Source organism: Dyadobacter pollutisoli (assembly GCF_026625565.1).
GTDB lineage: Bacteria > Bacteroidota > Bacteroidia > Cytophagales > Spirosomataceae > Dyadobacter > Dyadobacter pollutisoli.
The window spans coordinates 5,939,043-5,996,713 of the sequence record NZ_CP112998.1 but is presented as its reverse complement, the minus strand read 5'-3'; the positions used below and the strand labels follow the sequence as shown (position 1 = coordinate 5,996,713).

General features: G+C 46.3%; 45 protein-coding genes (2 of these 45 cut by a window edge). 26 read left to right on the top strand and 19 right to left on the bottom strand.

Features of this window, described 5'->3' with window-relative positions; all coding sequences use genetic code 11:
• Together ON006_RS24640 and ON006_RS24635 are read left to right on the top strand one after the other, a co-directional pair.
• Positions 1-617 carry the 3' portion of an NADP-dependent isocitrate dehydrogenase gene (locus tag ON006_RS24640; RefSeq protein WP_244822683.1) on the top strand. It extends 595 nt beyond the left edge of the window, so the window shows 617 of its 1,212 coding nt (coding positions 596-1,212); its start codon lies beyond the left edge, outside the window; it ends in the stop codon at positions 615-617.
• A gap of 146 nt (positions 618-763) precedes the next feature.
• Positions 764-1,981 (top strand): BamA/TamA family outer membrane protein, encoded by a 1,218-nt coding sequence (locus tag ON006_RS24635; protein ID WP_244822682.1) that lies wholly within the window; start codon positions 764-766, stop codon positions 1,979-1,981.
• Here the strand turns inward: ON006_RS24635 and ON006_RS24630 are convergent.
• Positions 1,978-2,442, bottom strand: a complete 465-nt coding sequence (locus ON006_RS24630) for a type II toxin-antitoxin system VapC family toxin (RefSeq protein ID WP_244822681.1) — start codon at positions 2,440-2,442, stop codon at positions 1,978-1,980. The two genes, ON006_RS24635 and ON006_RS24630, sit on opposite strands and share 4 nt — an antisense overlap.
• Positions 2,432-2,644 (bottom strand): hypothetical protein, encoded by a 213-nt coding sequence (locus ON006_RS24625; protein WP_244822680.1) that lies wholly within the window; start codon positions 2,642-2,644, stop codon positions 2,432-2,434. The genes ON006_RS24630 and ON006_RS24625 overlap by 11 nt, the downstream gene beginning before the upstream one ends.
• Positions 2,645-2,917: 273 nt before the next feature.
• Here ON006_RS24625 and ON006_RS24620 point away from each other — a divergent pair, with 273 nt between their 5' ends.
• Together ON006_RS24620 and ON006_RS24615 are read left to right on the top strand one after the other, a co-directional pair.
• Positions 2,918-4,144 (top strand): pyridoxal phosphate-dependent aminotransferase, encoded by a 1,227-nt coding sequence (locus tag ON006_RS24620; protein WP_244822679.1) that lies wholly within the window; start codon positions 2,918-2,920, stop codon positions 4,142-4,144.
• A 112-nt stretch (positions 4,145-4,256) separates the two neighbouring features.
• Positions 4,257-5,324, top strand: a complete 1,068-nt coding sequence (locus tag ON006_RS24615) for a ferredoxin--NADP reductase (protein ID WP_244822678.1) — start codon at positions 4,257-4,259, stop codon at positions 5,322-5,324.
• 47 nt (positions 5,325-5,371) lie between these two features.
• Here the strand turns inward: ON006_RS24615 and ON006_RS24610 are convergent, their stop codons facing one another.
• From ON006_RS24610 to lipB, 11 genes are all read right to left on the bottom strand, one after another.
• Positions 5,372-7,255 carry a M56 family metallopeptidase gene (locus ON006_RS24610; RefSeq protein ID WP_244822677.1) on the bottom strand — a complete coding sequence of 628 codons (1,884 nt, stop codon included), beginning with the start codon at positions 7,253-7,255 and terminating at the stop codon, positions 5,372-5,374.
• 2 nt (positions 7,256-7,257) lie between these two features.
• Positions 7,258-7,632 (bottom strand): BlaI/MecI/CopY family transcriptional regulator, encoded by a 375-nt coding sequence (locus ON006_RS24605; protein WP_244822676.1) that lies wholly within the window; start codon positions 7,630-7,632, stop codon positions 7,258-7,260.
• Positions 7,633-7,823: 191 nt separating this feature from the next.
• On the bottom strand, positions 7,824-8,948 hold the full coding sequence (gene dnaN / locus ON006_RS24600; protein WP_244822675.1) for a DNA polymerase III subunit beta: 1,125 nt from the start codon (positions 8,946-8,948) through the stop codon (positions 7,824-7,826).
• Positions 8,949-9,051: 103 nt separating this feature from the next.
• Positions 9,052-10,707 (bottom strand): gliding motility-associated ABC transporter substrate-binding protein GldG, encoded by a 1,656-nt coding sequence (gldG, locus tag ON006_RS24595; RefSeq protein WP_244822674.1) that lies wholly within the window; start codon positions 10,705-10,707, stop codon positions 9,052-9,054.
• Between the two features lie 119 nt (positions 10,708-10,826).
• Positions 10,827-11,834 (bottom strand): phytanoyl-CoA dioxygenase family protein, encoded by a 1,008-nt coding sequence (locus tag ON006_RS24590; RefSeq protein ID WP_244822673.1) that lies wholly within the window; start codon positions 11,832-11,834, stop codon positions 10,827-10,829.
• Positions 11,835-11,923: 89 nt separating this feature from the next.
• Positions 11,924-12,820 (bottom strand): 3-keto-disaccharide hydrolase, encoded by an 897-nt coding sequence (locus ON006_RS24585; RefSeq protein WP_244822672.1) that lies wholly within the window; start codon positions 12,818-12,820, stop codon positions 11,924-11,926.
• 99 nt (positions 12,821-12,919) lie between these two features.
• Positions 12,920-13,291 carry a GxxExxY protein gene (locus ON006_RS24580; RefSeq protein ID WP_244822671.1) on the bottom strand — a complete coding sequence of 124 codons (372 nt, stop codon included), beginning with the start codon at positions 13,289-13,291 and terminating at the stop codon, positions 12,920-12,922.
• Between the two features lie 65 nt (positions 13,292-13,356).
• A complete protein-coding gene (gene rnr / locus ON006_RS24575) occupies positions 13,357-15,729 on the bottom strand; it encodes a ribonuclease R (RefSeq protein WP_244822670.1) in 2,373 nt (790 codons plus the stop codon).
• Between the two features lie 66 nt (positions 15,730-15,795).
• Positions 15,796-16,530, bottom strand: coding sequence for a 3'-5' exonuclease (locus ON006_RS24570; RefSeq protein WP_244822669.1), 735 nt, complete (start codon positions 16,528-16,530; stop codon positions 15,796-15,798).
• A gap of 192 nt (positions 16,531-16,722) precedes the next feature.
• Positions 16,723-17,136 carry a hypothetical protein gene (locus tag ON006_RS24565; protein WP_244822668.1) on the bottom strand — a complete coding sequence of 138 codons (414 nt, stop codon included), beginning with the start codon at positions 17,134-17,136 and terminating at the stop codon, positions 16,723-16,725.
• Between the two features lie 13 nt (positions 17,137-17,149).
• Entirely contained in the window at positions 17,150-17,863 is a 714-nt protein-coding gene (lipB, locus tag ON006_RS24560) for a lipoyl(octanoyl) transferase LipB (protein ID WP_244822667.1), read from the bottom strand.
• A 202-nt stretch (positions 17,864-18,065) separates the two neighbouring features.
• On the opposite strand from lipB, the gene ON006_RS24555 reads away from it, so the two are divergent.
• The 14 genes from ON006_RS24555 (at position 18,066) to ON006_RS24490 (ending at position 37,894) form a co-directional block, all read left to right on the top strand.
• On the top strand, positions 18,066-18,269 hold the full coding sequence (locus tag ON006_RS24555) for a hypothetical protein (RefSeq protein WP_244822666.1): 204 nt from the start codon (positions 18,066-18,068) through the stop codon (positions 18,267-18,269).
• Positions 18,270-18,301: 32 nt separating this feature from the next.
• Positions 18,302-18,661: a YraN family protein gene (locus ON006_RS24550; protein ID WP_244822665.1), complete on the top strand. Its 360-nt coding sequence runs from the start codon at positions 18,302-18,304 to the stop codon at positions 18,659-18,661.
• An 81-nt stretch (positions 18,662-18,742) separates the two neighbouring features.
• The gene (locus ON006_RS24545; protein WP_244822664.1) at positions 18,743-19,612 is read left to right on the top strand and encodes a sugar phosphate isomerase/epimerase family protein; all 870 of its coding nucleotides are present in this window, start codon (positions 18,743-18,745) and stop codon (positions 19,610-19,612) included.
• Between the two features lie 77 nt (positions 19,613-19,689).
• Positions 19,690-22,596, top strand: coding sequence for a PVC-type heme-binding CxxCH protein (locus ON006_RS24540; RefSeq protein WP_244822663.1), 2,907 nt, complete (start codon positions 19,690-19,692; stop codon positions 22,594-22,596).
• A gap of 115 nt (positions 22,597-22,711) precedes the next feature.
• The gene (locus tag ON006_RS24535) at positions 22,712-23,296 is read left to right on the top strand and encodes an RNA polymerase sigma factor (RefSeq protein ID WP_244822662.1); all 585 of its coding nucleotides are present in this window, start codon (positions 22,712-22,714) and stop codon (positions 23,294-23,296) included.
• A 194-nt stretch (positions 23,297-23,490) separates the two neighbouring features.
• On the top strand, positions 23,491-24,567 hold the full coding sequence (locus ON006_RS24530; protein ID WP_244822661.1) for a FecR family protein: 1,077 nt from the start codon (positions 23,491-23,493) through the stop codon (positions 24,565-24,567).
• 171 nt (positions 24,568-24,738) lie between these two features.
• On the top strand, positions 24,739-28,176 hold the full coding sequence (locus ON006_RS24525) for a SusC/RagA family TonB-linked outer membrane protein (protein WP_244822660.1): 3,438 nt from the start codon (positions 24,739-24,741) through the stop codon (positions 28,174-28,176).
• Between the two features lie 29 nt (positions 28,177-28,205).
• Positions 28,206-29,801, top strand: coding sequence for a RagB/SusD family nutrient uptake outer membrane protein (locus ON006_RS24520; RefSeq protein ID WP_244822659.1), 1,596 nt, complete (start codon positions 28,206-28,208; stop codon positions 29,799-29,801).
• 232 nt (positions 29,802-30,033) lie between these two features.
• Positions 30,034-32,784, top strand: coding sequence for a DUF1553 domain-containing protein (locus ON006_RS24515; RefSeq protein ID WP_244822658.1), 2,751 nt, complete (start codon positions 30,034-30,036; stop codon positions 32,782-32,784).
• A gap of 229 nt (positions 32,785-33,013) precedes the next feature.
• Positions 33,014-34,489 carry a DUF1501 domain-containing protein gene (locus ON006_RS24510; RefSeq protein WP_244822657.1) on the top strand — a complete coding sequence of 492 codons (1,476 nt, stop codon included), beginning with the start codon at positions 33,014-33,016 and terminating at the stop codon, positions 34,487-34,489.
• Between the two features lie 36 nt (positions 34,490-34,525).
• Entirely contained in the window at positions 34,526-34,846 is a 321-nt protein-coding gene (rhaM, locus tag ON006_RS24505; RefSeq protein ID WP_244822656.1) for an L-rhamnose mutarotase, read from the top strand.
• A 58-nt stretch (positions 34,847-34,904) separates the two neighbouring features.
• Positions 34,905-36,407, top strand: a complete 1,503-nt coding sequence (locus tag ON006_RS24500; RefSeq protein ID WP_244822655.1) for a c-type cytochrome domain-containing protein — start codon at positions 34,905-34,907, stop codon at positions 36,405-36,407.
• Between the two features lie 42 nt (positions 36,408-36,449).
• A complete protein-coding gene (locus ON006_RS24495; protein ID WP_244822654.1) occupies positions 36,450-37,373 on the top strand; it encodes a sugar phosphate isomerase/epimerase family protein in 924 nt (307 codons plus the stop codon).
• Positions 37,374-37,447: 74 nt separating this feature from the next.
• Positions 37,448-37,894 (top strand): barstar family protein, encoded by a 447-nt coding sequence (locus tag ON006_RS24490; RefSeq protein ID WP_244822653.1) that lies wholly within the window; start codon positions 37,448-37,450, stop codon positions 37,892-37,894.
• A 176-nt stretch (positions 37,895-38,070) separates the two neighbouring features.
• Here ON006_RS24490 and pnuC read toward each other — a convergent pair whose 3' ends face one another.
• The gene (pnuC, locus tag ON006_RS24485) at positions 38,071-38,685 is read right to left on the bottom strand and encodes a nicotinamide riboside transporter PnuC (protein ID WP_244822652.1); all 615 of its coding nucleotides are present in this window, start codon (positions 38,683-38,685) and stop codon (positions 38,071-38,073) included.
• A 209-nt stretch (positions 38,686-38,894) separates the two neighbouring features.
• On the opposite strand from pnuC, the gene mfd reads away from it, so the two are divergent.
• Both mfd and gldJ read left to right on the top strand, forming a co-directional pair.
• Complete coding sequence (mfd, locus tag ON006_RS24480) at positions 38,895-42,248, top strand: transcription-repair coupling factor (protein WP_244822651.1); 3,354 nt, start codon at positions 38,895-38,897, stop codon at positions 42,246-42,248.
• A gap of 173 nt (positions 42,249-42,421) precedes the next feature.
• A complete protein-coding gene (gene gldJ, locus ON006_RS24475) occupies positions 42,422-43,684 on the top strand; it encodes a gliding motility lipoprotein GldJ (RefSeq protein WP_244822650.1) in 1,263 nt (420 codons plus the stop codon).
• A 52-nt stretch (positions 43,685-43,736) separates the two neighbouring features.
• On the opposite strand, the gene ON006_RS24470 is transcribed toward gldJ, so the two are convergent.
• Complete coding sequence (locus tag ON006_RS24470) at positions 43,737-44,429, bottom strand: ComF family protein (RefSeq protein ID WP_244822649.1); 693 nt, start codon at positions 44,427-44,429, stop codon at positions 43,737-43,739.
• Between the two features lie 72 nt (positions 44,430-44,501).
• On the opposite strand from ON006_RS24470, the gene ON006_RS24465 reads away from it, so the two are divergent.
• Complete coding sequence (locus tag ON006_RS24465; RefSeq protein ID WP_244822648.1) at positions 44,502-45,863, top strand: dihydroorotase; 1,362 nt, start codon at positions 44,502-44,504, stop codon at positions 45,861-45,863.
• Here ON006_RS24465 and ON006_RS24460 read toward each other — a convergent pair.
• From ON006_RS24460 to ON006_RS24450, 3 genes are all read right to left on the bottom strand, one after another.
• Positions 45,846-46,271 (bottom strand): (deoxy)nucleoside triphosphate pyrophosphohydrolase, encoded by a 426-nt coding sequence (locus tag ON006_RS24460; protein WP_244822647.1) that lies wholly within the window; start codon positions 46,269-46,271, stop codon positions 45,846-45,848. The two genes, ON006_RS24465 and ON006_RS24460, sit on opposite strands and share 18 nt — an antisense overlap.
• An 88-nt stretch (positions 46,272-46,359) precedes the next feature.
• Positions 46,360-47,385: a Holliday junction branch migration DNA helicase RuvB gene (gene ruvB / locus ON006_RS24455; protein WP_244822646.1), complete on the bottom strand. Its 1,026-nt coding sequence runs from the start codon at positions 47,383-47,385 to the stop codon at positions 46,360-46,362.
• A gap of 98 nt (positions 47,386-47,483) precedes the next feature.
• Entirely contained in the window at positions 47,484-50,306 is a 2,823-nt protein-coding gene (locus ON006_RS24450) for a PKD domain-containing protein (RefSeq protein WP_244822645.1), read from the bottom strand.
• Positions 50,307-50,584: 278 nt separating this feature from the next.
• Between ON006_RS24450 and ON006_RS24445 the strand changes: the two genes are divergently transcribed.
• The 3 genes from ON006_RS24445 to ON006_RS24435 all read left to right on the top strand — a co-directional run bounded on the left by ON006_RS24445 (position 50,585) and on the right by ON006_RS24435 (position 53,532).
• The gene (locus ON006_RS24445) at positions 50,585-51,616 is read left to right on the top strand and encodes a PorP/SprF family type IX secretion system membrane protein (RefSeq protein WP_244822644.1); all 1,032 of its coding nucleotides are present in this window, start codon (positions 50,585-50,587) and stop codon (positions 51,614-51,616) included.
• Positions 51,617-51,721: 105 nt separating this feature from the next.
• The gene (locus tag ON006_RS24440; RefSeq protein ID WP_244822643.1) at positions 51,722-52,510 is read left to right on the top strand and encodes an NIPSNAP family protein; all 789 of its coding nucleotides are present in this window, start codon (positions 51,722-51,724) and stop codon (positions 52,508-52,510) included.
• Between the two features lie 11 nt (positions 52,511-52,521).
• Entirely contained in the window at positions 52,522-53,532 is a 1,011-nt protein-coding gene (locus tag ON006_RS24435; RefSeq protein ID WP_244822642.1) for a zinc-binding dehydrogenase, read from the top strand.
• 3 nt (positions 53,533-53,535) lie between these two features.
• On the opposite strand, the gene murQ is transcribed toward ON006_RS24435, so the two are convergent.
• Complete coding sequence (gene murQ / locus ON006_RS24430) at positions 53,536-54,339, bottom strand: N-acetylmuramic acid 6-phosphate etherase (RefSeq protein WP_244822641.1); 804 nt, start codon at positions 54,337-54,339, stop codon at positions 53,536-53,538.
• A gap of 325 nt (positions 54,340-54,664) precedes the next feature.
• Here murQ and ilvD point away from each other — a divergent pair, with 325 nt between their 5' ends.
• Both ilvD and ilvB read left to right on the top strand, forming a co-directional pair.
• Positions 54,665-56,350, top strand: coding sequence for a dihydroxy-acid dehydratase (gene ilvD, locus ON006_RS24425; RefSeq protein ID WP_244822640.1), 1,686 nt, complete (start codon positions 54,665-54,667; stop codon positions 56,348-56,350).
• A gap of 39 nt (positions 56,351-56,389) precedes the next feature.
• Positions 56,390-57,671 carry the 5' portion of a biosynthetic-type acetolactate synthase large subunit gene (ilvB, locus tag ON006_RS24420; protein ID WP_244822639.1) on the top strand. Its footprint extends 479 nt past the window's final position, so 1,282 of the gene's 1,761 nt are visible here — the first part of the coding sequence; the start codon lies at positions 56,390-56,392; its stop codon lies beyond the right edge, outside the window.

Genomic DNA, 57,671 nt, shown 5'->3' with positions numbered 1-57,671 from the left:
TGGGCAAAGGATGGCCTTTGTACCTTTCTACTAAAAATACAATCCTTAAAAAATACGACGGTCGTTTCAAGGATATTTTCCAGGAAGTTTACGAGCAGGAATATGCAGGTAAAGTTCACTACGAGCACCGTTTGATCGATGACATGGTAGCTTCTGCATTGAAATGGGAAGGTAACTTCGTCTGGGCTTGTAAAAACTACGATGGTGACGTTCAGTCTGATACCGTAGCACAAGGTTTTGGTTCATTGGGTCTGATGACTTCTGTTTTGGTTACGCCTGATGGCAAAACAATGGAAGCAGAAGCAGCGCACGGGACAGTGACACGTCACTACCGCGAGCATCAAAAAGGAAAACCAACTTCTACTAACCCAATCGCATCCATCTTCGCATGGACACGTGGTTTGGCGTTCCGTGGCAAGCTTGACGACAACCAACCATTGATCGATTTCTGTTTGGCACTTGAAAAAGTGTGTATCGAAACTGTGGAAAGTGGTCAAATGACTAAGGATTTGGCTGTTGGTATTTATGGCAATGACGTGAAACACGGCGATCATTACCTTTATACAGAAGAATTCCTTGAAGCTATCGATACCAATTTGAAAGCTGCATTGGCATAATAAAAATAAATTGTTGCAGAAAGCCACCGTTTCCTCGTGAAACCGGTGGCTTTTTTTGTTGCAGGTATCATTTTAATATATATTACTACAAACCTGCAATACAAACCTGACTCTTGATAAAGACAAACCACATATTAGCCCTTATAATGCTACTGATCTCGCCTGGCAGGGTTTCAGCTAGTGGTTTGTTGCAGGCTGAATATGGCCAGGATACACTTTCCCGCAGCGATTCGGTAAGGAAAGTAATGCAAAAAGACATTATCGATGTTTTCAGGCAATTGAAAAATAAGAATAAGTCGGATTCGTCTGTTCGGGTTACCAAAATTCGATCGGGCAAGCCGATAATTTCGGTCGTGCCGGCGGCTGGTTATACATTATCGTCAGGATTGACGGGCTCGATCAATGTTAATACTGCTTTTTACACCAGCGACCCTAAAACGACCAATATTTCCAGTATCACGACCAATTTTATTTACACAGAATACAAACAAATGACGATCCCCGTACAGGCGAACATCTGGACGAGGAATAATAACTACAATTTTATCGTCGATTGGCGTTTTTTCAAATATCCTCAGGATACCTACGGCTTAGGCTCGGATTCGAAATTGACGGATGCTGTCGGGCTGGAATTTAAGCACCTGCGTATGCATCAGTCAGTGTTGAAGAGAATTGGGAAGTCATTTTTTGTGGGGGCAGGCTTTTTCTTTGATAAGCGCTGGGATATAACCAGAGAATTGGACCCCGAAAGCAAAAATGAAGACATTGAGAAGTATGGACTGGGGCAGAAATCCTCTTCTACCGGCCCAGCAGCCATTGTTTCTTACGATAGCAGGACGAATTCGATCAATCCGTTGAAAGGCTTATATACCAATGTACAGCTCAGGGCAAATATGAAGACGCTAGGAAGTACAAACAGCTGGCAGTCCCTCGTGGTAGACATCAGGAAATACTTCAACTTGCCGCGAGGAAGTCAAAATACGCTGGCGTTCTGGAACTACAACTGGCTGACTGTAGGAGGAAAGCCGCCCTACCTGGATTTGCCCAGCACCGGATGGGACCCGTCGAATAACATCGGTCGTGGATACATTCAAGGCCGCTTTCGAAGTACAAATCTTCTGTATTTTGAATCTGAATATCGCTTTGCACTGACCAAAAACGGGCTGTTCGGCGGCGTATTATTTGCAAATGCTCAAAGTGTTTCAGACTGGCCATCAAAAAATTTCAAAAAAGTCTCACCAGCTGGCGGTTTCGGAATCAGGATCAAGGTCAACAAAACATCCGGCGCCAACATTGCGATTGATTACGGCTTCGGTATGGATGGGTCGCGGGGGTTGTTTGTGAATTTGGGGGAGGTGTTTTAGACTTTAAGGTCCGAGACTCGTTGAATAAGCTGGATGTTCTCAGCTGAACATGCCCGAGTGAAATCAGTCACATCAAAAGTGGCAAGCTTTCTAATGCCATGAAGTTTGCAGGTAGCGAGAATCAGTGCGTCATTGGGCAAAAGGTTATAGGTACCCATCAATTCCAGATATTTTGGAATAATTTCATTGCCATTTGATAAGACCTTAAAAATGGACAAGAATGCCTCTGGCCGATCTTGTGATAATATTTTTTTGATTTCCTGGCTTTCTTTGACAGATCTTGGAGACTTTTCACCTTGGATAGCGAGCAGATAAAAAGTGTATTCGCTAAGCACAATAGGATTGATTACCAGTTCAAGATCCGGCATAGATAAAAGACGCAGAAGGAGTTCTGGTTTTGAATGTTTCTTAAATTCAACAAGAATTGAACTGTCGATGAAAATCTGATTGCTATTGCTCATGCGGGTCAAATTTACCTGTATCAAAAGATGACTTCTGAGATTGATCGAGGTAAGTTTGAGCAATGTTTAGTCTTGAAGTTTCTGATTCTTTCTTGTCCAAAGAAAGAATAATAACTTCTACCAAATCGTCATTAAAATAGTCAGGAAGGGAAATCTTGATTTCCCTATTTTGAGGTTTTTCAATAAATCGTAAGGCATTCATAATAACCGTGTTTTTTCAAATTTAACAATTTTTGTCTACTAATCCTCGCCATTTCCCCTCCTGTAACGTCCCTAATTTTAGGGAATTGTTTAAAGTTGATGCTACAATGCTACAAGGACGCATTGTCGTGGTGAAGCAGCATTCAATAACTAACAACAACTTTTCACAATCTTTCTTTGCATTACACAATGCAACTTCTAAAAAACACGTAGCTTTGCGGGCAATTTGTTGATACAGATAGCAGTACCTTCTTTAACTAAATTATTTGTTGCAATGTCCGCAGTAGCAGAGCAAACCCAGGTGGAACCACGGTTGGCCGACCGCATCAACGCCCTCGAAGAATCTTCGACGCTGGCGATGACCAAAATGGCTCGTGAATTGGCCGCCCAAGGCCACAAAGTAATCAGTCTGAGCGTGGGAGAGCCGGACTTCAAGACGCCCGCACACATTTGCGAGGCTGCTAAAAAGGCCATCGATGATGGTTTTCATGGTTATTCACCGGTAGCAGGCTATCCTGATCTGCGAAAGGCTATTGCTGATAAGTTAAAGCGCGACAATAATATAGATTGGAAACCTGAAAATATAGTGGTTTCTACGGGTGCGAAGCATTCACTAGCCAATGTGATCCAGGTTTTGATCAACCCGGGAGATGAGGTTGTAATTTTTGCTCCTTACTGGGTTAGTTACTCCGAAATGGTGAAATTGGCCGAGGGTAAATCTGTCATTATAGATGGTGCCTTTGACAATGACTTCAAAGTAACGGCAACACAGCTGGAAGCAGCGATTACGCCGCGCACTAAAATTGTAATGTATGCGTCTCCAAACAATCCGACCGGAGCCGTATATTCTGAGCAGGAACTGAGAGAAATCGCAGCGGTACTTGAAAAACATGATGACATTTATGTTTTGGCCGACGAGATTTATGAATATATCAATTTCACGGAAGAAGGACATTTCAGCATTGGGTCTATCCCAGCATTGAAAGACCGCGTGATCACTGTGAATGGTGTAGCGAAAGGTTACGCGATGACAGGGTGGAGAATCGGTTTTATTGCTGCAACAAAATGGATCGCCGATGGTGTTGAAAAATTGCAGGGCCAGGTAACTTCCGGAACCAACTCTATCGCTCAAAAAGCAGCAACCGCAGCTTTCAATGGAACAATGGAGCCGTCCATAGAAATGGCAAAAGCTTACCAACGTCGCCGCGACCTGGTTGTAGGTTTGTTGAGAGAGATTCCAGGATTCAAAGTGAATATGCCGCAGGGAGCGTTTTATGCATTTCCTGATGTAAGCTACTACTTCGGAAAATCGGATGGAACTACTACCATCAATGGTTCTGACGACTTTGCGAACTGGTTGCTAAACAATTCGTTCGTATCCACAGTTGCCGGCTCCGGATTCGGGGCACCGGATTGTATCCGTATCTCAACTGCTGCCGCTGACGAGGCGTTGGTAGAAGCGGTACAACGCATTAAGGACGCAGTAGCAACTTTAAAATAACAAAAAGTGAAATCATAAAAGCCTCATGGGTGTTACCTGTGAGGCTTTTGTATTCAATACGCCCATCATTCGCACTAAAAGCTGATAGCCAGCAGCTAAAAGCTACTAACTAATGAGTAAATACTATTTTTTGAAAGTAAAGGAAATAGAAAAAGAGACCGAGGAGGCTTCTACCATACATTTCTGGCATCCGCTTAATGAAGTAGTGGCTTACCGGCCGGGCCAGTTCCTGACGTTGCTGTTGCCGGTCGACGACAAGAAAATCCGCCGATCGTATTCGATGTCCAGCTCACCCTATACGGATGTTTCTCTGGCTATTACCATTAAACGTGTTCCCGGCGGCTACGCTTCGAACTTGCTTTTGGATACCATCAAGGAAGGGGATGTACTGGAAACCATGGAGCCAGCCGGTGCATTTTTTCCAAAGCAGGCTGACGATCAAACCAGACAAGTTGTTTTTATCGGGGCAGGCAGTGGCATTACTCCATTGTTCTCCATATTGAAATCGATATTAATGGTTGAAGCGGAAAGTGAAGTTTTTCTTCTCTACGGAAGCCGCAATGAGGATAGCATTATTTTTAAAAACAAAATAGCGGCACTTGAAGCGAAGTACGGCCAGCGATTGAAGGTTGTTCATACATTAAGTCAGCCGTCGGAGGAATGGGAGGGGCAAAGAGGACGATTGAATAAGTCCCATATTCTGAAAATAATGGAAGGTCTCCCCTCATTGAATAAAAAGGAGGCTGAGTATTTTACCTGTGGACCGGAAGATATGATGGAGGAAGCGCATCGGGCTTTGTCGATTCTCGGAGTTCCCGACAGTAAAATCCGCAAGGAGAGTTTCATGACTGCCACGGCGGCACAGCCGGGGGAGGTGACTATGGAAGAGGATGATGATACATTGAAAACCAGGGAAATAACGCTGTTTTACGAGGGAACGGAGTATAAGCTTCCTATCAAACCGCATGAAACCGTTCTGGAAGCGGCATTGAATATGGACATTGATCTGCCATATTCTTGCCAGGCAGGAATGTGTACCGCCTGTTTGGGTAGGTGCGTTTCCGGGAAAGTGCAAATGGATGAGGAGGATGCACTTTCGCAGGCAGAGCTGGATGAAGGTTTCATTTTAACCTGCGTGACGCATCCGATGAGTGACGATGTGATTATTGAAGTGGAATAACTATCAAAAAGGAAAATGGGCGGTGAAATTAATCATCGCCCATTTTTTTATAGTTTTTTAGGTGGTGGAGGTGGCGGTAGAGGAGTTGTCGGTACTTTGGCCGGCTTAGCTGGACGGACGCGAACGGCTTCCGGGGCAGGTGGTGCATGGGGAGTCCGAACTGCGCGAATAGATCTGGTTGCGTAAGGGGTACGGGCGACCCTCACTCTCGGGGATCTCTCAATGCTTTTTTCAAAGCTGAGTGTCTCCACGCCGATCTTTCCGTTTATTTCTTCGATCTTTTCCTGAATGTCGCGAATTTCCGAATCCATTTTCCGAATTGGCTCTTCTGCTTTGAAAGCCTCTTTGCGGGAAGAAGCAATTTGAGCATTTAATTGTGAAATGATTTCTTCCTGCACTTTGATCTGCTGCTCGAAGTCAGCCAACTGCTTGTCCAGTTCTGATTCGTTGGTTTTTGATTGGCTGGATTTAGATTGTTCAAGTAACGTCGACCGTTTTTCCATCAGGTCTTGTCTCAATTCCCTTGCACCTTCTTTTTTCCATTCGATCTTTTCCATTTCCCGCTGGTAGCGTTCAACTTCAAACCGCTGCTTTTCCATTTCAAGGTTAATTTCCTCCATACGCTGATTCAACGGTTCCATTTCAGTTTGCAGGGCTTGCATTCTCTTATGGATCTCATTCATTTTCTTATTCAATGAATCATTGTCAAAATCAATATGCATTTCAGAAATACCTTCAAAATCCATGTTGATATTATTTTCCACATCTATTTCTGCAAGGTGCCCAATCTCTGGCACTTCCGAAACTTCATTTTCAACATTGACTTCCGCAAGCACGGCTTTGCGCTTCTGGCTGATATGCTTAGTGGATTTTTTCTCTTTCTCTTTTGCTTTTTCGGTTTTCTGGGCAACAGCATATACCGACAAACCAATCACGAGCGTCATCGCAAACAGCATAATAGGCAGGCTACCAAACGTTCTGGAAGGTTTTGGTGTAAGTCCTAATACTCTTTGAACTCTTTGAAGCAACAATGGTCGCTTCGATGCAAATGCCATCGCCATGCGAGGAGCAGTTTGCCATTCAGCTACTTTTACCAATGCATGCGCCAGGGACATTTTGTCTCCACAAACCGCCAAGGCGATATCGTCGCAGCAATGTTCGCGCTCGGCACGGATGCGGTCAGAAAGCCACCATATAGCGGGATGAAAGAAGAACAGCACTTCCACAAATGATTGGAACATATTAATGAGGTAGTCATTTCTGCGAATGTGGGCGAGCTCGTGGGCCAGTATTGCCTCTACCTGTGCAGTTGAAAATCCAGAGAGCAACCCAATGGGGATCAACACAACCGGACTGAATGCACCAATGACCATAGGGGTTAGTATTTTGGCCGTCTCACGAAACTCAATGGATTTCGAGATATTCATTTTGGCAATGATTACGCCAAATCTTGCCCGCCATTCTTTGTCCATTACCACACGCGCATTGAAACGTAATCTTTCAGTAAATATCCAGCCAGCCGCAAACCTGAGTAACAGAAATGCCGCACCGATGAGCCAGCAAACAACTAACTCGTATAAGTGAGCGGAAAGCCACATTTGAATCTTAAATGTGACCGGGAGCGGATAATTGGTTGGATTAAAAACCACCGGAACTTTTGTCGCTGTGTAGGACGTAAGCTGTTTTCCATAATGGGCAACGGGCGATGATTTTATCTGATAATAGAAGAACGTGGCGACAGACGCAATCACCTGCAGCGAAAGCAATGTAACACCGACTGCGTACCGAAGATTAGCAGTGTAGCGACGCAGAAAATAAAATGTCGCAACTGACAAAATCATGAGCAAGGTACCTTGCCATAGAGAATGGATCAGTGTCCATCCGAATGCAGACACAACGGAATCGGAAAGTAGGTTGGAGATGATTTGCATGGCTAACGATTATTTTCCAGGTTATTTAATAACTCACGAATTTCGTCTAATTCTTCTTTTGAGGTCGAGTGGTTCCCTAGTGCCTGCATGACCATCTGAGCGGCCGAGCCCTGGAAAACGGTATCGACCAATTTCCCCAAAAGATTTTGTTGCGTTTCTTCCTTACCAAGAAGGGCTACATAAATGTGCGAGCGTCCTTGTTCGGTTCGGTAGAGCAGGCCTTTGTCGTGCATGATCTGCATGAGCTTCAAAGTGGTGGTGTAACCCACATCTTTGGTGACGGAAAGGGCATCGTGAACTGAACGAACGGTACTTGGACCAGCCTGCCACAAGTAGTTCAGGATTTCAAGTTCAGAGTCGGTGGGTTTGATATACATGGCAGATTTTATTAGTACGATAATCTTCGTATCAAATGTCTACGAAAAAAATCGTACTTGCAAGATTCTACTACGATTTTTTTCGTAATTAACGTTAAAATTTGTTAAAATGTTATGTGCTAGTGCGTTATAAACGAAAAAATCCAGCTGGATACCAGCTGGATTTTTTCCGTTTATAAATAATTTGAAGCCTAAACGTACGTGTTTAGCATCACTGGCATCACCAGCATCAGGATATCTTCGTTCTCTTCCTGATCAACAGGAATGATCAATCCGGCGCGGTTTGGTGCAGAAAGTTCGAAAGTGATGGTCTTGCTTGACAGGTTACCCAGTACCTCGATGAGGAATTTCGCATTGAACCCAATTTCCATATCATCACCATTGTATTCGCACATCAGGCGCTCATTGGCTTCGTTGGAATAATCAAGATCTTCCGCGGAAATCACGAGATCATTCAACGACATTTTCAACCTTACCTGGTGGGTAGTGCGGTTGGAGTAAATAGAGATACGTCTCAGCGAACTCAGAATTTCCATTCTGTTAATCGTCAGCGTATTTTGGTTATTGGTCGGAATCGCATTCTCGTAATCCGGGAAGCGTTCGTCGATCAGGCGGCAGATCATGCGGATATTTCCAAAACTGAAAAATGCATTGGAAGACGTGAACTCTGCCTTAACCGGAACATCGTCCGAAGGAAGACATGATTTCAGGAGATTCAACGCTTTACGCTGAATGATCATCGATGTATCCATGTCAGATTTAATGTCCGTACGACGGTAGCGAACCAGACGGTGTCCGTCAGTTGCTACAAATGTTGCATTCTCGGTTCCCATTTGAACGAAAACCCCCGTCATGGCTGGGCGAAGATCGTCGGTACTGGTAGCGAAAAGCGTATTGGCGATGGCCGATCCTAACGAAGAGGATGAAAAATCAACTGACTGGCCACGATTCACAGCCGGTGTTTTAGGAAAATCGATCGGGTTTTCACCGGAAAGCTTATAACGTCCATTGTCCGAAATAATCTCGGTACCGAAAGTTTCGCTGTTAACCTGTAAAGTAATAGGTTGCTCAGGAAGTCCCCGAAGTGTATCGAGTAACAATTTGGCAGGAATTGCAATGGCGCCTTTTTCTGACGATTCCACTTCAATTTCCGTGATCATTACCGTTTGCAGGTCGGACGCAGTAACAGTCAAAGAATTTCCTTCGAGTGCTAACAGGAAATTCTCAAGAATTGGCACAATTGGGTTCGTTGAAACGACACCGTTTATAGCAGACAGCTGTTTGAGTAGAACTGATGACGAAACGACAAACTTCATAATTCTTGATGTAAGTGTTTAGATGAAAAATATAAATGACGGATTCCCAAAATCATTTTGTAGGGAACAAAAGTATAAAAAATTACCGACGAAGCAGCCTTCTCTAAGCGAATTTTCGGGTCCTAAAATAGAATCTTAATGCTCCGAAAATTCCGATCAATGCGATTGGGAGCAATAAATTGAGTGATTGCCAGAACTTTCTTTTTTCCTGAATCTGGATTTTGTCCAATGAACGGATTACGATCTGTTTGCTTCTTGCGTTGATCAAACCGTTCGCATCCGTCATGTAATCAAGCGCATGCATCACAAAGTCTTTGTTTCCGAATGTTTGTTTTGTAACCCTGTCATAACCTAATGGAAGTGGGGCATTCCTTTTATAATCATAATCGTTGACGACAATGTCGCCGTCGGCGCAAATGATCACTTTTCCACCGCTTCCGTTTGGTTTAAATTTGGCGGAACGTGGGTCACTTGGTAAAATCCTGTTTTGAAATAAAGAGGTAAACGAACCCTCCAATAATATTCCACTTAATTTGACACCGCCATTGTATTCTGCCCGTTGTGGTTCTTTGCGGGCTTCATTGTAACCCACCAAAGCCGGTGTATTCAAAACCTGCGTGTAAGGCGACGTCATTAGCAATGGCGTTTTGTAAACGGCCTGAGCGCCGCCTACGGTATCGATAGTGCTCAGAAACCGGGTATAAACGGGATTCACGTTCCGTGTAATGACGTGGCGGCCAAAATTATTGAGTAATGGAAAAAAGCGCCAGGGTACCGGCCTGATTTCCGGGTTGTCGCCTACGTTGCCAACATTCAGCAAAATCTCGGCGCAGTCAACAAGATCCTTTACCAAATTGGTATTAACCCGGACACCCCATTTGAAAAACAAATCGTTCAGATTTAGATCCAATGGCTGCGCATAACTTCCGTCCAGGCTTACGCTATCCACTTTCGCGCCGTCAACGAGGAAAATTGCTTTTCCGCCGCCTATGACATATTGATCGAGTTTGAATTTGTCATCGTCGGAAAAGGCGCTGTCAGGTTTGAGCACCAGCAATGCGTCCAATCCTTCATAAGACGCGGGATTGTTCATATCCAGAAAAACGTCGTAATTCTGCTGAATGGTGGCAATGAGATCACTTAGCCTGGCCGGTGAAATCTTGGTATGGCTCACTACCAGCCCGACTTTTTTCCGCTGCTGATTGTTCAGTAGCCGGATAGCGGAAGCAATTTCGAATTCAACACCTTCATAGGATTGATTGAGCTGCTCTTCGGGGGAACTGGTCTTGTTTCCTTTTAATAGCTGAACAGGTACCGACAAGGTATCCGCCTGAACGATCGCACCTGGGAATATTATTTTTTCTGTACGCTTTCCGTCTTCATTGTCAAAAATGTTGGTGGGTGTCAAACCTCTGTCGACGAGATTAACGAACTGCTTTTGTCTTTGCTCTTCGCTCGTGGCTTGCGAAGGATCAGAATAGTTAACGGTTAAATGGCCGTTTGCGTAGGTTTTAAATTCTTCCAGGGTTTCGCGTGTCGCATTTTCAAGGCGTTCAAAACCGGCCGGAAATTCACCGCTCAGATATACATTAATGACAATATCCTTATCCAGTTCGCTGAGAAGCTGTTTGGTCGCGTCGGAAATGCTGTAACGTTTGTCCTCCGTGAGGTCTAGCCTTACGAAGAGGAGCGACGCCAACCAGTTGACCCCGGCCAAAACGACTATAAGCAGTATAAACCGAATAAAGGTATTTTTCATTGGTTACGGGAACCGTCAGGAGATGGATAAAACAAAAAATGGACGATTCTGTTTGACAGCATTAACGTCCACTTTTTTGCAAAAATATAAAAATCCAAAAATCAATTGGTTATTAATCCTTACTTCAATACATCCTCTGACTGCGGGAAAATAGGGTTATTGTAGATAGCTATCCCATTATAGTCTTGTTTGACAGGGACTTGTGCCGGAAAATTACGGTGAAATGGAAGTGCTTGTTCTGTAGAATAATGGCAGACAAACGATTTTCTGGTCTGGTCAGGGTTGGTGATCATTGAGCCACCGTGTGCCAAAGCAGAATGCCAGATCAATACGTCGCCCTTTTTGATCAGCAAAGTTTCCTTTGGGTAATTCATTTCAGGTCCTTTTTTATCAAGATAGTCTGCAAATTCGAGCGGACTTTTGGTAGAATCGGGTTTGAATAAAATACCGCTTCCAAAGTTAAACTTGGGCATTTTGTGTGAGCCAATGTAGTAGTACAGTGGGCCAGAATCAATTTTAATGTCTTCCAAAGCAATCCATGCCGCTGCAAGGTGACTTGGAATCTTGGCGGTAACCCAGGGATAATCCTGGTGAGATGGTTGCTGGCTTCCGTACATGAACACCAGGCTTTGCATCACCACCACTTTCTGATTGAAAATAGCTTCCAGAAAAGAAACAATGTATGGATGCGTCATCAGTTTTTTGCCAGCCACCGAAGAATTGTGAAAGTCGTTGATCTTCACATACTTGCCTTGCAACGCTTTTTTGGGAAAATCTTTGATGTTCCTTTCCTGGTTGGGCTTAAATTCATCCAGATCTATTCTTACTGACAGGTCGTATTTGTCGGGATTGTTGACCAGCTCCTGAAAATCGCCCCAGAATTTATCGATCATAGCCTCAGGGATGATTTTTTCAAGGACAACATAACCATTTTGCTCCCAGCTTCTCAGCTTATCGGCCATGTCGTAAGGTACATCATACCTGGGAGGATTCTTTTTTAGAAATCCGGCAATGTCCGGATTAGGCTTGTCTATCCATGGCAGTGTCGCTGCATCGAATTCTTTGAGCGGGAAGTACTTGTCTTTCAGTACTTCTGTTTTGCGTTTGATGCGCTGTATAATACTCATAAGGTGTATAGAGATTAGAGTTTGGGCAACATATTCAAATATAGCGAAATTGGCACGCCTTCTGATCGATACAGCTATGTGTCTGACAATTACTTATTAAACGTACAGGTAGTGTTATCGGCGACCTGGTAGTAAGATTTATAGTTGGACGCCTTCGGATTCATGCATCCTTTTAGGTTCAAAAGCTCAATATTTCTAAAGTCGATGGGATGACTTTCAGCTTGCAGTGCTATATAGCCACTTCCTAGCGGCGTATTGTCTTTCTTGATCCACTCGGCTTCACCACCAACCTTGCCATCCTTGAAAGTGTGGTTTTTCCCAACATATCCACCGCCTATTTTCGGATTGGTAAACACCAGGACCGTGTCGCCTTCAATCATATGGTAAACAATGGAGTCGCCCAGAACGATGGCTTCCGCGGTTACCCATTGGTCGCCATTATATGTTTTAGATGTGGAATTAATGCAATGTGCCTCAGCCAGCTTACCGTCGATATCCACAATGGTACCGGGCGTGCAGAGGTTGCCTGTTGTGCGTTCGCCAGCATTCAATCCGCCGAGATATTGCATTTCAAGGGAAATAGGGAAATCCTGATCTAGCCCGAGACTGGCAGCAGATTGGGAGTGAAGCATGATGCCGCTATTTCTCACATTCCAGGACGCGCCGCCTGGTACCTGATTGCCGGTAAAGCGGTATTGTAAACGGATTTTATAATGCGAAAATGGCTTATTGTAATACATATGGCCATATTCTGTTGTGAAGCGTTCGTACTCCTTATAATTCACACGGATCATGTTGTCTTCCACAATGAATGTGTTTTTATAATTGTCATTCACCTTATGGCCCGCAATTTTAATGTCCCAGCCTGTCAGGTCCTTTCCATTGAATAGCGATTGCCATTCTTCTTTATCGGCTTTTTTTTGGGCATTGGAAACGAATGAGATTAGGAGTAGAAGGAGCAGGAGCTTGAAATTTGGAGTCGTCATATGGATTAGTAGATTTTTTTGCCACGGATGCACCGCAGCGGCGGCCGCGAATTCACAATAATGTATTCGTGAAAATTCGTGCATCCGTGGCTTTAAAACTTAAAGTACCAATCGCTTATATTCTAACTTACCTCGTCCAAAATTAACTAGCAGCCCAAGCTTGTTGCCAGAAACTTTTAAATAGTTGATGGTTTGAGCAATGTGCTCGTCGGTAAGGTATGTTACGCACTTGACTTCCAGAATGATCTTCTCGTAAACAACGAAATCCGCCCAAAATTTATGTCTGAGCAAAATGTCGCGAAAATAAACCGGATATTCTTTCTCTCTTTCGAAGTAAATATTACCCTGGTTGAATAAAATTTCCAACGCATCCTTATAAACGATTTCAAGGAAGCCGTGACCCAATTCATTATGCACCTCCATGCATTTACCGATGATCTCGTAGGATTCCTCTTTGTATATTATTTCCATCCGTCTAATTAGATAAATACATTAGACGGCAAAAAATGAATCTGGTAACTAAAATGAATCTGTTACTATCGCCTCCGCCTCTTAGGTTTCGGAGACGATGAAGCCGCACCAGCCGGTTTGCGGCTCCTGCCCGAAGAACGTGATTCCCTGGGTTTTGTATCGCGTGACCTCCTGCCGGAATCTTTGCTATTATTGTCGCGACTTGGTGACGGAACTGTCCCGGCCAGGTAAAGGTCCATACTTCTCCGTGCCAGATTGGTATCCTTCACTTTTACCTTCACGGTATCACCAAACGTATATATTTTCTTCGTGCGCTGGCCAACGATCCGGTAATTCTCCTTTTCAAGTTCATAATAGTCGTCACCAAGATCAGTCATCCTGATAAGACCTTCGGAGGCAGTTTCGGTTATTTCTACAAAAATCCCGAACTCGGTAACACCCGTAATGATACCGTCAAATTCCTTGTCGCGATCCATCATACTCATAAACTCGACCTGCTTGTACTTGATAGAAGCGCGTTCGGCCTCAGCCGCAAGTCTTTCGCGTTCGGACGAATGCTTCGATGCCGCTTCGTAAACCTCTTTATCGACATTAGCGCCGCCGTCCAGGTAATGTTGTAACAGCCTGTGCGCCATTACGTCAGGGTACCGGCGAATGGGGGATGTGAAATGTGAGTAGCGTTTGAAAGCCAAGCCAAAGTGCCCCAGGTCTTCGACACTATACCGCGCCTTCGCCATGGTTCTCACGGCCAGTGATTCAATCAGATTTTGCTCCGGCTTACCTTCTACTTCGGCCAGCATACTGTTCATCGACTTGGCAATTTTGTTTTCTTCGTCCACTTCCAATTTGTGGCCCAGCTTAGCGACGAATGTGGCGAATGTTTTGAGTCTGTCGGGGTCCGGGGCTTCGTGAATCCGGTACACCATCGTGTTTTTCACTTCTCCTTTGGACAATGCGTACACATATTCCGCTACCCGTTTGTTCGCAAGAAGCATAAACTCCTCGATCAGCTTATTGGAATCGTGACGCTCCTTCTGGTAGATTCCCAACGGCGTACCATCTTTATCCAATCGAAAACGTACTTCCGGCGTCTCGAAATTGATTGCTCCGTTCTTAAAGCGGTCTTTTCTTAAAATCTTAGCCAGTTTGTTCAGCGTTTGAAGCTCGCCCGGGTGATCGCCCTCGCCTGAATCCAGAACCGCTTGCGCCTCTTCATAAGAAAACCGACGGTCAGAATGGATAATGGTACGTCCAAACCATTGTTTCAAAACTTTTCCTTTCGGATCCATTTCAAAAATCGCGGAAAACGCCAGTTTATCCTCGTTTGGACGAAGTGAGCAGAGGTTATTCGACAATTTCTCAGGAAGCATCGGTACAGTTCTGTCAACCAGATAAACCGAGGTTGCTCGTCTGTAAGCCTCTTTTTCCAGCTCAGTACCTGGGAGTACATAATGTGACACGTCAGCAATGTGCACGCCTATCTCCACATTTCCTTCATCCAAATATCTGACGGACAGTGCGTCATCAAAATCTTTGGCATCCACCGGGTCAATGGTAAACGTCAGTACATCACGAATATCCTTTCGTTTTGCAATCTCCTTTTTCAGAATTTTGTCCGGGATTTTCTGCGCTTCCGCTTCCACATTCTCAGGGAAATGATACGGCAAGCCAAACTCTGCGAGGATAGCATGCATTTCCACATCATTGTTCCCCGCTTTTCCAAGTACTTCAACGATCTCTCCTTCCGCCTGGCTTCTGCGGGTTGGCCATTGCGTTACTTTCACAATCACCTTATCCCCGTGCTGCGCATCCTTAATTTCCTCCGGTTCGAGGAAGATCGGATCAAAAAGCTTCTTGTTGTCCGGCTGAACGACAGCGTACCGAGGATTTACCTCAATAATCCCTACTATATCAGCATTGGAACGCTCCACGATATCTGTAACCCGTCCTTCAACGCGGTTTTTGCCAGAATCGCCGCGACCGTTTCTCGATCCGCGACTATTTTTTGTCAAAGGCTGAATGCTGACAATGTCACCATCCCAGGCCCCATTCAATAATTCAGACTCTACATATATATCATCCTCCCGGCCTTCAATAATGACGAAGGCAAAGGATTTGTTAACGCGGTCGACGCGGCCGGTCAATCCCTTGTTTACCGGCTTGTTCGGCCCGGCCTGGTATGTTCCGTTCTGGTGGTACACAAGCCTTCCGGCCTCTTCCAGTTCGTGAACGATTTCGTTGATTAAATGACGGACTTTTTTGTCCTGTACCCCAAAATGGTCATGGACATCGAACGGGCGAAATGTGTGTTCGCTGTTCAGGTCGAAGAAAGCAGCAATGTCTGCTTTCAGGTTATCGATATAAGAAACAATATGATGAGGAGACTTGGCCTCCCTGTTTTCTCTTTCAACTTTATTCTTAAATTTTTTATCTTTCATGTATTCTAAATTGTATTAAATGCTCCGCAATGCTGCGAAGCTGAATTTGTCAGGTGCAGCCTTAATTTACTCGATCCTGACAATATTTTCTGCTTTCACTGTCGGAAAGCAATGTAATCGCAAATAAAGCTGTGCCAGTACCACCACATCCTCTCTGCAATATCGGGAAATTTTGGCGAGATCATTTTCTTCCCAATAAACCCTTGTAACCTGGTCGCCGCTCATTTCAATTTTACTACCGGGAATGTCAAAAACCGCTGCCAGCAGATCGAGCGAGGTATAGCTCTTGTAATCGCCAAACTTCCAAAGGTCCATTGTATCCTGATGCAGGATCTCCCAGGGCTTTTTTCCGGTAATCTGTAAGGCTTTCGGGATCTCAATGCAGTGGATAAGCATTCTGCGGCAAAGGAAAGGGAAGTCAAACTCTCTGCCATTATGGGCGCAAAGGATCAGTTGATCGGCAGGGTATTTCTCTATCAATGCCTTAAACTGATTCAATAACACTACTTCGTCGTCTCCCGAAAAGCTGCTGACCTTGAATGCAATCTCGTCAGCGTCATTCCAATAAAAACCTCCGAATGCAATGCAGACGATTTTGCCAAATTCGGAATAAATGGCACCGCGATCGTAGAAATATTCAGCGTTGGTCAGCGTGTCATCGCCTCTTTTCAGACTTGCAGCTTTTTTGTCCCAAAGCTTTTGCATTCGCTCAGGGAGCTTGTCATAAGAATTAAATGCAGCTACGGTCTCAATATCCAGAAGCAGAAAGTTCCTGGCACGTCTTCGAAATTCGTCGGTCATTGTGTGTACAGTTTATTAGTGTGATCGTCAATTATAGTCAAGCGTGGTCATGTCTTGTCAGGGATTGTCATTTGTAGTCAGGAGTTGTCATTTATTGTCATTGATGCCTAACAACAAATGACCATTCATGACTAAAAATGACGACTCATGACTAAATATGACCATTTACGACTAAAAAATAACCTAGCCTTGTCATTCATGCAAAACCCCCTTCAACCCCAGCGGTTCAATATGGGTCAGATGAGCCTCTATGATACTGTCTGGCACGAAGATAAACTTTTTATCGTATATCTGGTTTCCAATGAAATAGCTTACCCAGAATTCATTATTAAGGTGAAAAACGTCCGGCATGATCGGTTCTACCACCGCATGCCCGCCCGGGCTGACCTCTGCAAAAAAGTGCCTTAATGTAGAAGTCCGCTGCTCAGAATTAGTCCCTGACTCGCTGTTACTATATCCTTTAGACGTTACAAACACATTGGTGATCGGTTCATCATTCCGGTTGATGACGATTACATTCCATTCCTCACTGTCCGGCTCATTGTTACTTCGTACAATCGCAACCTGTATCCCCTTCACGGGGTGAAATATGATATCCTTTTTCATTGAATTTTACTACTTACAATTCCATTTGGAACAACGCTGCCAAATGATACTTTAATTTATCCGAAACTTCCTGAATATCCAACTCATGGCCGGCTTCCTTCCACATGGATGTTACCGCTTTATCCTCAATTCCGCATGGAACAATGTTACCAAAATAGGTAAGGTCCGTGTTTACATTCAACGCAAAACCATGCATGGTAACCCAGCGGCTGGCTTTTACGCCTAATGCACAGATTTTTCTCGGATTGATCTGCGCTTCATAATCAAGCCACACGCCGGTCAAGCCTTTGATTCGTCCCGCGTCCATGCCATAGTCCGCCAGTGTGAGAATGATCGCTTCTTCCAGCGTCCGCATATACAAATGAATATCCGTAAAGAAGTTATCAAGATCCAGTATCGGATAGCCGACGATCTGGCCCGGGCCGTGGTAGGTAATGTCGCCGCCGCGGTTGATTTTATAATATTTGGCCTGTTTTTCCGGGAGATCTTCCTCCGCCAGAAGCAAATGATCCGGTTTTCCGCTTTTTCCCAAAGTATAAACGTGTGGGTGTTGACAAAAAATCAAAAAATTGGGCGTCAGCTTTTGATCTTCGGGATCAAGGCCGCGGTTACCGGTTTTAATGGAAAGCGTCTCAGCAAAAATCTTCTCCTGATAGTCCCAAGCCTCCTGATAATCAATCAGTCCCAGATCCTGGAATTGCACCTGTTTATTGATGAGGGTATTCATTTATGTTTGAAATGTAAACGTATTTTTACGTTTGATAAAAAATTTAGAGACTTTTCCAGACAACTTACGTCTAATGATTATCCGTAGAAAATTCAGTCACGCAATTCTGTAACCTTTTTAACAGGCAAGTTTAAGGCTTCCCACAAGGATAACACGAATTAATGACTGAAATGTTCTCTTCAACTAATTCAGATAGAAAATCATGAAAGTAATACTGGATATTCAGGACAATAAAGCAGCCTTCGTAATGGGGCTTCTCCAAAGACTTCCATTTGTTAAAACAAAACCTCTCTCGCCGTATCAGGCCAAAGTACCGGATGATGTGAAGGAAGCAGTCGGGGAAATGCATCAGATTAAAAAGGGATCACTACAAGCCCGGGATGCAGAAGCAATTTTCAGTTATTGAAAGAACTTCCCTAGACTTCAAAAAATGTTCGAATGGCTACACACAATGATACTGGAAATTGGGGAGAGGCGCAGGCTGCGGCCTTTTTGATCCAAAATGGATTTGAAATAATAGAAAAAAATTACCGGTACCGGCATGCCGAAATTGACCTGATCGTCAAAAAAGGTAAAATGATGATTTTCGTTGAGGTGAAAACCAGGAGCGGAATTCAGTATGGAATGCCCGAGGAATTTGTCAATGCAACCAAAGCCGGGCTGGTCATGCGGGCGGCCGAAAATTACATTTATGACAAAGACTGGCATTTCGACGTCCGGTTCGACATTGTTTCTATTTTGATCTTCACCAATGGGCAGACAGAGATCCGTCACATTGAAGATGCATTTAGCAAGTGATGACTACGGATTTGCGGATAAGTAGAATCTTTTTGTTTACATATTTAAAGAGTAAACAGCAGATCCTAAACTCCGTAAATCATGAACGACAGCCTGGCGATTAATCGTCGGGAGATGATCAAAAAGTCAGCCCTGTTTGCGGCTGCCTCATCTTCCGGTTTGCTTTTCAAGCCCGCTCCCAAGCTGCAATTGGGCGCCTGCGACTGGTCAGTCGGTAAAAGCCTTAATCCCGAAGCATTCGATCGTGCCAAGCAAATAGGCCTGCAAGGCATTCAGGTAAGTTACAATTCCGGCCAAAATCATGCCGGTCTATCTGTTCCCGCTACATTACAATCCATCCAAGATGCGTCCGCGCGTACAGGCATAAAAGTTTCCAGCCTGGCGATCGGAGAACTCAATCGCGTTCCTTATAAATCAGAGCCCAAGACCGAAGAATGGGTCTGGAATAGTGTGGATGCTGCCAAGACATTGAATGTCAAGGTGATTTTGCTGGCTTTCTTTTCTGATGGAGATCTGCGGAATGATGAAAAAGGCAAAAAAGCAGTAATAGCACGACTAAAAAAAGTAGCGCCTCACGCCGAAAAACAAGGCATAACACTGGGGATAGAGTCTTACCTCACGGCTCAGGAGCATTTAGACATCATTCAAAGTGTGGGTTCCAAAGCTGTGAAAGTATATTACGATTTCCGCAATGCTGCTGATGCCGGCAATGATGTTTTCAAAGAAGTGCCGATGATCGGTAAAGATCTGATCTGTGAACTCCACATAAAAGAAAATGGCCAACGCCTGGGAGAAGGCACGCTAGACTGGCCCAAAATCGCTAAAATGGTGAAAGACATTGACTACCGGGGCTGGATGCAGATCGAAGGAGCCACGCCGAAAGGTGCCGATATCATTGAATGCTACCAGCAAAACAGGAAGTATCTCGAAGGATTATTTTCTTTTAAATAAAACGAGACTTACCAAGTTTTGGAAACTTGGCAAGTCTTATTAATAAACCTGGCAAGTCTCTCGAACCACCCTTAGTTATGACTTTCAATACAACCATATCGCCTGAATTCGGCCTACTTTTCAGTGGGGCAGTGTTGCTGTCCTTATCTTCTTTGTTTTTGATAAACCCAAAACCTGACCTTCCAAAGCGGTCCGGTACCCCATTGGTTTCCATCGAAGACTCTTCAAAACTATACCTCCCCGACGATCTGGAAGCCACGCTTTGGGCGGAAGCACCGATGTTTTTCAATCCGACCAATATGGACATTGATGCCAAGGGGCGGGTATGGATTACGGAGGCAGTGAATTATAGGGATTTTAACACAAAACCTGCGGAGCGGCTTAGCCACAAGCAAAAAGGTGACCGGGTAATGATCCTGGAAGACCGCGATGGGGATGGAAAAGCAGAATCCTCCAAAGTATTCATAGAAGACACATTATTAACTGCACCGTTGGGTATAGCCGTGATCGGGAATAAAATCATAGTTTCCTGCGCCCCCAATCTCATTGTTTATACTGACTCCGACGGTGACGACAAGCCCGATAGCCGCGAAGTACTACTTACCGGCTTTGGCGGATTTGACCATGACCATTCACTGCATTCGCTGGTAACCGGGCCGGACGGACGTTATTATTTCAATACAGGCAATGCTGGGCCGCACCATGTGACGGACAAAAGTGGCTGGACGCTCAGAAGCGGAAGTTTGTACACAGGAGGAACGCCATACAACAAGTCCAATAACGGAAATCAGAAATCGGACGATGGTCGTGTGTGGGTAGGTGGGCTCGCTCTGCGTATCAACCCGGACGGGACGGGACTGAAAGTACTGGGCCACAATTTCAGGAATAGTTATGAAGTATGCCTCGACAGCTACGGCAACATGTGGCAGAATGATAACGACGACCAGGTGATCACTTGCAGGGTTTCTTTTTTGCAGGAAAACGGTAATGCCGGGTACTTTTCGGCGGACGGAACCCGCTACTGGCAGGCAGACCGCAGACCAGGGCAGGACATTTTTACAACGCATTGGCACCAGGAAGATCCGGGGGTGATGCCAGCGGGCGACAACACGGGTGCGGGCTCGCCGACGGGCATTGTGTATTATGAAGGTGATGCTTTGGGTAAGAATTACAGAGGTACATTGCTAAGCTGCGAGGCTGGCCGTAATGTGATTTTCGCCTACAAACCTGAAAAGCAAGGTGCTGGTTTTGCACTTAAAAGAAGAGATCTGATCAGTTCTTTTCCCCAAGCATCGGAACGATATGAATGGTACGAAACGGATAATGATTATAGGAAATGGTTTCGTCCGTCCGATGTGGCCGTCGGGCCCGACGGTGCGCTTTACATTGCGGACTGGTACGATCCGATCGTGGGCGGGCATGGGATGAAGGATAAAAAAGGCTACGGAAGAATTTACCGCATTACTCCAAAAGGTAAAAAACTGACAGTCCCGACATTTGACCTCACGTCGACAAACGGATTAATAGAAGCATTGAAAAATCCGGCGGTGAATGTGCGGGCGTTGGGCTTTGAGGGATTGAGAAAAAACGGAGAACCTGTGATTGAAGACGTAAAGAAATTGCTGACAGCCGAAAATCCATTCCATCAGGCCAGGGCTATATGGTTGCTTTCTCAGCTGGGTGAAAAAGGTAAGGGAGAGGTGGAAAAGTTGTTATTATCCGCCGATGAATCGCATCGTTTAACGGCTTTCCGCGCATTAAAAGCATTGAATGGAGCGACCGCCTACTTGGATCAAATGGCTGGCGATGCTGACCCCGCTGTTCGTCGCGAAGTAGGTATTGCATTGAGGGACGTTGATTTCACAAAATCATATTCCATTATTTCAAAGCTCATCAAAAATTACGACGGGAAAGACCCCTGGATGCTGGAAGCGATTGGTACTGCATCGGATGGAAAAGAAGCGAAGGTTTATGCAAATGTGCGAGAAACATTTAAAGCCGATCCCGAATACTGGAAACCGCAACATGCAAATCTGGTTTGGCGACTTCACCCCGTCCAAGCGATTAATGATTTGAAACTAAGGGCAGGTTCTGCAAAAGTGGCGGTAACCGAACGCAGAAAAGCATTAACTGCCATCGGTTTTATAAAAGATAAAAAAGCGGCGGAAGCGATGGTAGCATTGTCCAAATCGACTTTGCCTGATGTGGCGTCGCAGGCTTCGTGGTGGCTGAATTTCCGGAAATCCAATGATTGGGCCGACCTGTTGAACTGGGAAAAAGAGAATGCGGTCGTCGTCACGCCGGCGTATCAGAAAATGCTGGAACTGAGGCGAAAAGTCGCCGACAAAAACCAGCCAATGGGCGATCGGATAGGTAATGGACGAAAAATGGCAGCGGACGTCAACGGCGGAAATATGCTGGTAGATATGCGGGTACAGGGGCAGCTGCCCGACACGATCGCTAAGGCAGTAAGCGAGATTATTTTCAAAAATCCCGATCAGAATGTACGTGTAGTAGCAAGCCAGTTTTTCCCGAGAAATGGAAAAGTTTTGAAAACAGATTTTATAGCAAGAATGAGCGCGGATCCTTCCAAAGGTGAAAAATTGTTCGCTACGAATTGCGCTGCTTGTCACAAGCACGGTACCAATGGAGCCGAAATCGGCCCGGATTTGACGGTAATCCACAAAAAATTTGATAAAGCAGGACTGCTCGATGCTATTGTCAACCCCTCGGCCAGTATGGTTTTTGGCTATGAAAGCTACACGATCGTTACTAAAAAGGGAGAGACATACTTTGGATTTTTGCTCAGCGACGGCGCGAATGTGGTAATTAAAGACGCCGCCGGGCAGCAGCATTCCATTAAGGCTGACCAGATAAAAAGCAGGGAGAAAATGCCTTCATCCCTCATGCCGGAACCCACCGCGCTGGGCCTGAATGAGCAGGACCTGGCAGATTTGACGGGTTATCTTTTGAATTTCAAGTGAAAGTAATCCGGTGGTTAAATTCCAATTAAATAAAATATTTAAAATAGAATTATTGTATTAATTAATATAACTTTGAAGAAATGTTAATTTGACACCTTTTCAGGCATAGAAGAAGTTGGAAAGCACGCGATTATCCGATCGAATTCTGATAGAAGCCCTGCGCAGCGGCGATGAGCAAGCCTTTACCACGATCTACAAAGAATATTGGTACCGCATGTTTGTGGTAGCTTACCGGAAACTTCAGCATCGTGAAGTCGCCGAGGAGCTTATCCAGGACATCTTTACAAGGCTGTGGAAAGAGCGGGAAAGCGTAAAGATCATTTCGCTTGACTACTACCTTTTTTCAGCCGTCCGATACGAGGTGATTGACTACATCAGGGCCTATGGGCCGCAGAATGCCTACCTGAGCTACTACCAGGCATTCACCAATTTTGAAGAAACCAATACCGAAAACACCATTGCGTTCAACGAGCTCGTCGAAAACATCGACAAAGGACTGGACACGCTGCCCGAAAAGTCCAAAGAGGTTTTCAGGCTGAGCCGCATGGAAAACTGGTCGATATCTCAAATCGCCGGTCACATGCATTTATCCGAAAAAGCCGTCGAGTACCATCTTACCAAAGCCACCAAATCGATGCGGTCGTACCTCAAAGAATCGCTGATTTCGCTGCTGGCACTGCTTACATTTTTCAATTCCTGATTTCTCCGCCTGCCTTTTCTCCACGTTCCCTCCCTATTATTATTTAAAGAACATTGGTTCCTTTTTGGAGTATTCATATAATCTTTCAAAGAAAATTTAAAATGATTTAGGGCATTCAACGAAATAATCGGCTTATCATTCAGAACGTCTTCTTATGTTCTGTTGCCTATTCTTTCACCCCAGCCCTTTCATTGATGAATACAAAAGATTTACAAACACTACTCTTACGATACCGACAGGGCAACTGTACGGAGGAAGAAATTGAACAAATTCACAAATGGTATGAAAGCCTGAATGCGGGCTCTTCGATCGCGCTGACAGATGACGACAGGCAGGCGCTGGAAGAAAAGTTGTTGAAGAATATCCGGGAGGAAGTAATGGAGCCGCGGTTTATGGAAGAACCTGTTCCGCTAAACGCTTCGTGGAGATTTTCGTCGGTGTTCTACTCAGGTGTTGCTGCGGCGGTGATATTGACATTGTCTTTTTTGCTGTTTTTTAACAAAAAGGAGGTAGTGCGGACATTAGCAAACTCGGAGCCGATCCTGGTCAAGATTAGTACCGGCAAGCTGATCACCACTGAAAACAAAACCAAGGAAGCTAAAATAATTACGCTCGACGATAAGAGCGTCATTGAACTATGTCCGGGCAGCCGCATCATTTACCCTGATAAATTTCCCGGAGACAAACGCGAAGTACAGCTGACGGGCAATGCGTTTTTCAAAGTAACCAAAGATCCTCACCGACCATTTTCAGTTTTTAGCGGTAACCTGGTGACCAAAGTACTAGGGACCAGTTTCAGGATTATCACCAAGGCCGGTGACAATGCAGTGGAAGTAGAAGTGGTTACCGGTAAAGTGTCTGTTTTTGAAAACATTCATACAACAGTGACCAAGGAACCGTCAGGCAAACTTCACAAGCCAAACAATGGTGTCGTACTCACTCCAAATCAGCGGGTTACCTATTTCACAGAAAGCGGACACCTCATGACCAGCCTGGTTGAGAAGCCCGTCGCCATTGCTGCGGCGGTAGTTGCGCCGAAAGTGGTGTACAACAATGAACTGCTGACTGATATCATGGCGCAGCTGCAAAGTGAATACGGAATTGAAATTGTACTATCCAGCGATCACCTCGAAAAATGCTCATTCACCGGAGATGTTTCCGACATGTCGCTGTACGACAAGCTGGACCTGATCTGTAAATCAAACATGGCAACATATGAAGTAAAAGGTACCCGCATCCTGATCGACGGAGAAGGATGTGACGCGAAATAAATGCAAAAACCGGCAGTGGTGGAACACTGCCGGCCATTAAGAATCTCCTTTCTGCTCACGATCCTCCAAGATATGAGAGGGAGAAAATCAATTTAGTTTTTTATAAAAAAACCGTTCTAAACTATGAAAAAAAATCGATACCAAAAAAATCGAGCCTCACTCTATCTGCTCATGAAAATTTCATTGACCCAAATTATCTTTTCTATTGCTTTCGGAGGCTTCACATATGCGGCTCACGACGGGAAAGCACAGGAGATTTTGGAACGTAATGTTACGCTACATGCTGATAACACCGAGCTCAGGGCAGTTCTCAGCCAAATAGAAGCAAAGGCGGACGTGAAATTTGCATACAGTCATAAGGCGATCCGGGCGAGTCGCGCTGTGATTATCCACGCTTCGAACCAGAAACTTTCAGCGACATTGAATTCATTGCTGACCCCATTGGAGATTTCCTATCAGGTAACGCCATCGGGCCGAATCTTGCTTACTTCAAAGAAAGCCAGTGTCCCGAAAGAACAGTCAGAATTGCTCTGGGAGGATAAAACCTTTGCGGAGATCCGTGTAGAAGGCAAGGTAAATGACGAAAAGGGGGAGGGCCTTCCGGGTGTCAGTGTCCGCCTGAAAGGCACTCAGCAGGGAACGCTTACCAACGCCGACGGAGCTTTCGAACTGGAAGTAACTGATAAAGCGGCGGTACTGGTGTTCAGTTTTGTGGGATATAGATCTCAGGAAGTGGCAGTGGGCGACCGGACGAATCTGGTAATCAGCCTCGCACCAGACGATAAATCGTTGAATGAAGTGGTGGTAATCGGTTATGGTACTTCCCGCAAAAAGGACGTGGTAGGCTCGGTGGACATTGTTTCTGCCAAGGACGCAGGTTCTACGACCGCTACCAATCCTTCACAGTTGCTGATCGGTAAGTCGGCGGGTGTTCAGGTGTTGCAATCCAATGGTACCCCGGGCTCCGACGCTCAGATCCTGATCCGCGGAACGGGCTCCTTCACAGGTGTAGACCCATTGTATGTGATCGACGGTATTCAGGGCAGCAAAACGATGTTCAATACATTAGCGACCCAGGACATTGAGAACATAACGATCCTGAAAGATGCCTCTTCCACAGCGATTTACGGTTCGGCAGCTGCCAATGGTGTGGTGATCATTACTACCCGCAAAGGCAAGGCTGGCGCTCCGAAAATCAATTTCAATACGCAATGGGGCGTTGCAAGTGCCTGGAAAAAACTGGACCTGCTGAATGCATCCCAGTACATTGATCTGCTGAGAGATTTCGCGTCGACTACCAATTCGGTGCTACCAGCGAAGTTCAATACTCCGGATGTGACGCAGGACCGTACCAATTGGCAGAACGAGATTTTCCGCTCCGCATTGGTTTCTCAAAATGATGTGAATATCAGCGGAGGAAGCGAAAAAGTGGCTTATAACTTTTCATTGGGTTATATCAAACAACAGGCCATTGTCAAAAACTTTACGAATAGCCGGATCAATGCGCGGTTCAGTCTGGACGAAACATTGGGCAGGTTCCATTTGGGACAAAGCCTGAATATCCGCCACACGAAAGACGACGGCCAGGTGGCTAGCATTTCGGATGCGGTATATTTTGCTCCTTACAAACCAATTTTCGACGCGAGTATCCCGGGAGGGTATTCCAATACGACCAATGTCGACGATTTCAGCAATGGTAACAACCCGCTGGCGGCGATCAATCTGAACCATCCGGTTAATAAAGGTTTCGTATTTTTCCCACAGGTATTTGCAGAGGTGGACATTATTGGTGGCCTGCGTTTCAGGACTCAGCTTTCAGCAGAGATTGGCGGAGCGAAAACCAATAGCTACCAATATGCTTACACGGCTGGAAACAACCTTACCAATCCGCAGCAAGCCACATTGGGGTATAGTAACTATTCATTTTATACACTTGAAAATTACTTTTCCTACAACCGCGTATTTGGAAATCACAGCGTTTCCGCAACTGTTGGTAACAGTTATCTTGATCCGGGCAATTCTTCCGGCCTGAATGCGACGGGTACTAATATTCCGAACAACAACATTCAGAATATCAGCGTGGCGCAATCCCAGGCGGTTACTGGAAGCTCTTACGGCTATGCACGGTCGTCGGTGATCTCGTACTTCGCTAGGCTGGGTTATACTTTTGACAACAAATACATTCTTTCAGGAAGCTTTCGTCGTGATGGTGCGTCCAACTTTGGTGCCAACAACAGGTTTGGTAACTTTTATGGGCTAGGACTCGCGTGGCGGTTTGTGGATGAGGAATTTATCAAAAGCAATCTTCCTTTCGTGACCGACGGAAAGCTGCGTATCGGCCTCGGACGGACTGGAAACAATACCATTCCTACAACCGGTGTTACCTCGGTACTTACTTACAGCGGCAGCCCGAACGGGAACCTGGTGTATTCGCTGGGCACCAATGAAGGCTTCAATCCCGGAACGACCATCAATACATTGGCTAACCCTAACATTAAATGGGAGTCAACAGACCAGACCGACATTGGTATTGACCTCGCTTTTCTGCGCAACAAACTGAGCGTGACGGTAGACTGGTACAACAGAAAAAGTAGCGGCTTGCTCGTAAGTGTACCCGTTTCGGGAAGTACAGGAGCGTCAGGTAGCGGTGGGCAACCCAGCAAATATGCGAATGCGGCCAGTGCGCAGAACAAAGGAGTGGAGTTCTCTGTAGGCTTTCGTGACGTGACGAGCGGCGGATTGAGCTATAATATCAGCGCCAATCTTGCCTATAACAAGAACGTTGTGAACTCGCTGGGAAGTGAGTTTGCGGCACCGATACAGGCGGGTGCATTCAGCAATTTGCCAACATTCACTTACACGGCAGCAGGTTCGGCGATTGGTTCATTTTACGGCTACACGCTGGATCACGTAGCGAAAGATCAGGCAGAAGTAGATGCCCTGAATTCCAAAGCTGCGGAGCAAAGCGGTGATGCGACCACCAAATACCAGGCTGGACTGCTTCCCGGGGATTTTATTTTCAAAGACATTGATGGCGATGGCAAAGTAACTACTACGGATCAGAAAATCCTGGGCAACCCTATTCCAAAAATCGTATACGGATTCAACGGAGGCGTTACCTACCATAACTTTGATCTGAATGTGGTAGTGTCCGGTGTTTCGGGCCTGAAATTGGTTAATGCATTCAAATTCGTGACCGAGAATGAATCTACCGGACACAACGCTTCAACTGAAATCCTGAACAGATGGAAAAAGCCAGGCGACGTGGCTACACTTCCGAGAGCTGGCCAGAGCGCTACCGGCGATGGTAACCTGCGTCCATCCGACTGGTGGTTGGAAAACGGCAGCTATTTGAGACTAAGGAACATTACCCTGGGCTACAAACTGCCTCAAAGCATTGTGAGCAGTATTGGAGGCGGCAAAGTGTTCAGCGGCATCCGGATATATGTTGCAGCGCAAAACCTGCTGACAATCACCAAGTACAAAGGATATGATCCTGAGGTAAGCACGCAAAACGGTGGAAGCTACATTTTCTCACGCGGAATTGATGACAGACAGCAATTACCACAGCCGAGAACATTGCTTGCAGGCTTACAATTAGGGTTTTAATCATTGGAATAAAATTATCAGAAATACATATGAAAAGGATAATATTATATTTTGCCGGATTGATAGCAGCGATCAATATTATTGCCTGCGACGAATCGAAACTGGACCTGAAAAGCCAGAGCGCTTACGATTTCTCTACCTATTTTAATTCAAGCGATGGATTGAACCAGGCCGTGATCGCGACGTATGCTACCCTGCTGCACAATGGGTTGTGGTCGAGAGAGTACTATTTTATTTTCGATTTATTGGGTTATGAAGCCAAAAAGACTACCAACCTGCAAGGAGACATGGCGCAACTGGCAGACTACTCGTTCGGTACCAGCCAGGCGCAGATCGGGCAGCTTTGGAACAGCTTGTACCGGCTGGTACTGCGCTCCAATGTAGTTATTGACCGCGCAAATGTGTGGCAGCCAACCGTCGCCGCCGATCAGCAGAAAGCCAAACAATACATCGCGGAAGCGAGGTTTTTGCGTTCATATGCCTATTTTAACATTGTAAATCTTTGGGGAAAAGCACCATTGATCACGGCATATGATAGCACGGTGGCCAACAATTATCCCAGCCGTTCTTCTGCGGAATCCATATGGAGCTTTATTGAAAGCGACCTTACCCTTGCTGCTGCAGACCTTCCGGTAACCTATGATGCCGCCACTGGACTAGGTCGTGCGACAAAAGGTGCGGCCATTGCGTTGCTTGGGAAAACGTATTTGTATCAAAAGAAATGGGCACAGGCCCAGACTACATTGGCACAGCTCACGACCGCACCCTATACTTACTCGCTCGATCCTTCGTACGAGAACCTGTTCAGTTCGACCAACCAGAGCAGCCCTGAAAACGTTTTTCAGATCATGAATGCGAAATGGACGGATTGGGGCATTGGTAACCAGTACTATGTATTCGGCGGACAGGAAACCTGGGGTGGAAAAGCGAGTCACTCGGACCGTGCACAGGAATATGGGTTCAAAGACTGGTTCAATGTGTATGTACCGACTACTACCGTAAAAGCATTTCAATACCCGAACCCGTCAACAGGCGCTGCCTACGTAGACCCACGGGCTAAGTTTACATTTTACGGAAACAAGGAAAGTGGCGGTGATACCGAATATTGCCAGAAATGTGAAGGCGGAAAAATCGCATTTCCATTCAAAGCAGATGATCCTCAGGGGTATTTTGTTTGGAAAAAATACCAGTACTATAATGAAGTGGCATCTTATGGCGGCCCTCAAAGTTCGATCAACGGCCAGGTGATCAGATATGCCGATGTGTTGTTAATGTTGGCAGAAGCGTACATTCAACAAGGCAAAACCGGTGATGAACCTTTGGCACTGATCAACCAGGTGAGGAAAAGGTCCGGTGCGGTGGCTTACACTACTCTCGGCGCTCAGGCTGCTGCCACAAATTTGCTCATTCGGGAAAGGCAAGTGGAGCTTTGCGGAGAACAGAGCCGCTATTTTGACCTGATCAGATGGGGTATTGCCAAACAGACCATTAATAGCCAGCGGGCAGCGGAGCCGGGTGACGGCAAGCAGCCATTCGCTGATAAAAATGTGTTGCTACCTATTCCGGATGTTGAGAAAAACTATAATCCGAACGTAGCAAAAGACATTGCGAATGGCTGGAATTAGTATTCGAAATTGGAATAACCTGACGAGATCAGGGATCTGAATAAATGAACGAAGAAACCCCGGGGAGATAAATTCCCGGGGTTTCTTCATTTTTGTCTATCAAAAAAGTTCTTTTGTCCATACATATTCCCAAGGTTATGAAGTAAAATTGCAAAGGGTAATTTTTTCAGGGAATGGTCTTTTACATTCTTTGACAAGCATTTGTTTTAAAATAATAATTTTTCACCGGACAATGGTAAAAGGTATAGTACTGGGTGTTATCGGATTAGCTGTGCTGCTGTTTTCTTTTTTCCTGTCGGGAGTTTTTGATTCGAAAACGGACTACAACACGGAGGTGAAACCGATCCTCAACAAGCACTGCATGGGCTGTCACGGAGGGGTGAAAAAAGCAGGTGACGTAAGCTTCTTGTTCGAACATGAGATGCTGGAACCGGGCAAATCGGGTAAGATCCCCGTTGTGCGCGGCGATGCGGATGCCAGTGAGATGATCAGACGCATATTGAGCGATGATCCTGACGACCGTATGCCAAAAAACGGCACGCCACTTAATGAAAGCGAAATCAATACATTAAAAAAATGGGTCAATGAAGGCGCTGAGTGGGAAAAGCATTGGTCTTACAAACGAATAGAAAGACCGGAAGTACCTTCCTTAAACAGCATTGGTAACCTGTTTGGCCTGCTCAACATTGGGGATAAAAAATGGGCCAAAAATGAAGTAGACCATTTCGTACTGGCGAAATTAAAAGATAAGGGGATGTCCGTCTCCCCGGAAGCAGATAAGGCTACATTGATCCGCCGGGTCAGTCTCGATCTGACAGGATTGCCTCCTACGGAAAAGGAAGTGAGCGAGTTCGAAAACGACGAGTCTGACGACGCGTATGAAAAAGTAGTGAACCGCCTGCTGAAATCTCCTTCTTACGGCGAAAGATGGACGTCGATGTGGATGGACCTTGCCCGCTATGCTGATACAAAAGGCTATGAAAGCGATGGTGGCCGCACCATGTGGCGCTACCGCGACTATGTGGTGAAGTCATTCAATGAAGACAAGCCTTTCGATCAGTTTACGATAGAACAGCTCGCCGGTGATTTACTACCAGCATCGCAGGACGGTTTTCCCAAAGAGGAGAATATGATAGCCACTGGTTTTCACCGTAATACCATGACAAACAATGAAGGTGGCACAGACGACGAAGAGTTTCGTACTGCCGCTTTGATCGACCGTGTGAACACAACCTGGGAGGTTTGGCAGGGAACTACATTTGGCTGCATTCAATGTCACAGCCATCCGTATGATCCCATCCCGCACGAAGATTATTATAAGTATGCAGCGTTTTTTAACAATTCCCGTGACGAAGATGTGTGGGACGAGTGGCCGAAACTGAGGTTTTACAAAGGCGAGGATTCGGCCCGGGTAGAGCGGGTCAAAGGCTGGATCAAAAAATACAAGCCGGAGGAACTCGAAGCCAAAACGAAGTTCATGAAGGTGATGGAGCCAAAGATCAATGCGCACAATTTTGTGAAAGGGGATCAGTCTACGGTGTTGCTAATTTCTTACTATGGTGTCAAAGACAAAGGCAATGCACGAATTCCACAAGTTAACCTCACGGGTGTGGATAATGTGTTAATGAATGTGTCTACGAAAGCTGAAAACGCGACATTAACATTGCATCTGGACAAATTGGACGGACCGGTACTTTCCACGATCAAGATTCCGATGCGAGATACGGTAGTTATTGCACCGGTGAATCAAACCACTGGAAAGCATGACATTTATTTATCGTTAAACAGTCCGAAAACGCCCACCGAATGGCTGCGGATCAGCTGGGCTTCTTTCCAAAAAGGGTTGCCGGGAGCTGGTCAGCCGGGGTATGAACAAATTGTCGCCGACTATGCGACAGTACTCACTCGCCCGACGGAAAGTATGCCGGTGATTTGGGAGGGGAAAGGTGATTTTGCAAGAAAAACCAACGTTTTCGTGCGCGGAAACTGGATGGTAAAAGGTGCCGAAGTGAAGCCGGACGTGCCAAAACTACTGGCACCGATGCCGAAAGAATATTCCCGCGATCGCCTCGGACTGGCCAAATGGATAGTAAGCCGCGACAATGCATTGACTGGAAGAGTGGTAGTAAACCGTTTCTGGGAGCAGCTTTTTGGTAAAGGAATCGTGGAAACAGTGGAGGATTTCGGTTCCCAGGGCGCAGAACCAAGCCACCCTGAACTGCTGGACTGGCTGGCAGCCGATTTTATCGAAACCGATCATTGGAGTGTTAAAAAGCTGCTGAAAACCATTGTAATGTCGGCGACCTACCGGCAGAGTTCCAAAACGGATCATGACAAACTCGAAAAGGACCCTTACAATATTTATATCTCACGCGGCCCGCGGGTAAGGCTGAGCGCCGAACAAGTACGTGACCAGGCGCTTGCATGCAGCGGATTGATTTCAAACAAAATGTACGGCCCCGGTGTCATGCCGCCCCAGCCCGATAAGATCTGGCAATCGCCTTATAGCGGTGAAAAATGGGTACTGAGTGAAGGCGAGGACCGTTACAGAAGAGGCGTTTACACTTATTGGAAACGTACGGCTCCGTATCCTTCGATGGTCACGTTTGATGCGCCTAGCCGCGAATTTTGTCAATCCAGAAGAATATTGACCAATACACCTTTGCAGGCATTGGTGACATTGAATGATCCGGTGTATCTCGAAGCTGCTGAAAAACTCGCCACTAAAATGCAGAAAAGAGGCAAAACACCTGAGCAGCAATTGACCGAGGGATACCGGATGCTGACATTCCAGCCAATCGAGAAAAAGAACCTGAATGTGCTGGTAAAAGTATACAAGGATGCATTGAGCGCCTACCGAAAGAAACCGGTTGATGCAGACAGCATTCTGGCCTACGGCAAGGAAAGATCGCCCGAGCTTGCCGCCCTGACGATCTCCGCCAACGTAATGCTAAACCTGGACAATGTAGTAACCAAGGAGTAGCCCAAGGCTTCAGCCTTGGGGCGCGGCGGGGCCGGGAAGCCGAAGATACCGGAGAAGATCCCGGGAGACGGACATGCCGGGGGAGTCGGAGATACCGCGGAGCCGGGGAGCCAGAGATGCCGGAGAGCCGGCGATACCGGGGAGCCGGAGGCCGCCGGAGATACCGGAATCCCCCAAACCCCAGGCTTTAGCCTGGGGCTAGAGATGCAGCAGACCTAGATAGAAACAAATGGAAAAACTACTGAAAGAACTTCAATATGCAGATCTGCACCGGCAAACCCGCCGGCACTTTCTGCAGTCGGCAGGATTTGGATTGGGAGCGTTGGGGCTAGGTTCTTTGCTGGGTTCCTGCGGCAGTTCCAGCGCTGGTACTAGCGTTGCCGAGCATGCTGCCGCTGCTAAAATCCCGCAGTTTGCTCCCAAAGCAAAGCGGGTAATATACATTCATATGGCGGGGGCGCCTTCGCAGCTGGAATTGTTCGATTATAAGCCGGAACTGGTGAAGTACCACGGTCAGGATTGTCCGGCGGAGTTTTTGGAAGGGAAAAAATTCGCATTCATCCAGGGTGTGCCCAAAATGCTGGGTCCGCAAGGAAAATTTGCCCAGTACGGTCAATCTGGGGCTTGGATGTCGGACTACGTACCTTATTTGCAAACTGTTGCGGACGAGATCACATTCATGAAAGCAATGCATACCGACCAGTTCAACCACGCACCCGCGCAGCTGCTGATGCATACCGGAAGTGCGCGGCTGGGGCGACCAAGCCTGGGAGCGTGGTCGGTGTATGGGCTGGGATCTGAAAACCAGAATTTGCCGGGCTTCATAGTGCTGGCGTCGGGAGGACAACAGCCTGATGCTGGAAAGAGCGTTTATGGCAGCGGCTTTTTGCCGTCGGTATATCAGGGCGTGCAATGCCGTACAGGTGGCGATCCGGTTTTGTATGTGAGTGACCCGAGTGGGATGAACCGCGATATGCGTAAACAGACCATTGAAGCAATTAATGAAATAAATCGCCAGACTTACGAGGACGTAAAAGACCCCGAAATATTGACCCGCATCAGCCAGTACGAAATGGCTTTCCGAATGCAGATGTCGGTGCCTGAGGTAATGGATGTTTCCAAAGAGCCTCAGTTCATACTGGATATGTACGGCGTGAAACCGGGCGAGGGTACTTTCGCTATGAACTGCCTTTTAGCACGTAAACTGGTCGAAAACGATGTTCGTTTCGTACAGCTGTTTGACTGGGGCTGGGATGGACACGGTACCTCGAAAGACCATAATGTGGAAGGAGGCTTGCGTCAGAAATGCCGGGAGTCAGACCAGCCGATTGCTGCATTGATCAAAGACTTGAAAATGCGTGGTCTTCTGGAAGAGACACTGATTATTTGGGGTGCGGAATTTGGAAGAACGCCGATGCAGGAAAACAGGAATGGACTGGTGATGCCATTTATGGGCCGTGATCACCATTTGGATGCATTCACAATGTGGATGGCCGGCGGCGGGGTGAAACGGGGACACAGCCATGGACAAACCGATGAACTGGGTTACTACGGCGTAAAAGACAGGGTTCATGTGCATGATTTGCAGGCCACGATCCTTAGTCTGATGGGTTTTGACCATGAGAAATTTACCTATCCATTCCAGGGCAGAAACTTCCGGTTAACCGATACAGAAGGCAAGGTTGTCAAAGACGTAATTGCCTGATCAAACATTTATTTTTTCGTCGAATAAAGCCAAAAAATGGACCAGGACTTAGTAAAAGCATTCCGGATGCAGCTTAAACCGGGATTTGAAGCAGAATACAAAAAACGACACGATGAAATCTGGCCGGAATTATCGCAGCTTTTGATCGAAGCGGGTATCAAAGAGTACTATATTTTTCTCGACGAAGAAACATTGGCCTTGTTTGCTTTTCAAAAACTGGGAAGTAATGAACAAACGGCCGGTCTCGCGGGCCTGCCTATCATGAAAAAATGGTGGGACCATATGGCCGATATTATGGAAGTCAATGCTGATAACTCGCCCGTGGCGGTATCCTGCCCGGAAGTTTTCAGGTTATAAAATCAGAGCCCCAACTTATTTAAACATTTGAATTGACGTCTTAATGCTGGATTTCGGTATGTTACTCCCTCTACTTCAGGCTTCTTCCTGGGCACTTTTTATCGGAAGGTTTCACCCGGTGCTGGTGCATTTACCCATTGGTTTTTTGTTGATCGCCGCCTTGCTCGAAATCGGCAGGAGAAGCGGTAAGATCAATATCGGCGAAGGGACAGTCGTATTTATACTTTTCTGGTCAGCAATAAGCGCCACTTTCGCGTGCATTGCGGGCTATATGCTTTCGCTGGGAGGCGGGTATGACGAGGAATTGCTGGGCGACCATATGTGGAAAGGCATTGGTGTGGCGGCATTTGCCTGGGTAGCGTGGCTGGTGAAGTCGGATCGGGTCGGGAAAGTTATTCCTTTTGGCAAGCTGGTCCACCTGCCTGCATTTGGCATTGCGGTTGTGCTTACAATGAGCGCAGGGCACGACGGTGGTTCGCTCACGCACGGCGCGGATTACCTGACGCAATACACGCCTGAGCCATTTCGCAGCCTGGCAGGAATGGACCCGCTGGAAGAAAAAGCGAAAGAAATTAAACCTATTGCAAATGTGGAGCAGGCGCTGGTGTACAAAGACATTGTGCAGCCGATACTCGAAGCACGTTGTGTCCAGTGTCACAATGCGAGCAAGAAAAAGGGTGATCTTCGGATGGACGAACTGGCTTTGCTGGTTAAAGGGGGCGAGGGCGGCCCAGCTTTTGTATCCGGTAAAAGCACAGAAAGTGATATGATCAAACGTTGCCTGCTCGAAGAAAACGATGACGACCATATGCCACCCAAAGGCAAACCACAGCTGACCACCGATCAGATCACCTTGCTCACCTGGTGGATCGATCAGGGAGCGCCATCGGACAAAAAAGTAGCGGATTTGAAAGTTTCTGAGGAAGTTAAACCTGTATTGGCGTCGTTAAGCAAAGGCGGGGCTTCGGGTTCTTCCAAAAAACCTGAATCGGCAGTATTCAGCCTGAAAGTGCCGCCGGCGGATGAAAAGGACATTCAGGCATTGAGGAAGGCAGGATTAATTGTCAATACATTATCTCAGGACCAGAATTTACTGGAAGTGAGCGCGGTGAATGCGCCTGCTTTTGGTGATAAAGAAATGGCCTTACTGGCACCGGTTTCAGAGCAAATTACATGGCTGAAATTGGGCGGTACCAAGGTTACGGACGCGGCTTTGAAGGATATTGCCAAATTTAAAAACCTGAACAAACTGCACCTCGAACATACCATTGTTACGGATAAGGGCATTGCTGAACTCAAAAATCTGCCATACCTGGGCTATCTCAATGTGGTGGATACCAAAGTCGGGGACGCAGGGCTCAAAAGCGTTGCCGGTATGAAAGAGCTTCGTTCGGTATATGTCTGGGAATCGGCGGTTACCGATACGGCTGTGAGCCAGGTAACGAAACAGTATCCGGGACTTTTGGTGGTTAATGGATTCAGTGAAGCAGAGGTTGCCCAGTTTTTAAAAGCGGGGGATACTACTGCCACTGCCGCGAATGAACCTGTAAAGAAACCGTAGTCTGCTCCTTTTCAAAATTTTCAATTTCAGAATATCAAATCAATGAATCGCCGGAATTTTATTAATACTGCTATTACTACCGCAGGAGTTGTGGCTGGTTTGGATGCTGCTGCAAGTTCCGTCGAGGCCCCCTTTCAGTTTGAAAACAAATTGTCATTGAAAGTCCTTGGTACCAACTGGGGTTACCCTGGTACTACCGATGCTTTTTGTGCCGCAATTAAGAAAGAAGGTTATGACGGTACGGAAATGTGGTGGCCCGGTTCGAAGGAAAAACAAAAGGAGCTTTTTGATGCATTGAAGAAATATGATTTGCAGGTAGGAATTTTGTGCGGCTCGGGAGAAAAGGATCACAAGACTCATTTAGAGGCATTTAAAAAGCAGATAAATGCAGCTACGACAGAGTTCGTACAAAAGCCTTTATACATCAATTGCCACAGCGGACGGGATTTTTTCACCTATGAGCAAAACAAGGCTTTCATAGACCATACCACCGAGGCGTCAGTTAAAACCGGTATACCTATTTACCACGAAACGCATCGCGGACGTATGCTTTTTGCGGCGCACATTGCGAGAAATTTTATTGAGAAAAACCCGGAACTGAGATTGACGCTCGACATTTCGCATTGGTGCAATGTGCATGAAAGCCTATTGCAGGACCAGGAGGAAACGGTGAAACTGGCATTATCCCGCGTGGGTCACATTCACTCACGGATAGGCCACGAAGAAGGCCCGCAGGTAAATGATCCCCGCGCCCCGGAATGGGAAGCGGCGGTGAAGGCACATTTGGCTTGGTGGGATGTGGTAGTGGAGCAAAAAGTGAAAGCCGGGGAAACATTGACGGTATTGACAGAGTTTGGCCCACCCAATTATTTACCCACGGTTCCGTTCACACACCAGCCACTCGCTGACCAGTGGGCGATTAACGTACATATGATGCAATTGTTAAGAAAGCGGTATTTGAAGTAAATCGGGGAGGCTGGGGTGGTTTTGAACCTGTATTTTTCCATAACTTGCGGTGCTGTTTAAAACCGAACCAACGTATGAAAAACACACACTTCCTGATCGCCAAGGAGGAATCAGATATCCGCAAAACATTTCTGGGTGCATTTATAGCACACATCGATGGTCAAAAAGCAATGTCGATCAAGGATTTTCATGACCAAATTGGTGTTGCCATGAACTTCCCGGATTACTCAGGGAAAAACCTGGATGCATTGGACGAGATGTTGAATGATCTGGAATGGATCAAGGAACAAAAAGTGATTATTTACATTGATCACTCGTCGGACTGGTTATCCAAAGAAAAATCAGAAGAAAAGATCCTTTCGGTAATCGATATTTTTGACGCTACTGCTGAGGATTGGAAATGGATGGATGAAGAGGAGGAAGGTGTGGCGAAGAAAGAATTGCAGATTGTATTTAAGGATTCAACCCGCATCCGTGCTTTACTGGAAGAGCAGGAAATACCGTTTGATACAATTGATTAAAATCGTCATTTTTAGTCATAAGAGTCACTGATAGTCATGAGGTCAGGTATTGTCATTTTTAGTATAACATTAATGACGACAACTGACAATAAATGACCACATCTGACTACAAATGACTATTTCTGACGATAAATCACCACACCTGACGATGAATGACGATGTCTGACCATTCCTGACTACAACTGACTAACCCTGACAACATCCTTCCGCCACTGCACATACCCGATTACCGCTAACACGAGAAACACTGCATATAAAATGGCCGTCAGGTGCAGATCTTTGTAAAAATACATGACCACGTAGCAGGCATCGGCCACGATCCAGATAATCCAGTTTTCGAGGTACTTTCTGGCCATCATCCATTGGCCGATCAGGCTGGCAATGGTTAACGCAGAGTCGGCATAAGTGAGGCTTGCGTTGGTAAAGCGACCGAGCAAAAACCCCCAGGAAATGGTTATTACGATAAAAATCAGCCCGAATACCGGATACAGTTTCGCTGGTGTATAACTTACTTTGACCCCGTTGTGCGTCTGTCCTCCGAATTTCCACATCCACCAGCCGTAAATGCTCGTTAGGAAATAGTAACCCTGCAAACCCATGTCGGCGTAGAGCCTGACCTGCCAGAAAACAGCCGCGTACAACACTGCATTGACTATCCCGAAAAACCAGCCCAGTACATTCTGCCGGGTGTTGAGATAAACACAGATCGCCCCGGTCAGGAATCCCAGAATTTCAAGAGGAGTAGTAAGCAGCCCGGCGAGGGAAATGGAGTGATTGAGCCAGTCGATCATCAGTAACAAAATCTTAATACGGTAAAAGTAAAATGATAAACCGGATTTTTGTGCACTCGTTCATTTAGGGCTATTTTTGTAGCATTACAATGACAGCAACAAAATCGGAAAAACTGTTGTTATCTTTTTTGCCGGTCGGGGTAATTTCCCGGAACGGCTTTTTGCGTTTACATTCACTGCGGACTTGGCCGCATCATCATCGATATTAATTGGAAGTTAGAGACTTATTGACACTATACGGAGGCGATAGTTACCTGGATGTTCTGGTGAACCAGATTGCCTCCAAAGAACCGGAAGCGGCGCATGTTCAGATCAAGGGATTGGTAGGAAGCCTGGATGCCGTGGTTAGTGCAGCTATTCAGCAGCGAAAAAAAGGCCCGGCAGTGTACGTCCTGAGCGACCGGGAGGAAGCAGCTTATTTTCAAAATGACCTGCAAAACCTGATCGGAAAGACAGAGGTACTCTTCTATCCGACATCTTATAAAAGGCCTTACCATTACGAGGAAGTGGATAATGCCAATGTGCTGATGCGCGGCGAAATCCTTAATAAGCTCAATGTGGGGCGGTCTACACCGATCCAGATCGTAACATACCCAGAGGCGTTGTTTGAAAAAGTGATCAACAAGCGGTCGCTTAAAGCCAATACATTCTCGGTAAAGGTTGGTGAAAAACTGGATCCCTCGTTTCTCACCGAATTTCTGAATAGTTACGGATTTGAGATCACGGATTTCGTGTTCGAAGCCGGGCAATTTTCGGTTCGCGGCGGTATTTTGGACGTTTTTTCATTTGCCAGCGAGCACCCTTTTCGTATCGAACTGTTTGGGGACGAGGTAGAAAGCATCAGGTCTTTTGATCCCGACACGCAGCTGTCCATTGAAACGGCCAAGCAGATCAACATTGTACCTGACATTCAGCAAAAGCTCTCGCACGAGACACGGGAGTCATTTCTGAATTTCTTTCCCGCCGAGACCACATTGTGGTTCAAAGACGCGGAACTGACGCTGGAAGTCATTGAAAATTGTTTTGAAAAAGCGGAAAAGGCACTGCAGGAAGTAACGGGCGGGGGGATACAGATCGTTTCCAATCCTCAGGACCTTTTTGAAACGAGGAGAGGATTTTTGACACAGGTCAAGAAATTCAAAACTGTCGAGTTTGGTAAAAAAACCTATTTCAAAACGGAAAGTAAGCTTCCCTACTCTTCGAAGCCACAGCCATCATTCAATAAAGATTTTAAAAGGTTACTCGACGATCTGTCAGAAAATCAGTCCAAAGGCTATATTAATATCATTGTCGCCGAGCAGCCCAGGCAGCTCGACAGGCTGGAAAGGATTTTCGAAGACCTTGACCCATTCGTCAAATTCAGGCCCATGCACATTTCGCTGCGGGAGGGATTCGTGGATGATAACATGAAGATCGCCTGCTATACGGACCACCAGATTTTCGCCCGTTTTCATAAATACCGGTTAAAGGAGAAATTCAGTAAATCGAAGGCGATCACGCTGAAAGAACTGAAATCCCTACAACCAGGCGATTTTGTGACCCACGTCGATTACGGTATAGGGCGGTTTGCGGGAATGGAGCGGAAGGATGTGAATGGTAAAGAACAGGAGGCGATCCGGCTGATTTACCGTGACAATGACCTTTTATATGTGAGTGTGCATAACCTCCACAAAATCGCGAAATATACCGGTAAGGAAGGTACACCGCCTGCTATGAGCAAGCTGGGTTCGAGCGAATGGGAGAACAAGAAATCCAAAGTCAAGAAGCAGCTTAAAGACATTGCACATGAGCTGATTGCGCTTTATGCAAAACGCAGGCAGGCTCCGGGATTCCCTTTTTCTCCGGACAATTATATGCAGGCCGAGCTGGAATCATCCTTTTTATATGAAGACACGCCTGACCAAGCCACTGCTACGGCCAATGTGAAGGAGGATATGGAAAAAGCGCATCCGATGGATCGCCTGGTGTGCGGAGATGTGGGTTTTGGTAAAACAGAAATTGCCATACGGGCGGCTTTCAAGGCAGTTTGCGACAGCAAACAAGTGGCGGTACTCGTGCCTACCACTATCCTGGCCATGCAGCATTTTAAAACATTCAGTGACCGGCTGGGGGATTTTCCTGCGAAAGTTGGGTATATCAACCGGTTTAAATCTCCCAAAGAGATCAAGGATACATTGAAACAGGCAGAAGAGGGAAAGATCGACATTCTGATCGGTACCCACCGGATTTTGAATAAAGACGTCAAATTCAAGGACCTGGGGCTGCTGATCGTCGATGAAGAGCAGAAATTCGGCGTAAAAGCAAAGGATCGTTTGAAAGAAATGCGTGTCAATGTAGATGTGCTCACATTAACCGCGACACCGATTCCAAGAACGCTTCATTTTTCTTTAATGGGTGCCAGGGATCTCTCCGTGATCGCGACGCCTCCGCCAAACCGGCAGCCGGTAACAACCGAAGTACATTCATTCAGTGAAGAGTTTATCCGCGATGCGATCAGTTTTGAGGTACAACGCGGCGGGCAGGTTTTCTTCGTCCATAACCGGGTAAATGACATTGAATCCATTGCTAACATTATACTGCGTCTGGTTCCTGATGTGAGGATAGGCGTGGCACATGGGCAAATGGATGGCGATAAGCTCGAAAAGGTGATGGTTAATTTCATTGAAGGCGAGTACGACGTACTGGTTTCGACGAACATTATCGAATCGGGAATTGACATTGCCAACGCGAATACGATCATTATCAACACGGCCCATATGTTTGGGTTGTCGGATTTGCACCAAATGCGCGGCCGGGTAGGACGGTCGAACAGGAAGGCATTTTGCTACCTGCTTACTCCTTCTGCTTCCACCCTGGCTAGTGATTCGAGGAAGCGTTTGCAGACATTGGAAGAATTCTCGGAGCTGGGAGATGGTTTCAAGGTAGCGATGCGCGATCTGGATATCCGTGGCGCGGGTAATTTGCTGGGAGCTGAGCAGAGTGGTTTTGTGAATGATCTGGGTTATGAGCTTTATCACAAAATGCTGGACGAGGCGGTACAGGAATTGAAAAATAATGAGTTTAAAGACCTGTTTGCCGGGGCGTTAGGCCTTCCGAAGAACCTGGTTCCCGACTGTCAGATTGAAACGGATTATGCTACATTGATACCGGACGATTATGTCAAAAATATTTCCGAAAGATTGTCGTTATATACCCGCCTTGACAATATCGGAACAGAAGAAGAACTGGCTAAGTTTGAGAAAGAGATACTCGACCGTTTCGGTCCGGTACCGCCAGAGGTTCAGGATCTTTTGAAAACGGTGCGTTTACGCTGGCAGGCAGAGCTTTTGCACTTTGAAAAATTAACTTTGAAAAGCAATACAATGAAAGGCTACTTCGTTACTTCGCAGAACGATGAATTCTTTCAGTCAGCAAAGTTCGGGCTGGTGATTGACTACATAAAAAAACACCCGAGACAAATTGCTTTAAAAGATCAAAAAGGTAAATTGATGCTGATCTGTGAGGATGTTAAAAACATCGACCAGGCACGTAACCTTTTAATGGAGATGACCGGGTCACGATGACTGGGTCACATTGACCGGGTCACGATGACTGGGTCACATTGATTAAAAGCAGTGATCCTGTTAAAAAGATCAGATCATTGATTTTGTAATTAATTTCGATTGATTTCATACATTTGCGGTTTCGCATACTATAAAATACCAAACACTTAAGTCACTTTAAAGCAATGATTTGCATGCAAAAGATGGGTACCCGGTCGATCGCGTTGATTTTGATTGTGTTATTAGCGGCTACTTCATGTAGTAAAAACAAGAGGCCTACCAGCTTAAAGCCAGGTAAAACAAGTTCTAAAACGGGCTTGGCTTACAACGGCAAAGATGGTTTTGAAGTGAAACAATACAAAGCACTTCCTGCTGGTCCTGACCTTGTTTATATTGAAGGAGGGCGTTTTACGATGGGATCTTTGGAAGAAGATGTAATGAGCAGAAGGGATAATCCCAAAAGAACAGTTTCCATCCAGTCGTTCTATATGGACCAGACTGAGGTGGCCAACGTTCACTATCTTGAATACTTAAACGCAGTTCAAAGAGATTCATCTGAGGAATTTTACAGCAAAGCTTTACCAGATACCAACGTTTGGTTCAACGAATTATCATTCAATGATTCTTACGTGACCATGTATCTGCGTCACCCGGGTTTCCGTCTGTACCCTGTTGTGGGTGTGTCGTGGGTTCAGGCTAATGACTACTGCGCATGGCGTACGGCTGCAGTGAGCCAGGCTAACAATACCGCCGGAGCGGCAGCAGCTGGCGGTAAAAAGAAAAAAGGATTTTCATTTGGCAAGAAAAAGAAGGCAGCCGAAGCAGTGGCGACAGCCGAGGCTGGTCCCGCACCGCAGCTTAGAATTGAAAGCGGCTACGTAATGCCTCCTTACCGCCTTCCGACAGAAGCAGAATTTGAATACGCTGCTATGGCGATGATCGGAACTCAGTACTCCGATGAAAACCAGGCTAATTCCAGAATTTATCCATGGGATGGTTCAACCATGCGCCAGCCACGTGGCCGGAAGCAGGGAACTATGCTTGCGAACTTCAAACGCGGTCCTGGTGACTACGCCGGTATCGCCGGTAAATCCAATGACGGAGCGATCATTACTCAGGAGATCCGTTCATATCCTGCCAACGACAATGGTCTGTATGATATGGCCGGGAACGTGAGCGAATGGGTGTATGACGTGTACCGTCCATTATCCAACAGTGATGTGAACGATCTTAACTCATTCCGTCGCGATGGCTACCAGGATGAATCTAAAAACTACGATACTAAAAACAGTAACTCTTTGGTGGATGATAAACTGAGAGTGTATAAAGGCGGCTCATGGTCAGATGTAGCTTACTGGCTATCTCCGGGAACACGCCGTTATATGGATCAGGATTCAGCGACTGCAATGGTAGGTTTCCGTTGCGCAATGATCGCTACCGGAAGTCACAAAGAATAATATTACTCGTTTTGAAAAACCGCTGCTCTTCCGGGTAGCGGTTTTTTTTGTTTTAATGCCTGGCCAATGCAATGGTGAGAATGTAAAGTTGTTTGCAACCGGCCCTCAACAATGTCTCAGCGCATTCTTCGAGCGTGGCGCCGGTAGTAAGTACGTCGTCTATGATAATGACGCTTTGTTCTTCAATCGGCTCTTTCATGGCGAATACGCCTTTTACATTTTCCCTCCGTTCGCTTTTGCTTTTTCCTGTTTGGGTATCGGTATACCTGACCCTTTCAAGCGCAGTACCTGTCCACGGAATACCTGTTGCTTGGGAAAATCCTTCTGCGAGCAGATCGCTTTGATTGTAGCCCCGGATTTTCTTCTTTTTACGATGTAGCGGCACACTGATGATCAGAGTTGCGCCGGGGAGGTTGCCGCTGGCCAGCATTTCCTGTCCAAACATAAAACCCAGCAGAACACCTACTTCTTTGCAGCCTTTGTATTTCAATGCATGCAGGAGCTTTTGTGCTTTTCCTTTTTTGGTAAAAAGTAAAAATGAATGTGTGGAGACTACTTGCTGTACATTGATGAATTTGTATTGCATTACGTCGCTGCTGAGACTGTTAACGCCGATTCTGGGTAGTGTGATCCTGCAAGCGGTGCACAATGTTTCTTCATTTCCCTTCAATGACATATCGCAGCCTCCGCAACATCTGGGGAATATCAGGTCAATAAAATCCTTTAAAATATTTTTCAGATTCATTTTTACAGTGTTCAATGAGTGAATTTCGGAGCGACTGAATACCTTTGCACGACATAAATTACTTATCCGGACATGACAACGCTGATCGTTAATGCACTCTTAGTAAATGAAAATAAGGTTCAGGAATTGGACGTATTAATTGAAAATGGTCACATTAAAAGAATCGGAAAAGATTTGCAGCATGAGTCGGCGGATAGGGTAATTGATGCCAAAGGACAGTACCTCATGCCGGGGGTGATTGATGATCAGGTACATTTTCGCGAACCGGGGCTGACATACAAAGCCAATATTTATACAGAATCCAAAGCAGCGGTAGCAGGTGGCGTAACCTCTTTTATGGAAATGCCGAATACGGTTCCCAATACGCTCACACAACATTTACTGGCTGATAAGTACCAGATCGGCGCGGATACTTCGCTGGCGAACTACTCATTTTTTATGGGTGCTTCCAATGATAATTATGAGGAAGTAATGCGTACTAACCCTGCTGAGGTTTGTGGGATCAAGATTTTTATGGGTTCGTCAACGGGTAATATGTTGGTAGATGCGCCTGAGGTTTTGGAAAAAATATTTGCCAATGCGCCCTGCATTATCGCGACACATTGTGAAGACGAGCCTACGGTAAAACAACGTATGGCTTTTTTCAAGGAGAAATATGGGGAGAATGTTCCTTACAACATTCACGCATTGATCCGAAATGAAGAAGCGTGCCTTACCTCTTCATCATTCGCAAGCTCCCTGGCACACAAACACGGCACCAGACTGCACATTTTGCACATTTCAACCGGCGATGAAGTTCATTTGTTTGAAGTAGGAAACCGTAGCAACGGCCAAATCCTGCTCGCTGACGGCAAACCCAAGCTGGTGACGGCTGAGGCTTGCGTGCATCATTTATGGTTCGACGCGGAGGATTATCATACATTGGGTAACAAAATCAAATGTAACCCGGCGATCAAAGCGCCACATCATAAAGAGGCGATTTTGCGGGCCGTACTCGATAATCGCATTGATGTGATTGCTACGGATCACGCGCCGCATACGATTGAGGAGAAAGCGCAGCCTTACTGGCAGGCTCCCTCGGGATTGCCCCTCGTACAGCATACGTTAAATGTCATGCTGGAACTAAGCCGAGCAGGCAAGATTTCAGTGGAAAGAGTCGTTGAAAAAATGAGCCATGCCGTGGCCGATTGCTTTCAGATCAGTGACCGGGGATACATTCGTGAAGGTTACTGGGCGGACTTAATTCTGGTGGATGTGAATGCAGTAACGCAAGTTCAGTCGTCGGATCTTTATTCCAAATGCGGGTGGTCGCCTTTCGAAGGGACAGATTTTCATTCTCAGATCACGCACACTTTTGTGTCGGGAAATCTGGTGTTTGAAAACGGAAAATTCAATGAAGAGGTAAAAGGGAAACGGTTACTTTTTAACCGATAGGTAATCGTAGTAGTCCTGGATCACGCTTAGGTCTGCTTCGGTCCAGTCAAGGGAGGGGAGATCTTCGGGATCGAGCCACAGGATTTGCTCGTGTTCTGTAAGCGTAATGTCGAGGGTAGCTAGCTGGCAAACGAATGGTACCAACACAATTTCACGCCAGCCCTGGTCCTTGGTAGTTACAGGAAGCTTGTGGATAATTTCAATTTCGACGTTGAGTTCTTCTCTGATTTCGCGGACCAGACCTTCCTCGTCGGTCTCACCTTTTTCGAGCTTACCACCGGGGAATTCCCACTGTAAAGGGAAAGATAATGCTGCGCTACGCTGACCTGCCAGTACTTTTCCATTATGTTCGATCACAGCACAAGGCACTCTCACTACCAACTTTTCGGAAACCAATACTTCAATCATAGAGGCGGTTACGGTAATTTACCGCAAAGTTACTATTTCTTGATCGTATTTGCATTTAATTGTTAAAACTTCTTAAAAAATACAGATATCAAAACAGCTCGTCTGACCGGCGACGTGGTATTACGCCCAGATGTTTGAACGCCTTTTCGGTCACCTCGCGGCCGCGTGAAGTGCGTTTCATATAGCCCTCCTGAATCAAAAATGGTTCGTAAACCTCCTCGATCGTTTCAGCCTCTTCTCCACAAGCCGTTGCTATGGTCGATAAGCCAACGGGGCCGCCTTTGAATTTATTGATAATGGTACTGAGAATGCGGTTATCCATTTCATCCAGCCCATTCTGATCCACATCCAGTGCTTTCAATGCCATTTCGGCGATGGCGACTGTTACTCTTCCATTGCCTTTTACCTGTGCGAAATCACGGGTACGGCGGAGCAGGTTATTGGCGATACGGGGTGTCCCGCGGCTGCGCCGCGCAATTTCAAATGCAGCATCGTCTTCCAAGGGCGTGCCGAGAATGGCCGCTGAACGTTTTAAAATAGACGAAAGCAACTGAGCGTCATAATATTCAAGTCTCGCATTGATCCCGAACCTGGCGCGCAGCGGCGACGTGAGCATTCCCGCCCGGGTAGTGGCTCCGATGAGAGTGAACGGGTTTAGTCCGATCTGAATGCTTCTGGCATTGGGCCCGCTGTCGAGCATAATGTCGATTTTGTAATCCTCCATTGCCGAATACAGATATTCTTCCACAATTGGATTGAGACGATGGATCTCATCAATGAAAAGAACGTCGTGCTCCTGCAAATTGGTAAGTAGCCCCGCCAGATCGCTGGGCTTATCCAGCACGGGCCCGGAAGTGATTTTAATGCCTGCTCCGAGTTCGTTGGCAACGATATTGGACAATGTGGTTTTTCCCAAACCCGGAGGACCGTGTAAGAGAACATGATCCAATGCGTCTCCCCGCTGGCGGGCTGCCTGAACGAAAATTTTAAGGTTTTCGAGTATTTTATCCTGTCCGGTAAAGTCGTCAAAAGTCAGCGGACGCAATGCACGTTCGATCTCTTTTTCAGTATTGGATAGATTTTCTTTATCTCCGGACAGATAATCCTGGCGCATAATGGATTGGATAGGCAGTTATAACAGTCGCTGCCGGTGAGCAGCGACTGAAAATTTATTTAATCAAAAATAATTGTTTTAATCTGCAAAAAGAAGGATTATCTGATCACCATCACGGAGCCGCGCTTCACGATCGGGGCACGCTCGGGGTAGTAGAGACTCTCAAAAGAAAGTACATATGGATAAGCTCCGGGCTGTACTTTCAACCCTTTGTAGGTACCGTCCCAGCGTGCTTCCAGGTTGTTGGTAGCATAAATAACTTCTCCCCATCGGTTATAGATGCGGATTGAGAAATTGGTATAATAAGCTCCGAAAATTTCCAGTATCTCGTTATGGCCTTCTCCGTCGGGGGTAAATGCATCAGGAATGAAAAACCGCGGTTCGCATTTATCCACCACTTCGGTAACCTGCTCGGTCACGCAGCCTTCCCTATTGGTAGCCCGGACTATATACTGCCCTTCCTTGTCTACCGTAATGGTACGGGTGGTGTCGCCCGACGCCGGCCAGAGATAGGAAAGCTGCCCTTGCCCGTTCGCATCCAGGATTACCGACTGCCCGTCCGGAATACAGATCACATTTTCCGGTGCAAGATTCAGTATCGGAGAAGGCAGTTCGCCCACCTGAATGGTATCAGCATTGAAGCAGTCGTTTCTGTCTTTTACAGTAATAATGTATGTGCCAGGCTGCGCAATCGTCACTTCCCTTGTTTTTTCGCCGGTACTCCAGTTGTACTCGATCCATCGGTCACTTTGCACTCTTAGCACGATAGAACTGTCGCGGCAGAGTGTGGTGTCAGGCCCGATGGTAAACGCGGGAGGCCTTCTTAATGTAATTTCAATGGTATCGGCAGAAAAACACTGACCTTGCGGGCCATTGAAAGCAACGGCAATATAACGGCCTGTGGCGATAGCGCGGTAAGTTCTCTGGCGACCTACCACCCTTCCGCGGTGAATCCAGGCGTACACTTCTGCCTCTACCTTCATATCCAGCGGCACATATGCGCCGCAAGTATCTTTGTCAGCGCCGAGACTGATTTGCGGCGGTGTTTCATAAATCGTTACTTCTTGCACTACGGTCGTGTCCTTGCATTTATTGGTCGCGCGCATGCGTACCATATATGTACCCGGTTTTGTGTAGGTGTAGGTAGCTTTTGTTTCTTTGGAAGGTGCGGTAAAGCTGCCGTCACCGAGGAAATCCCACTGATAACTATCTTCAATAGGGTCGCAAATGGGGCTGGCCGTGAAATTGGTAGGTTCATTGGTACAAAACCCATCGGCCTCGAAACCGGGTCCCGACGATTCTTGCGTAAAATCCTGAACCATATTAGGAAGCCCCAGCTCGCTCTTTTTACCACCCAGGTTCACGCCATCTCTTTCATATTCAACCCCTGTGAGGGAATTTCCTTCCGGCTCGCCGATGACAGCGAGGTAGTCACTGCCTTCAATGGCCATGTAAATCTTCCCATCAGGCGCAAATTGTAATGCGCCAAACTTTCGGGTAGCCGAACTATCAATGGTGATGGCCGTTTCCGTTAAGAGACTATCGGGCAATGTCAGGTCGTATTGTTTCAGATAGGAACTGGTACCGTTTTCTCCCGTGAATGAAATGTACATTTTTTCGCCGCTGGGTGAGAATTCTATCCCATAAGCGGTGGGTGGAGCGGGGCCGAGGTCAATGGTTTTATCATAGGTTAATACACCGGTAGAATCATTGAAACTGAACAATTCTACATAATTTTTGGGAGGACCAGGAATGATCACTGCCAGTCTGCGCTGACCGGTAGTAGTATCCGGCGAAGAAAATTTCATATAACCTTGCGCTTTTCCGACGCTGTCATGGGCCATACCCAGTTCAGGTGCGCTGCTTTCTACCAATCCTCCGGTAGTAGCGTGGTAAATGCGGAATTTGTTAGTTCCGTAATCGTGTGAAATAACCCAGTATGTACTGTCGCGATCGTTACGTGCGGACACTATACGCTCGGTGGTAGGTTGCTGCAATGTTGTGTTTTGTTCAACAATTGCACCCAGCCCATTGTTTCTCCGCATGTCCACAACACTTACCGTTAACAGCTTTTCACCGTTGATATCTGATGTTGTAAAGACATTGAACAGGTATTCACAGCCTTTACAGGTTGGTTGGGGCACAATGAGGACGGATTGCGTGGAATTCGGGCTTCCTTTCAACGGGGCGCAATTCCCCGGCGCAAAACAGGGCATGACGTCCCCGTTCTTGTTCCATACCGTAATACCGTCAGAGTAAAAGAGCAGCTGCCCTTTCGAATTGGCTATGGCTGAGGTTCCTTCCGGGGTGTTCAGTTTGCCGTCGGTGATGGGTGTGGGGGGACTATTGGAAAAATCAAGCCCTGCATTACCTCCGAAAAACCATTTGGCACCTTCCTGATTCACGGGCTCCATACAGATCTTCACATTGATCCTGTCCTGGATTTTACAGCCATTGGGCAAAATCACTTCCACAGAGTAACAGCCTGAGCTATCGACATTTAACGTCTGGGTGGTATCTCCTTTCGGGTACCAAACATACCGGGCTCCTTCGGGAGCGCCATTGGGATAAGGATCGAGAATGAGCGTATCGCCCGGGCAAATGGTCGTATCAGTTTTCCATTGCTGGAATGAGGGAGGCAATTCGCCGATTTGTATGACTTGTGAAACCGTCTGCTGGCTGCCTCCGCGGATCGTCCGTACCAATGTGACTGTGTATGAGCCGGGTGCCATGTAAGAGTGCTGTGCATTGCGGCGTGTGTCCGAAGCACCGCCTTCTCCAAAACTCCAGCGCCACGCAATGGCTGTACTTAGCGTATCCTTGAATGTAGTAGAGTCAGCTTCGCAGTCAGGATTTTGCATACACTGACCTTCCACCAGAAACGGAGCTTGCGCCTTTACATACACTGTTGACAACAGCATAAGAAAGAAAAATGTATAAAATATTTGTTGGTACTTATTATAAAATCGCCCCATGTTTCGTTACTTGTTCAAACACCCCCGGCCACCACAATTAATATTCAGATCACCCGACAATACTAACGAAAATAAAATGTTAAAATTTTGTGTGCTAATGTCGGTAAAACCACTCTATTTTGAATATTAATACGCAATTTGAAGATATTTTGTGAAATTAATCCTGTTATTTTTTTCAGCCTGAAATCGCGCTGCTAATTAAAGAGCAGCAACTAGTTAAATATATGATCAAGCGTATACTTCTCCTTTTCATATTGACACTGTCCTGCCTGAAAGGTTGGAGCCAGGATCCTCAATTCTCACAGTTTTACGCCAATCCCCTGTACCTTAATCCGGCACTGGCAGGAGGGGCATTGGCGCCGCGTGCAACCATCAATTATCGTAACCAGTGGCCATCACTTTCGGCCAATTTTGTTACTACATCTATCGGTGCTGATCTGTTTTTGTCCAATTTCAATAGCGGTGTCGGCGTGCTGGTGACGATGGATAGCCAGGGCCTGGGCAACCTTAAATCGACCGAGGCGGCATTGCAATATTCCTACCAGGTCCGGATGAATGATGTTACTTCGTTAAGGCTCGGTATTCAGGGCGGTTTTGCCTCCCGGACACTGGATTATTTCGGACTGACATTTGGTGACCAGTATAATAATGGCGGGCTAACAGGACAACCTTCGGAGGATCCTTTTGCGAAAGGCGGGCCCAATGTTTTTTATGCTGATTTCGGGGCGGGCGCAATGCTTTATTCCGACTGGTACTGGGCAGGGGTTTCGGCTCACCATTTGAACAGGCCTAACCAGGCGTTTTCATCGTTGTCGGAAGCGAGACTTCCGGTAAAAGCCAGTTTGCAGGCGGGTTTGCGCATTCCGTTTGCGGGATACACTTTTCTTGGCGACGAAATTGATAAGGAAAAGACGATCTCTCCCGCTATTATGTACAAAAAGCAAGGAAAATACGATCAGTTTGATGCCGGTTTGTATGCAACCATCGAGCCGCTTGTTTTAGGTGCCTGGTACCGTGGTATACCTTTCAAAAAATATGAGCAGAACATCAACAACCACGAATCCCTGATTTTTCTCGCGGGTTTTCGGCAGGATAAATTTTCCATTGGTTACAGCTACGACCTCACTATTTCAACATTGGGGGCTGGCAGCGGCGGAGCTCACGAGATTTCACTTTCCTACATATTCGCACCTTTGGAGCCTAAGCCCAAGCGTAGTAAGAGCAGCAAAAAACAGCTCTCCTGTCCCAAATTCTAAGACTTTTTTGCCAGGATAGGTAAAATATTAATTGTGTTTAGGGTAAACAAGATAAATGCCGGTCTTTTTTTACCAACAATCCACATTCAATATTTGCCAATTATTATGACCAGACATTCGAAGCTAAATGCAATCGTTGCATTGCTGCTGTTTACCATTACCCTGAGTTCTTTTGCCGCACCTCCCAAAAGAGAGTTTTATGAAATCAAGATATATCACTTGAAAAATTCCGATCAGGAAACCAGAGTAGAAAACTATTTGAAAGACGCATATATTCCGGCTATGCACCGCGCAGGAATTAAGAATGTAGGCGTTTTCAAACCCGTTGCTTCCGATACAATGGCTGGAAAATTGATCTACGTTTTTACGCCTTTGAAATCGCTGGAACAATTGCTGGATATACCAAAAACATTGGCAAAAGATGCAGCCTACGCTTCTGCCGGCAAAGATTACATTGACGCAGAATACAAAAATGCGCCTTACGCGCGCTACGAAACAATTGTTTTGCAAGCATTTACAGGCATGCCGATGCACAAAAAGCCAGCATTAACCGGTCCAAAATCGGAGCGCGTTTATGAATTGCGCAGCTACGAAGGCCACACTGAAAAAATCTATCGGAACAAGGTGAAAATGTTCAACGACGGCGGAGAAGTTCCTCTTTTTGAGCGACTTGGCTTTAATGCGGTATTCTATGCAGAAGTAATTGCAGGCAGCCATCAGCCAAACTTGATGTATATGACCACATTCGACAACAAGGCATCCCGTGACGAGCATTGGAAAGCATTCAGTGCCGATGCGGAGTGGAACAAATTGAAAGTAAACCCCGAGTATCAGAATAATGTGTCCAAAAACACGAGCTTCTATTTAACGCCGACCGACTATTCAGATATCTAAGCCCGAATTGAATGAAAGCTGCAATTATCAAAAACCTTCACGAGCCTCTGGTCATTGAAGACGTTGAAAAACCACAGGCCGGTGCTGGTGAGGTGATTGTTCAGCTGAAAGCAGCTTCATTAAATCACCGCGACGTCTGGATTCAAAAAGGACTTTATCCCAAAATCACTACGCCCATTATTCCGGGATCGGATGGTGCGGGCATTGTAAGTGAAATTGGCGAAGGCGTGGATTCCGCGTGGCTGGGCAAGGAAGTGATCATTAATCCATCTCAGAATTGGGGCGAAAATCCTGATTTTTACGGAGATGAGCACAAAATACTAGGTTTGCCGGATAACGGGACTTTTGCAGAATATGTCAAAGTAGAAGCCCCTTATCTGGTTCAAAAACCAGCATATCTCTCATTCGAGCAAGCGGCCACATTACCACTTGGCGCGTTAACCGCCTGGCGTTCATTGCATACCCGGGCGAAGTGGCAGCCAGGAGACAAAGTGTTGGTTACTGGTGCAGGCGGAGGCGTCGCGTTATTCGTAATCCAGTTTGCCATCGCAGCCGGTGCGGAAGTTTGGGTTACTTCCGGCTCGGATCAAAAAATCCAGAAAGCCATTGAAATGGGTGCAAAGGGTGGGGTTAACTATAAAAATCCAACCTGGTTTCGGGATTTGCTGGTAAAAGCGCGCGGTCCGAAATTGGGTTATTTCAATGTCATTATCGATAGCGCCGGCGGTCCGGGATTCGCCAAGCTGACTGACATTGCAGCCCCCGGCGCGAGAATTTGCTTCTATGGAGGTGGAACTGGCAACATCACGGACATTGTTCCCGCCAAAGTATTTTTCAAGCAGCTCAACATCCTCGGAACCACAATGGGCACAGAGTCAGAGTTTCAGGAAATGATAAAATTTGTGGAAGAAAAAGAGATAATACCCATCATTGACACCGTTTTTCGGCTCGATGATGCTGAAAAAGCCTTGCGTCTGATGGATTCGGGACAGCAGTTTGGGAAAATTGTTCTGAAAATCTAAAATCTATTTCTGCAACGATTCAATGGCGCCCCGAACACTTCCATATTGATTCAGCAATTTCTCAGCCTCGGCCGCATTCACATGCAGCTCGTCGATAATCATTTGCTGCGCCCGATTGACCAGTTTTTCATTCGTAAGCTGCATATCCACCATTTTGTTACCTTTCACTTTGCCCAGCCGGATCATGACAGCCGTTGAAATCATATTAAGGACCAGTTTCTGAGCGGTACCGGATTTCATTCTCGTGCTTCCTGTCAAAAATTCAGGGCCTACTACTACTTCCACGGGAAATTCGGCTGCTTTGGCGACAGGTGAGCCATCATTGCACACCACACAGCCCGTCAGCAGACGTGCTTTTTGCGCTTCATTCAGTCCGCCAATCACATAAGGTGTGCGGCCTGATGCTGCTATGCCTATTAATGTGTCGTTTTCATTGGGTTCATACGGTTTCAGGTCAATCCAGGCCTGGTTCCAATCGTCTTCTGCATTTTCCACCGCTTTTCTGATGGCAGTATCTCCTCCTGCAATAATTCCTACCACGAGATCAAAAGGTACGCCAAATGTCGGCGGGCATTCTGATGCGTCCACCACTCCCAATCTTCCGCTGGTACCGGCGCCGATATAGAAGAGGCGGCCTCCCTTTTTCATGCGCGGAACGATCTGCTCAACAAGGGCTTCTATTTGCGGAATGGATCTCTGAACAGCATTTGGGACGGTCTGGTCTTCGTTATTAATGGAAGTCAGAATGTCCTGAACGCTCATTTTTTCAAGATCATGGTAGTTGGAAGATGATTCGGTGGTAAGCATTTGAATGGTGATTTTGAAATTCAAAATTAATTGTTTTCCGTATATGATGCTTTACCAATGTTAAATTTGGTATTAATCGTAGAATATTGACAAAAAAAGCTGTTAATGTTTGGAAAATAAAAAGATAGCCTGCTAATTTGTATCACCAACAAGAAATGAGCGAAATTTCGCTGAACTTAGTTGTTACGCTGAAATGATTTTAAATCTCTTCGTCCCGACCCTAATTATCGTCACGCGTTTCGCGTGAGTGGGATGATAGCACATAACCTGGCACCTCACTCACTGCAAATGAGTGAGGTGTTTTTATTTACATATATATTCACCAATGGCGACAGAACTAAACAAATTTTCAAAAACCCTTACTCAGGAAGTTACCAATCCGGCTGCGCAGGCAATGCTTTACGGCATCGGGTTAAAGGAAGAAGATTTTGCAAAACCACAGATTGGGATTGCCAGTACAGGTTATGAGGGAAACCCTTGTAACATGCATTTGAATGGTCTTTCAGTGTATGTGAAGCAAGGCGTTACTGCCAATGATATGGTAGGCCTTATTTTTAATACAATCGGCGTTTCCGACGGGATGACCAACGGAAATGACGGTATGCGTTACTCTTTGCCAAGCCGCGACATTATCGCTGATTCCATTGAAACGGTTGTTGCCGCGCAATGGTACGACGGTGTGATTGCAGTAGTAGGTTGCGATAAAAACATGCCCGGTGCTGTTATGGCGATGGCTCGTCTGGACCGTCCGGCGATCATGGTCTATGGCGGAACGATCCGCTCGGGACATTATAAAGGACAAAAACTGGATATCGTTTCTGCATTTGAGGCACTCGGTAAAAAGTTTGCGAATAATATTTCAGACGAAGATTTCAAAGGAGTTATACAAAATTCAATCCCTGGCCAGGGAGCTTGCGGTGGAATGTACACTGCCAATACCATGGCTGCTTCTATCGAGGCGATGGGAATGAGCTTGCCGTTTAGCAGTTCTTACCCGGCTACCCACGAAGGCAAGCAGGAAGAGTGCAAAAAAATCGGCGCTGCAATGAAAAACCTTTTGGAACTGAATATCACTCCAAAGGAAATTATCACTAAAAAGTCCCTAGAAAACGCATTGACAGTGGTTATGGCGCTTGGAGGTTCTACCAATGCAGCATTGCACTATCTGGCGATCGCACGTTCAGCAGGACTTTGGCTGACATTGGACGACATTCAGGCGATTTCGGATCGCACACCTTTTATCGCGGATCTGAAACCAAGCGGTAAGTACTACATGGAAGATATTTTGGCGATTGGCGGTGTTCCTGCTATTACCAAGTATTTATATTCCAAAGGCTTGATCCACGGAGATTGCATCACAGTGACAGGCAAAACGGTTGCTGAAAACCTTGCAGAAGCGCCTGATCTGGATTTTGACACACAAAAAATGGTTTTCCCTCTGGAACAAGCAATCAAATCAAGCGGCCACATTCAGATCATGTATGGCAATCTTACGCCAACTGGTGCTGTTGCGAAAATTACAGGGAAAGAAGGGATGACTTTCGACGGAGAGGCTAAGGTTTGTGAGCATGAGTCGGAAATTATTACAATGCTGTCAAAAGGAGAGATCAAAGCAGGACATGTGGTAGTGATCCGTAATGCAGGCCCAAAAGGCGGACCAGGAATGTCGGAAATGTTGAAACCTACGTCTGCTGTAATGGGAGCGGGATTGGGCGACAAGATCGCATTGATCACGGATGGGCGTTTTTCAGGCGGAACACACGGTTTCGTAGTAGGCCACATTACACCGGAAGCATTTGACGGCGGACCGATTGCACTGGTAAAGGACGGCGACCGAATTAGCATCGACGCAAATACGCGCCAATTGACATTGCATATTTCCGACGAAGAAATGGCAGCTCGCAAAGCACTGTGGGTTCAGCCCGCGCCACGTTTTACAAAAGGAATGTTAGGAAGATATATCCGCACCGTGAAGTCAGCGAGCGAAGGCTGTGTGACCGACGAAGCGTAAAGAACATAAAATTCATCCGACTAAATAAATTGAGGAGTCATGGAATTTAATGAAAATCAAACACAAACAATTCAGGCTGCTGAGCCGGCGGTTGCAGTAGCAAAGCCGGAACTGATCAATGGTTCTCACGCGGTAATCCAGTCGCTGATAGCAGAAGGTGTCGAAACCATTTTCGGCTATCCGGGTGGTGCGATCATGCCTGTGTATGACGCTATCTACGATTATCAGGACCAGGTGAACCACATTCTGGTGCGTCACGAGCAAGGTGCTGCACACGCTGCCGAAGGTTTTGCACGCACCACCGGTGAGGTAGGTGTGTGTCTGGTAACATCAGGACCGGGAGCGACAAACCTTGTGACCGGGATCGCTGACGCGATTATCGACTCTACGCCAATGGTCTGCATTGTAGGGCAGGTAGCTTCGCATTTGTTGGGTACCGATGCATTTCAGGAAACGGACGTGATGGGAATTACCATTCCTATTACCAAGTGGAATTACCAGATCACTTACGCGGATGAAATTCCTGAAATTATTGCAAAAGCATTTTATATAGCCAAATCTGGCCGTCCGGGACCGGTATTGATTGACATTACCAAGGATGCGCAACAGAAATTGATGACTAAGCCTTTTGCTCACAAAAAATGTGAAAAACTGATTAGCTATCACCCACGTCTGGCTCCGAAAGAAGATCAGGTGGCTGCTGCTGCGAAATTGATCAACCAGGCGAAACGTCCGTTCCTGTTTTTCGGTCACGGTGTTCAAATCGCTAAGGCTGAGGAGCAATTGATCAAATTTATTGAGAAAACAGATATTCCTGCGGCTTCAACATTATTGGGACTGTCCTCTGTGTCAGTTGATCACCCGAATTACGTAGGCTGGCTGGGAATGCACGGGAACTACGGTACCAATGTGCTGACGAATCAGTGTGACCTCATTATTGCAGTGGGTATGCGTTTCGATGACCGCGTAACCGGAGATTTGAGCCGCTATGCGAAACAGGCGAAAGTCGTTCACATTGAAATTGATCCTGCGGAAATTGATAAAATCATGAAAGCAGACGCTCCTGTTGTGGGAGACGCGAAAATTGCTTTGGAAATGTTGCTGCCCCTCGTGAAGGAAAACAATCACGAAGGTTGGAGAGCGGAGTTCAAAAAGTTCGATGTGATTGAAGATCAGAAGATCACGCAACCTGAACTGGCGCCTACTACCGAGAAAATCAAGATGGCGGAGGTGATCCGTACACTTTCGAATAAAACCAAAGGTGAGGCAGTAATAGTAGCTGATGTGGGCCAGCACCAGATGATGACGGCTCGTTACTATC

Coding starts and splice junctions, on each gene's coding strand:
- ON006_RS24635 (WP_244822682.1), top strand. CDS start 764: ATGCTACTGATCTCGCCTGGCAGGGTTTCAGCTAGTGGTTTGTTGCAG.
- ON006_RS24630 (WP_244822681.1), bottom strand. CDS start 2,442: ATGAGCAATAGCAATCAGATTTTCATCGACAGTTCAATTCTTGTTGAA.
- ON006_RS24625 (WP_244822680.1), bottom strand. CDS start 2,644: ATGAATGCCTTACGATTTATTGAAAAACCTCAAAATAGGGAAATCAAG.
- ON006_RS24620 (WP_244822679.1), top strand. CDS start 2,918: ATGTCCGCAGTAGCAGAGCAAACCCAGGTGGAACCACGGTTGGCCGAC.
- ON006_RS24615 (WP_244822678.1), top strand. CDS start 4,257: ATGAGTAAATACTATTTTTTGAAAGTAAAGGAAATAGAAAAAGAGACC.
- ON006_RS24610 (WP_244822677.1), bottom strand. CDS start 7,255: ATGCAAATCATCTCCAACCTACTTTCCGATTCCGTTGTGTCTGCATTC.
- ON006_RS24605 (WP_244822676.1), bottom strand. CDS start 7,632: ATGTATATCAAACCCACCGACTCTGAACTTGAAATCCTGAACTACTTG.
- dnaN (WP_244822675.1), bottom strand. CDS start 8,948: ATGAAGTTTGTCGTTTCGTCATCAGTTCTACTCAAACAGCTGTCTGCT.
- gldG (WP_244822674.1), bottom strand. CDS start 10,707: ATGAAAAATACCTTTATTCGGTTTATACTGCTTATAGTCGTTTTGGCC.
- ON006_RS24590 (WP_244822673.1), bottom strand. CDS start 11,834: ATGAGTATTATACAGCGCATCAAACGCAAAACAGAAGTACTGAAAGAC.
- ON006_RS24585 (WP_244822672.1), bottom strand. CDS start 12,820: ATGACGACTCCAAATTTCAAGCTCCTGCTCCTTCTACTCCTAATCTCA.
- ON006_RS24580 (WP_244822671.1), bottom strand. CDS start 13,291: ATGGAAATAATATACAAAGAGGAATCCTACGAGATCATCGGTAAATGC.
- rnr (WP_244822670.1), bottom strand. CDS start 15,729: ATGAAAGATAAAAAATTTAAGAATAAAGTTGAAAGAGAAAACAGGGAG.
- ON006_RS24570 (WP_244822669.1), bottom strand. CDS start 16,530: ATGACCGACGAATTTCGAAGACGTGCCAGGAACTTTCTGCTTCTGGAT.
- ON006_RS24565 (WP_244822668.1), bottom strand. CDS start 17,136: ATGAAAAAGGATATCATATTTCACCCCGTGAAGGGGATACAGGTTGCG.
- lipB (WP_244822667.1), bottom strand. CDS start 17,863: ATGAATACCCTCATCAATAAACAGGTGCAATTCCAGGATCTGGGACTG.
- ON006_RS24555 (WP_244822666.1), top strand. CDS start 18,066: ATGAAAGTAATACTGGATATTCAGGACAATAAAGCAGCCTTCGTAATG.
- ON006_RS24550 (WP_244822665.1), top strand. CDS start 18,302: ATGGCTACACACAATGATACTGGAAATTGGGGAGAGGCGCAGGCTGCG.
- ON006_RS24545 (WP_244822664.1), top strand. CDS start 18,743: ATGAACGACAGCCTGGCGATTAATCGTCGGGAGATGATCAAAAAGTCA.
- ON006_RS24540 (WP_244822663.1), top strand. CDS start 19,690: ATGACTTTCAATACAACCATATCGCCTGAATTCGGCCTACTTTTCAGT.
- ON006_RS24530 (WP_244822661.1), top strand. CDS start 23,491: ATGAATACAAAAGATTTACAAACACTACTCTTACGATACCGACAGGGC.
- ON006_RS24525 (WP_244822660.1), top strand. CDS start 24,739: ATGAAAATTTCATTGACCCAAATTATCTTTTCTATTGCTTTCGGAGGC.
- ON006_RS24520 (WP_244822659.1), top strand. CDS start 28,206: ATGAAAAGGATAATATTATATTTTGCCGGATTGATAGCAGCGATCAAT.
- ON006_RS24515 (WP_244822658.1), top strand. CDS start 30,034: ATGGTAAAAGGTATAGTACTGGGTGTTATCGGATTAGCTGTGCTGCTG.
- ON006_RS24510 (WP_244822657.1), top strand. CDS start 33,014: ATGGAAAAACTACTGAAAGAACTTCAATATGCAGATCTGCACCGGCAA.
- rhaM (WP_244822656.1), top strand. CDS start 34,526: ATGGACCAGGACTTAGTAAAAGCATTCCGGATGCAGCTTAAACCGGGA.
- ON006_RS24500 (WP_244822655.1), top strand. CDS start 34,905: ATGTTACTCCCTCTACTTCAGGCTTCTTCCTGGGCACTTTTTATCGGA.
- ON006_RS24495 (WP_244822654.1), top strand. CDS start 36,450: ATGAATCGCCGGAATTTTATTAATACTGCTATTACTACCGCAGGAGTT.
- ON006_RS24490 (WP_244822653.1), top strand. CDS start 37,448: ATGAAAAACACACACTTCCTGATCGCCAAGGAGGAATCAGATATCCGC.
- pnuC (WP_244822652.1), bottom strand. CDS start 38,685: ATGATCGACTGGCTCAATCACTCCATTTCCCTCGCCGGGCTGCTTACT.
- gldJ (WP_244822650.1), top strand. CDS start 42,422: ATGCAAAAGATGGGTACCCGGTCGATCGCGTTGATTTTGATTGTGTTA.
- ON006_RS24470 (WP_244822649.1), bottom strand. CDS start 44,429: ATGAATCTGAAAAATATTTTAAAGGATTTTATTGACCTGATATTCCCC.
- ON006_RS24465 (WP_244822648.1), top strand. CDS start 44,502: ATGACAACGCTGATCGTTAATGCACTCTTAGTAAATGAAAATAAGGTT.
- ON006_RS24460 (WP_244822647.1), bottom strand. CDS start 46,271: ATGATTGAAGTATTGGTTTCCGAAAAGTTGGTAGTGAGAGTGCCTTGT.
- ruvB (WP_244822646.1), bottom strand. CDS start 47,385: ATGCGCCAGGATTATCTGTCCGGAGATAAAGAAAATCTATCCAATACT.
- ON006_RS24450 (WP_244822645.1), bottom strand. CDS start 50,306: ATGCTGTTGTCAACAGTGTATGTAAAGGCGCAAGCTCCGTTTCTGGTG.
- ON006_RS24445 (WP_244822644.1), top strand. CDS start 50,585: ATGATCAAGCGTATACTTCTCCTTTTCATATTGACACTGTCCTGCCTG.
- ON006_RS24440 (WP_244822643.1), top strand. CDS start 51,722: ATGACCAGACATTCGAAGCTAAATGCAATCGTTGCATTGCTGCTGTTT.
- ON006_RS24435 (WP_244822642.1), top strand. CDS start 52,522: ATGAAAGCTGCAATTATCAAAAACCTTCACGAGCCTCTGGTCATTGAA.
- murQ (WP_244822641.1), bottom strand. CDS start 54,339: ATGCTTACCACCGAATCATCTTCCAACTACCATGATCTTGAAAAAATG.
- ilvD (WP_244822640.1), top strand. CDS start 54,665: ATGGCGACAGAACTAAACAAATTTTCAAAAACCCTTACTCAGGAAGTT.